General features: G+C 64.5%; 53 protein-coding genes (2 of these 53 cut by a window edge). 31 read left to right on the forward strand and 22 right to left on the reverse strand.

Features of this window, described 5'->3' with window-relative positions; translation table 11 throughout:
- From IB255_RS21150 to IB255_RS21205, 12 genes are all read left to right on the forward strand, one after another.
- A protein-coding gene (locus IB255_RS21150; RefSeq protein WP_139791516.1) for a septal ring lytic transglycosylase RlpA family protein crosses the window boundary here: on the forward strand, window positions 1-886 show its 3' portion. 137 nt of this gene lie to the left of the window's left edge; only the last 886 of its 1023 coding nucleotides appear in the window; its start codon lies beyond the left edge, outside the window; it ends in the stop codon at window positions 884-886.
- A gap of 98 nt (window positions 887-984) precedes the next feature.
- On the forward strand, window positions 985-2142 hold the full coding sequence (locus IB255_RS21155) for a D-alanyl-D-alanine carboxypeptidase family protein (protein WP_081517144.1): 1158 nt from the start codon (window positions 985-987) through the stop codon (window positions 2140-2142).
- Window positions 2143-2330: 188 nt separating this feature from the next.
- The gene (locus IB255_RS21160; RefSeq protein ID WP_045215124.1) at window positions 2331-2630 is read left to right on the forward strand and encodes a DUF493 domain-containing protein; all 300 of its coding nucleotides are present in this window, start codon (window positions 2331-2333) and stop codon (window positions 2628-2630) included.
- Window positions 2630-3283 carry a lipoyl(octanoyl) transferase LipB gene (lipB, locus tag IB255_RS21165; RefSeq protein ID WP_081517145.1) on the forward strand — a complete coding sequence of 218 codons (654 nt, stop codon included), beginning with the start codon at window positions 2630-2632 and terminating at the stop codon, window positions 3281-3283. Before IB255_RS21160 ends, lipB begins: the two co-directional genes overlap by 1 nt.
- Window positions 3280-4275 (forward strand): lipoyl synthase, encoded by a 996-nt coding sequence (lipA, locus tag IB255_RS21170; protein ID WP_024763986.1) that lies wholly within the window; start codon window positions 3280-3282, stop codon window positions 4273-4275. Before lipB ends, lipA begins: the two co-directional genes overlap by 4 nt.
- Window positions 4276-4768: 493 nt before the next feature.
- Window positions 4769-5275 (forward strand): fimbrial protein, encoded by a 507-nt coding sequence (locus IB255_RS21175; protein ID WP_081517146.1) that lies wholly within the window; start codon window positions 4769-4771, stop codon window positions 5273-5275.
- Between the two features lie 101 nt (window positions 5276-5376).
- On the forward strand, window positions 5377-6126 hold the full coding sequence (locus IB255_RS21180) for a molecular chaperone (protein ID WP_081517147.1): 750 nt from the start codon (window positions 5377-5379) through the stop codon (window positions 6124-6126).
- A gap of 300 nt (window positions 6127-6426) precedes the next feature.
- Window positions 6427-8946, forward strand: a complete 2520-nt coding sequence (locus tag IB255_RS21185) for a fimbria/pilus outer membrane usher protein (protein WP_225594974.1) — start codon at window positions 6427-6429, stop codon at window positions 8944-8946.
- Window positions 8947-9468: 522 nt separating this feature from the next.
- Complete coding sequence (locus IB255_RS21190) at window positions 9469-9975, forward strand: fimbrial protein (RefSeq protein WP_081517149.1); 507 nt, start codon at window positions 9469-9471, stop codon at window positions 9973-9975.
- Window positions 9976-10064: 89 nt separating this feature from the next.
- Window positions 10065-10814, forward strand: a complete 750-nt coding sequence (locus IB255_RS21195; RefSeq protein ID WP_081517150.1) for a molecular chaperone — start codon at window positions 10065-10067, stop codon at window positions 10812-10814.
- A gap of 122 nt (window positions 10815-10936) precedes the next feature.
- Window positions 10937-13600, forward strand: coding sequence for a fimbria/pilus outer membrane usher protein (locus IB255_RS21200; protein WP_192210815.1), 2664 nt, complete (start codon window positions 10937-10939; stop codon window positions 13598-13600).
- A gap of 339 nt (window positions 13601-13939) precedes the next feature.
- Complete coding sequence (locus IB255_RS21205; RefSeq protein ID WP_081517152.1) at window positions 13940-14440, forward strand: fimbrial protein; 501 nt, start codon at window positions 13940-13942, stop codon at window positions 14438-14440.
- 597 nt (window positions 14441-15037) lie between these two features.
- On the opposite strand, the gene IB255_RS30850 is transcribed toward IB255_RS21205, so the two are convergent.
- The 4 genes from IB255_RS30850 to arfA form a co-directional block, all read right to left on the reverse strand.
- On the reverse strand, window positions 15038-16081 hold the full coding sequence (locus IB255_RS30850; protein WP_225594954.1) for a fimbrial protein: 1044 nt from the start codon (window positions 16079-16081) through the stop codon (window positions 15038-15040).
- Between the two features lie 136 nt (window positions 16082-16217).
- On the reverse strand, window positions 16218-17477 hold the full coding sequence (locus IB255_RS21215; protein WP_192210816.1) for a lytic murein transglycosylase: 1260 nt from the start codon (window positions 17475-17477) through the stop codon (window positions 16218-16220).
- 305 nt (window positions 17478-17782) lie between these two features.
- Window positions 17783-18082, reverse strand: a complete 300-nt coding sequence (locus IB255_RS21220) for a hypothetical protein (protein ID WP_081517154.1) — start codon at window positions 18080-18082, stop codon at window positions 17783-17785.
- Window positions 18083-18155: 73 nt separating this feature from the next.
- Window positions 18156-18308, reverse strand: a complete 153-nt coding sequence (gene arfA, locus IB255_RS21225; protein WP_045215115.1) for an alternative ribosome rescue factor ArfA — start codon at window positions 18306-18308, stop codon at window positions 18156-18158.
- Between the two features lie 176 nt (window positions 18309-18484).
- Here arfA and IB255_RS21230 point away from each other — a divergent pair, with 176 nt between their 5' ends.
- On the forward strand, window positions 18485-18835 hold the full coding sequence (locus IB255_RS21230; RefSeq protein ID WP_081517155.1) for a YciI family protein: 351 nt from the start codon (window positions 18485-18487) through the stop codon (window positions 18833-18835).
- A 473-nt stretch (window positions 18836-19308) separates the two neighbouring features.
- Here the strand turns inward: IB255_RS21230 and IB255_RS21235 are convergent, their stop codons facing one another.
- Complete coding sequence (locus IB255_RS21235) at window positions 19309-20187, reverse strand: LysR substrate-binding domain-containing protein (RefSeq protein WP_192210817.1); 879 nt, start codon at window positions 20185-20187, stop codon at window positions 19309-19311.
- 333 nt (window positions 20188-20520) lie between these two features.
- On the opposite strand from IB255_RS21235, the gene IB255_RS21240 reads away from it, so the two are divergent.
- The 7 genes from IB255_RS21240 to IB255_RS21270 all read left to right on the forward strand — a co-directional run bounded on the left by IB255_RS21240 (window position 20521) and on the right by IB255_RS21270 (window position 28053).
- Window positions 20521-21879 carry an MFS transporter gene (locus tag IB255_RS21240; RefSeq protein WP_081516744.1) on the forward strand — a complete coding sequence of 453 codons (1359 nt, stop codon included), beginning with the start codon at window positions 20521-20523 and terminating at the stop codon, window positions 21877-21879.
- Window positions 21880-22049: 170 nt separating this feature from the next.
- Entirely contained in the window at window positions 22050-22571 is a 522-nt protein-coding gene (locus IB255_RS21245) for an RNA polymerase sigma factor (protein WP_081516743.1), read from the forward strand.
- 107 nt (window positions 22572-22678) lie between these two features.
- Window positions 22679-23602 carry a FecR family protein gene (locus tag IB255_RS21250; RefSeq protein WP_081517063.1) on the forward strand — a complete coding sequence of 308 codons (924 nt, stop codon included), beginning with the start codon at window positions 22679-22681 and terminating at the stop codon, window positions 23600-23602.
- A 123-nt stretch (window positions 23603-23725) separates the two neighbouring features.
- Window positions 23726-26329, forward strand: coding sequence for a TonB-dependent receptor (locus IB255_RS21255; protein WP_192210818.1), 2604 nt, complete (start codon window positions 23726-23728; stop codon window positions 26327-26329).
- A gap of 266 nt (window positions 26330-26595) precedes the next feature.
- Window positions 26596-27195, forward strand: coding sequence for a biliverdin-producing heme oxygenase (locus IB255_RS21260; protein ID WP_081516741.1), 600 nt, complete (start codon window positions 26596-26598; stop codon window positions 27193-27195).
- Between the two features lie 64 nt (window positions 27196-27259).
- The gene (locus IB255_RS21265) at window positions 27260-27625 is read left to right on the forward strand and encodes a YbaN family protein (protein WP_230986115.1); all 366 of its coding nucleotides are present in this window, start codon (window positions 27260-27262) and stop codon (window positions 27623-27625) included.
- Between the two features lie 59 nt (window positions 27626-27684).
- The gene (locus tag IB255_RS21270) at window positions 27685-28053 is read left to right on the forward strand and encodes a YajD family HNH nuclease (RefSeq protein WP_081516740.1); all 369 of its coding nucleotides are present in this window, start codon (window positions 27685-27687) and stop codon (window positions 28051-28053) included.
- Window positions 28054-28544: 491 nt separating this feature from the next.
- Here IB255_RS21270 and IB255_RS21275 read toward each other — a convergent pair whose 3' ends face one another.
- The 3 genes from IB255_RS21275 to IB255_RS21285 form a co-directional block, all read right to left on the reverse strand.
- Window positions 28545-29540: an LLM class flavin-dependent oxidoreductase gene (locus tag IB255_RS21275; protein ID WP_151186699.1), complete on the reverse strand. Its 996-nt coding sequence runs from the start codon at window positions 29538-29540 to the stop codon at window positions 28545-28547.
- A gap of 343 nt (window positions 29541-29883) precedes the next feature.
- Window positions 29884-30297, reverse strand: coding sequence for an arsenate reductase ArsC (locus IB255_RS21280; protein WP_192210819.1), 414 nt, complete (start codon window positions 30295-30297; stop codon window positions 29884-29886).
- 79 nt (window positions 30298-30376) lie between these two features.
- Window positions 30377-30868 carry a DUF1543 domain-containing protein gene (locus IB255_RS21285; protein ID WP_081516737.1) on the reverse strand — a complete coding sequence of 164 codons (492 nt, stop codon included), beginning with the start codon at window positions 30866-30868 and terminating at the stop codon, window positions 30377-30379.
- Between the two features lie 164 nt (window positions 30869-31032).
- On the opposite strand from IB255_RS21285, the gene IB255_RS21290 reads away from it, so the two are divergent.
- Together IB255_RS21290 and IB255_RS21295 are read left to right on the forward strand one after the other, a co-directional pair.
- The gene (locus IB255_RS21290; RefSeq protein WP_081516736.1) at window positions 31033-31713 is read left to right on the forward strand and encodes a TetR/AcrR family transcriptional regulator; all 681 of its coding nucleotides are present in this window, start codon (window positions 31033-31035) and stop codon (window positions 31711-31713) included.
- A gap of 76 nt (window positions 31714-31789) precedes the next feature.
- Window positions 31790-32083, forward strand: a complete 294-nt coding sequence (locus tag IB255_RS21295) for a hypothetical protein (protein WP_081516735.1) — start codon at window positions 31790-31792, stop codon at window positions 32081-32083.
- 7 nt (window positions 32084-32090) lie between these two features.
- On the opposite strand, the gene IB255_RS21300 is transcribed toward IB255_RS21295, so the two are convergent.
- Together IB255_RS21300 and IB255_RS21305 are read right to left on the reverse strand one after the other, a co-directional pair.
- A complete protein-coding gene (locus tag IB255_RS21300) occupies window positions 32091-33227 on the reverse strand; it encodes a DUF1615 domain-containing protein (RefSeq protein WP_412548129.1) in 1137 nt (378 codons plus the stop codon).
- 86 nt (window positions 33228-33313) lie between these two features.
- A complete protein-coding gene (locus tag IB255_RS21305) occupies window positions 33314-34207 on the reverse strand; it encodes a DMT family transporter (protein WP_192210820.1) in 894 nt (297 codons plus the stop codon).
- A 130-nt stretch (window positions 34208-34337) separates the two neighbouring features.
- Here IB255_RS21305 and IB255_RS21310 point away from each other — a divergent pair, with 130 nt between their 5' ends.
- Window positions 34338-34775 (forward strand): Lrp/AsnC family transcriptional regulator, encoded by a 438-nt coding sequence (locus IB255_RS21310; RefSeq protein WP_138216592.1) that lies wholly within the window; start codon window positions 34338-34340, stop codon window positions 34773-34775.
- 340 nt (window positions 34776-35115) lie between these two features.
- Window positions 35116-35484: a hypothetical protein gene (locus IB255_RS21315; protein ID WP_225594955.1), complete on the forward strand. Its 369-nt coding sequence runs from the start codon at window positions 35116-35118 to the stop codon at window positions 35482-35484.
- Between the two features lie 140 nt (window positions 35485-35624).
- Here the strand turns inward: IB255_RS21315 and IB255_RS21320 are convergent, their stop codons facing one another.
- The 3 genes from IB255_RS21320 to IB255_RS21330 all read right to left on the reverse strand — a co-directional run bounded on the left by IB255_RS21320 (window position 35625) and on the right by IB255_RS21330 (window position 39763).
- The gene (locus IB255_RS21320) at window positions 35625-36995 is read right to left on the reverse strand and encodes a DUF1329 domain-containing protein (RefSeq protein ID WP_192210821.1); all 1371 of its coding nucleotides are present in this window, start codon (window positions 36993-36995) and stop codon (window positions 35625-35627) included.
- Window positions 36996-37008: 13 nt separating this feature from the next.
- Window positions 37009-38970 (reverse strand): DUF1302 domain-containing protein, encoded by a 1962-nt coding sequence (locus IB255_RS21325; protein WP_151186697.1) that lies wholly within the window; start codon window positions 38968-38970, stop codon window positions 37009-37011.
- Window positions 38971-39289: 319 nt separating this feature from the next.
- Window positions 39290-39763, reverse strand: coding sequence for a DUF3859 domain-containing protein (locus IB255_RS21330; RefSeq protein ID WP_151186696.1), 474 nt, complete (start codon window positions 39761-39763; stop codon window positions 39290-39292).
- 130 nt (window positions 39764-39893) lie between these two features.
- On the opposite strand from IB255_RS21330, the gene IB255_RS21335 reads away from it, so the two are divergent.
- The 5 genes from IB255_RS21335 (at window position 39894) to IB255_RS21355 (ending at window position 46336) form a co-directional block, all read left to right on the forward strand.
- A complete protein-coding gene (locus IB255_RS21335; protein ID WP_192210822.1) occupies window positions 39894-40760 on the forward strand; it encodes a pirin family protein in 867 nt (288 codons plus the stop codon).
- Window positions 40761-40906: 146 nt separating this feature from the next.
- A complete protein-coding gene (fucP, locus tag IB255_RS21340; protein ID WP_151186695.1) occupies window positions 40907-42160 on the forward strand; it encodes an L-fucose:H+ symporter permease in 1254 nt (417 codons plus the stop codon).
- Window positions 42161-42333: 173 nt separating this feature from the next.
- Window positions 42334-42825, forward strand: a complete 492-nt coding sequence (locus tag IB255_RS21345; RefSeq protein WP_151186694.1) for a (2Fe-2S)-binding protein — start codon at window positions 42334-42336, stop codon at window positions 42823-42825.
- Window positions 42822-45059: a xanthine dehydrogenase family protein molybdopterin-binding subunit gene (locus IB255_RS21350; RefSeq protein WP_192210823.1), complete on the forward strand. Its 2238-nt coding sequence runs from the start codon at window positions 42822-42824 to the stop codon at window positions 45057-45059. The genes IB255_RS21345 and IB255_RS21350 overlap by 4 nt, the downstream gene beginning before the upstream one ends.
- The gene (locus IB255_RS21355) at window positions 45056-46336 is read left to right on the forward strand and encodes a cytochrome c (RefSeq protein WP_081516725.1); all 1281 of its coding nucleotides are present in this window, start codon (window positions 45056-45058) and stop codon (window positions 46334-46336) included. The genes IB255_RS21350 and IB255_RS21355 overlap by 4 nt, the downstream gene beginning before the upstream one ends.
- A 42-nt stretch (window positions 46337-46378) precedes the next feature.
- On the opposite strand, the gene IB255_RS21360 is transcribed toward IB255_RS21355, so the two are convergent.
- The 8 genes from IB255_RS21360 to IB255_RS21395 form a co-directional block, all read right to left on the reverse strand.
- Window positions 46379-47110 (reverse strand): dienelactone hydrolase family protein, encoded by a 732-nt coding sequence (locus tag IB255_RS21360; protein ID WP_081516724.1) that lies wholly within the window; start codon window positions 47108-47110, stop codon window positions 46379-46381.
- Window positions 47111-47252: 142 nt separating this feature from the next.
- Window positions 47253-47744: a YfbM family protein gene (locus tag IB255_RS21365; protein ID WP_168190473.1), complete on the reverse strand. Its 492-nt coding sequence runs from the start codon at window positions 47742-47744 to the stop codon at window positions 47253-47255.
- 58 nt (window positions 47745-47802) lie between these two features.
- Window positions 47803-48993: a DUF4303 domain-containing protein gene (locus tag IB255_RS21370; protein WP_192210824.1), complete on the reverse strand. Its 1191-nt coding sequence runs from the start codon at window positions 48991-48993 to the stop codon at window positions 47803-47805.
- Between the two features lie 2 nt (window positions 48994-48995).
- A complete protein-coding gene (locus IB255_RS21375) occupies window positions 48996-50066 on the reverse strand; it encodes an SMI1/KNR4 family protein (RefSeq protein WP_192210825.1) in 1071 nt (356 codons plus the stop codon).
- A 172-nt stretch (window positions 50067-50238) separates the two neighbouring features.
- Window positions 50239-52137: a molecular chaperone HtpG gene (htpG, locus tag IB255_RS21380; protein WP_151186689.1), complete on the reverse strand. Its 1899-nt coding sequence runs from the start codon at window positions 52135-52137 to the stop codon at window positions 50239-50241.
- Window positions 52138-52267: 130 nt separating this feature from the next.
- A complete protein-coding gene (locus IB255_RS21385) occupies window positions 52268-53512 on the reverse strand; it encodes an MFS transporter (RefSeq protein WP_192210826.1) in 1245 nt (414 codons plus the stop codon).
- Window positions 53513-53959, reverse strand: coding sequence for a PaaI family thioesterase (locus IB255_RS21390; RefSeq protein WP_081516718.1), 447 nt, complete (start codon window positions 53957-53959; stop codon window positions 53513-53515).
- On the reverse strand, window positions 53956-54429 hold the full coding sequence (locus tag IB255_RS21395; protein ID WP_081516717.1) for a PaaI family thioesterase: 474 nt from the start codon (window positions 54427-54429) through the stop codon (window positions 53956-53958). The genes IB255_RS21390 and IB255_RS21395 overlap by 4 nt, the downstream gene beginning before the upstream one ends.
- Before the next feature lie 161 nt (window positions 54430-54590).
- Between IB255_RS21395 and IB255_RS21400 the strand changes: the two genes are divergently transcribed.
- Window positions 54591-54812, forward strand: coding sequence for a hypothetical protein (locus IB255_RS21400; protein WP_081516716.1), 222 nt, complete (start codon window positions 54591-54593; stop codon window positions 54810-54812).
- Window positions 54813-54878: 66 nt separating this feature from the next.
- Here IB255_RS21400 and IB255_RS21405 read toward each other — a convergent pair whose 3' ends face one another.
- Complete coding sequence (locus IB255_RS21405; RefSeq protein ID WP_045207986.1) at window positions 54879-55640, reverse strand: DUF599 domain-containing protein; 762 nt, start codon at window positions 55638-55640, stop codon at window positions 54879-54881.
- Window positions 55641-55904: 264 nt separating this feature from the next.
- Between IB255_RS21405 and IB255_RS21410 the strand changes: the two genes are divergently transcribed.
- Window positions 55905-55989 carry the beginning of a bifunctional 3-(3-hydroxy-phenyl)propionate/3-hydroxycinnamic acid hydroxylase gene (locus tag IB255_RS21410; RefSeq protein ID WP_081516715.1) on the forward strand. It continues 1496 nt past the right edge of the window, so only the first 85 of its 1581 coding nucleotides appear in the window; the start codon lies at window positions 55905-55907; its stop codon lies beyond the right edge, outside the window.

Here is a 55989-nt window from a genome sequence, read left to right on the forward strand (position 1 = left end):
CTATGACTACAACCGCCCGCACCGCGACGGCGCGCCCTGGTGGGACGTCGACGTGTCGCGCATCCCCGATGCCGTGCCGATGCCGCACAACGGACCGTTCAAGAACAACCCCTACACCGTGCTGGGCAAGACCTACTACCCGCTGAACAACGCGAACACCTACAGCGTGGTCGGCACCGCCTCCTGGTACGGCACCAAGTTCCATGGCCAGGCCACCGCCAACGGCGAGCAGTACGACCTGTACGGCATGACCGCGGCGCACAAGACCCTGCCGCTGCCCAGCTACGTCCGCGTGACCAACCTGGACAACGGCAAGAGCGTCATCGTCCGCGTCAACGACCGCGGCCCGTTCTATTCCGACCGGGTGATCGACCTGTCCTTCGCCGCTGCCAAGAAGCTCGGCTACGCCGAGACCGGCACCGCCCACGTGAAGGTAGAGGGCATCGACCCCGACCGCTGGTGGGCCTCCCAGGGCAAGCAGCCGCCGATGATCATGGCCCTGCCGAAGATGGCCGCGCAGCCTGCCGCACAGCCGCAGGCGGTCGCCATGGCCCAGCCCATCGAAACCTATACCCCGCCGCCAGCGCAGCACGCCGTGCCTGTGGCGCCGGTCCAGATCGACTCAAAAAAAAACGCTTCATTACCAGCCGATGGCCTGTATCTCCAGGTGGGTGCCTTCGCCAACCCGGACGCTGCGGAGCTTCTCAAGGAGAAGGTCGGCGGCCTGACGGGGGCGAAATCCTTTATCAGCTCGGTCGTGGTCAACCAGCAGACCTTGTACCGAGTGCGCCTGGGACCGATCGGAACGCAGGATGAAGCAAGTCGGATGCAGGACAGCATCCGCGTGGCCAACCTTGGCCAACCCAAGCTCGTGCGCCTGGACTGAGATTCCACCGCACGCGCCGCAGCGGCCCGCCAGAGGTTGCAGCACCCGAGTTCCCCTCAAGGGGATTGTTTGACCATTAGTGAACCCCAGAGAGACGGATGAACATCTTCAACTTCGCCAAACGCCTGTCCTTGCTCGTGTTGTTCAGCGCCCCCGTGGCCAGCTGGGCAGCTGAAGTCGTTCCCGCCGCCCCGCAGCTCGCGGCCAAGGCCTGGGTGCTGATGGACGGCGCCAGCGGCAACATCCTGGTCGAGAACGCCGGCGACGAGCGCCTGCCGCCCGCCAGCCTGACCAAGCTGATGACCGCCTACATCGCCACCAAGGAAATCGAAGGCGGCCGCATCGCCGAATCCGACCTGGTCACCGTCAGCGAACACGCCTGGCGCACCGGCGGCTCGCGCATGTTCATCAAGGTCGGCTCCCAGGTTTCGGTGAGCGACCTGCTGCACGGCATCATCATCCAGTCGGGCAACGACGCCTCCGTCGCCCTGGCCGAGCACATCGCCGGCAGCGAAGACGCCTTCGCCGACATGATGAACACCACCGCGCAGAAGCTGGGCATGACCAATTCCCACTTCATGGACGCCACCGGCCTGCCCAATCCGGACCACTACTCGTCCGCCAAGGACATGGCCACCCTGGCCCGCGCCATCATCTACGGCGAGCCGACCCACTACGCCATCTACGCGCAGAAAGAGTTCTTCTGGAACAACATCAAGCAGCCCAACCGCAACCTGCTGCTGTGGCGCGACAAGACCGTCGACGGCCTGAAAACCGGCCACACCGACGAGGCCGGCTACTGCCTGGTGGCTTCCGCCGTGCGTGATGGCCAGCGCATGATCGCCGTGGTGTTCGGCACCAACAGCGAACAGGCTCGCGCCGCCGAGACCCAGAAGCTGCTCACCTACGGCTTCCGCTTCTTCGAAACCCAGACCTTCTACAAGAAGGGCACCGAGCTGACCAAGGCCATGGTCTGGAAAGGCTCCGAGCACGAAGTCAAAGCCGGCCTGTCCGAAGACCTGACCATGACCGTGCCGCGCGGCCAGCTCAAGCAGCTGCAGGCCAACATGGTCGTCGAGCCGAACCTCATGGCGCCGATCCAGCAGGGCCAGGTCATCGGCAAGGTCGAGGTCAAGCTGAACGACAAGGTCGTCCGCACCGCCGACCTCGTCGCCCTGAACGCCGTGGAAGAAGGCGGCTTCTTCCGCCGCATCTGGGACAGCATCCGCCTGTTCTTCTTCGGCCTGTTCAACTGACCGCCCGTCCCGGTCTTGTACTTTTGTATACAAGACCGGGATTGACCCGCCCGCGCGGTCGCAAACTCGGGTAAAATGCCCGCCTGCGACTGCCTGGTCCCCGTGGCCCGGCGGCCGAAGTCCGATCCACCCGGAGCGTCCCCATCCCGGACGCTCATGCGGAGGCGGGCCACCCGCCCGCGAGAGCCATGACTGATACCCCTGATTCCGTCGATACCAGCGAACAGCCCGCACCGAAGATCGAGTTCCCCTGCGAACGCTACCCGATCAAGGTCATCGGCGACGCCGGCGAAGGCTTCCCCGACCTGGTCGTCGAAGTCATCCAGCGTCACGCTCCGGACCTCGACATCACCACCCTGGTCACCCGTGACAGCCGCAACGGCCGTTTCCTGTCCGTGCAGGTGCTGATCACCGCCACCGGCGTCGACCAATTGCAGAACATCCATAAAGACCTGCGCGCCACCGGCCGCGTCCACATGGTGCTCTGATGGGCGAAACGCTGGGCTTTCGTGAGCTGGGTATCCTTCCTTACGAGCCGACCTGGCACGCCATGCAGCGCTTCACCGCCGAGCGCGAACCCGTCACGCCCGACGAAGTCTGGCTGCTCGAACACGAGCGCGTGTTCACCCAGGGCCAGGCCGGCAAGGCCGAGCACGTGCTGTTCCCTGGCGACATCCCGGTGGTCCAGGTCGACCGCGGCGGCCAGGTGACTTACCACGGCCCCGGCCAGCTGGTTGCCTACCTGATGCTCGACGTGCGCCGCTCCGGCATTGGCGTGCGCGACCTGGTTTCGCGCATCGAGCAGAGCCTCATCGGCCTTCTCGACAGTTACGGCGTCACCGCTGTGTCCAAACCCGACGCTCCGGGCGTCTATGTGGACGACGCGAAGATCGCATCCCTCGGCCTGCGCATCCGCAACGGCCGCTCCTTCCATGGCCTGGCCCTCAACGTGGACATGGACCTGGAACCCTTTCGACGCATCAATCCCTGCGGTTACGCAGGCATGGCCATGACCCAGCTGAGTCAGCTGGCCGGCCCCATCGCATTGGCCGATGTGCGCGAGCGCCTGCGTGGCGAACTCGTCGAACGCCTTGGCTACGCGGCACAGAAGACCCTAACGGGCGGGATCCAACCTAGATGAGCACTGTTGTGGAGAATTCCGGCCAGGCTGCTCCGGCCGCCAAGCCGGGCAAGGTGGAAGTCGGCGTCAAGCTGCGTGGCGCAGAGAAGGTCGCGCGCATTCCGGTGAAGATCATCCCCACCGACGAACTGCCGAAGAAGCCCGACTGGATTCGCGTGCGCATCCCCGTCTCCCCCGAGGTCGACCGCATCAAGCAACTGCTGCGCAAGCACAAGCTGCACAGCGTCTGCGAGGAAGCCTCCTGCCCGAACCTGGGCGAGTGCTTCTCCGGCGGCACCGCGACCTTCATGATCATGGGCGACATCTGTACCCGTCGCTGCCCGTTCTGCGACGTCGGCCACGGCCGTCCGAAGCCGCTGGATGTCGATGAGCCGACCAACCTCGCCATCGCCATCGCCGACCTGCGTCTGAAGTACGTGGTGATCACCTCGGTGGACCGCGACGATCTGAGGGACGGTGGCGCCCAGCACTTCGCCGACTGCCTGCGCGAAATCCGCAAGCTGTCCCCCGGCGTACAACTGGAGACCCTGGTCCCGGACTACCGCGGCCGCATGGACATCGCCCTGGAAATCACCGCCAACGAGCCACCGGACGTGTTCAACCACAACCTGGAAACCGTGCCGCGCCTGTACAAGTCGTCCCGTCCGGGCTCCGACTTCGAGTGGTCGCTCGACCTGCTGCAGAAGTTCAAGCAGATGGTCCCGCACGTACCGACCAAGTCCGGCCTGATGCTCGGTCTGGGCGAGACCGACGAGGAAGTCATCGAAGTCATGCACCGCATGCGCGAGCACGACATCGACATGCTGACCCTCGGCCAGTACCTGCAGCCCTCGCGCAACCACCTGCCGGTGCAGCGCTTCGTCCACCCGGACACCTTCGCCTGGTTCGCCGAGGAAGGCGAGAAGATGGGCTTCAAGAACGTCGCCTCCGGCCCGCTGGTACGCTCCTCGTATCACGCCGACCAGCAGGCCCACGGTACCAAGATCGGCTGACCTGCGCCGGCATCGCCGGCCGCTATGCGTCCTCCAGAAGGCCGCTTCCGCAAGGAAGCGGCCTTTCTTTTTGGCGCGATGATTCTCCGCCGAGTTGCCGGCCCGCGGCATCCTGGTGCGAGCCCTGGTCCACAGGTGATTCTCCCTTGATGCGTCGGCATTTGCGACGAAGGTGCTTAAGTCCTACGGACTTTTCCTATTGATCCAATGAGAAACGCGGGGAGGTGAATGTTCTATTGGGTAGGAAGACGGAATGGTGGAGGGCGGCCAGGGGATAGGGCTGCGCCTGTGTTGAGAAGATTCCCATGATCAGGGGCGGGTTGGCTGACTGCGAAGCGAGTATCGCGCGACGCAAAATTCACATCGACGCTAGCCATTGAAAAGACCTGGCAGCGGAGGCCGCGACGGGGACAGGCAGCGATGCCTGGTATGCGGCTCAACATCGATCGTTAGGCGGCCCCCCGACCACCCTAAATTCTGCAGAGTGAACCCAATGAAAAAGCTGCTCGTAGCTGCAATCCTTTCTTCCGCATCGGTGGGCGCATTTGCCTACGACGCACAAGTCAACTTCAACGGCGAAGTGCTGGACCAGACCTGTGAAATAAACGGCAAGAGCGACGGTTCCGCTGTTGTGAACGTGACCCTGCCGAAGGTCAACAAGAGTGCCCTTGCTGGAGCCGAGAGCTGGGCTGGCAACACCCCATTCCAATTCAAGCTGACCAACTGCCCTGTCCAGGCCACCAAGGCCAAGTGGGAAATCAGAGGCGAAGTCGATGCGGCAGGCACCCTGAAAAATACCGTCGCTGGTACGAATGCCACCGTTCGCCTGATCGACCCGGCCAATAATTACATCAACATCCAGACCGACGCTGGTTACTCCTTCACCCCGGCCGCCGATGGCAGTGCCACCCTCAACTACATGGCTCAGTACTATTCCAAGGCTGGCTCGGCGACCGCAGGCCTGCTGCAGACAGTTGGCTACTGGACACTGACCTACTGATCAGGTCAGCCACCGTACGGTGGCTATAGCTAGCTGCAACATCCGAAGGGGAAGGGTTGTCCCCCTTCCCTTTCTCTTCGGCATTCAAAGGTGCTCGAGTAATGGCAAGTCCGATTTACAACTCCCGTTGGTTCGCTGGCGGCCTAGCCGTGGCTTTGCTCTGGTCCGGCCTTGCCGACGCCGGCATCGTCATCCAGGGCTCCCGCGTTGTCTACCCGGCGAAAGAGCGGGAAGTGACGGTCAAGATGAGCAATGTCTCTGACCAGCCCTCCCTGGTCCAGGCGTGGGTCGACAAGGGCAATGAAAAGCTCACCGCCGACAAGGCCGATGGCCCATTCCTCATCACGCCACCCATTGCCCGTGTCGAAGCAAAGAAGGGCCAGGCCCTGCGCCTGATCTACACGGGCGATGACGCTGCTTCGAAGAAGCAGGAAACCGTTTTCTGGTTGAACGTTCTTGACGTTCCGCCCATGCCCAAGGACAAGGACGCCAACTTCCTTCAGGTCGCCGTGCGCTCACGCCTGAAAATCTTCTATCGCCCTGAAGGGCTGCCTGGCACTCCTGCCGACGCGGCCAAGGGGCTGCATTGGTCAGTGGCGCCCTCAGGTGCTGGTTACGTGTTGCGTGTCAAGAACGATGCTGCTTACCACGTGTCGCTGGTTACTGTGCAGCTGGTCGCGAACGGCCAGACTCACACCGCCAAGGCGGAGGACCTGCCTTTGATCCCCCCCAACAGCAGTGTGGACATCCCGCTGCGAACCCTCACAGGTCAATCAGTAGTGGGTGCCAAGGTCGACTACCAGTGGGTCAGCGACTACGGCTCACTGAACAAGCAGGAAGCTGCTCTCTAGAAACAAGGCGGCTCCGAATCCGCGACCGGGCCAGCCGCCTCGCCCCTTTTTATCCCAGCATGCCCCCTTGGGGCAGGGATGAATTCGTCCGCGGTAAATGGATGAGTACAGAGGATCATGGACACAACACAAGGCAGGCTCTCCCCCCATCATCAGCGTTCGCCATTGGCCATGGCCGTAGCGTCTGCGTTGCCACCCTCCCTGTCCCTATCCCTGGTCTGCGGGCTGCTTCTGGCTGCTCTGGTCATCCCAGTCGGCGGTACGCTTCAGGCGCAGGAGCTTCCAGCCCTGACGCCGCAGATGCCGGACGCTCCCAAACACGCCGGCGGCGCGCCGAGCTATGCGGCCTTCAACCCCAACTTCTTTGATAACGATGGCACTGGGCCCGGTGTTGACGTATCTCGCTTCGAGAATGGAACGCCCGTTTCGCCCGGAGAATACCGGCTGGATGTCTATGTCAACGAGGGCTGGATTGGCCGTATGCCCATTCGGGCTGTGTCCAACGGTAGCGACAAGAACGCCTCGGCGCGCTACTGCTTGAAGTCCGCGCAGTTCCGTGAGTTGGGTATCGACGTCGACAAGCTGCCGCCGGAAAACCAGAAGCAGATCGTGGGCGACTGTGTCGATTTCGCCAGTGCCGTGCCCGACGGAAATATCGACGTCGATCTGTCCGAGCTGACCGCGCGTATTTCCGTTCCGCAGCTCTATGTCGGCCGAGCCTTGCGCGGCTATGTGGACCCGGCCCAGTGGGATGGTGGGGTGACCGCCGGCTTCCTCAACTACAACACCAACGTCTACAAGACTGAGAGCCACGGCAACGACTCTACTCAGGGCTTCGCGGGGATCAACGCGGGCGTCAACCTCGCGGACTGGCGTGTCCGCTACAACGGCAGCTACAACCGCACCAAGGCTGACGGCATGTCGACGCAAAGCAACTACAAATCTCTGAGCACCTATGCTCAGCGCGATATCACTCGGCTGAAATCCCAGCTCACGGTCGGTCAGTATTACTCGCCCAGCGACCTGTTCGATTCTGTGCCCTACTCGGGCGTGCAAATCGCCAGCGATGATCGCATGCTGCCGGACTCTCAGCGCGGCTTCGCTCCCAGTATCCGTGGCGTGGCGGAAAGTAACGCACGGGTACAGGTCAAGCAGGGCAACAACGTTATCTACGAAACCAGCGTGGCGCCGGGTCCCTTCGAGATCAACGACCTTTACAACACCGGCTATGCCGGTGACTTGACGGTGGAAGTCACCGAGGCCGACGGCCGCGTGAAGTCCTTCCTCGTGCCCTATGCCTCTATCAGTCAACTGGTGCGCCCAGGCGTAACGCGTTTCAGCGTGACTGCCGGCCAATACCGCGACGACACCCTCGACCGTGAGCCGAACTTTGCCCAGGGCACCTACCAGTATGGTGTCAGCAACCTGTTGACGGCCTACGGCGGTGGTATCGTGGCCAACACCTACCAGTCCGGCCAGGGTGGCCTGGCTATCAGTACGGAGCTGGGTGCGCTGGCTGGCGACGTCACGCTGTCCCATGCGTCCGATCTGCCAACTGAGCGCTATGGCATCAAGCGTGACATGAATGGCCAGAGCTACCGGCTGACGTACAGCAAGCTGCTCGAAGCCACCAGCACCAACATGACCATCGCCGCGTACCGCTTCAATAGTGAAAACTTCCTCAGCCTGCAGGACTACGCTCAGGTTTGGGGGCGTCTCGATGAGAAGTATGAGTTCGATCGCCAGCGCAACCGCTACCAACTCACCCTGAACCAGCCTGTAGGTGAGCAAAGCTCTATCTATATCAATGGTTCCAAACAGGATTACTGGAACCGCAGCGGCAGCGATACCAGCTACCAGGCCGGCTACAGCACCGGCTTCAACTGGGGCTCCCTGGGAGTAAGCGCCTCGCGCACCAACAACCAGTACGGTGAGTACGAGAACACCTACATGGTTAACGTCAACGTGCCGATCGGCATGGATAGTGGCAGGCCGATGGCCTTGACTACCAACGTCAACGTCACCGACAACAAGAACAACAGCGTACAGACTACCCTCAGCGGCACGGCCGGTGAGGAACGTGAAGTCAGCTACGCCGTGTTCGGTTCAGGTAACAAGGTTGACGGCGACCGTACCTACAACGGTGGCGCAAACGCTACCTACAACTCTCCCTATGCCACCTACAACGTCAACGCCAGCGGCGGCGACCACTACAAGCAGGCCGGCCTGGGGGTTCGTGGTTCAGTCGTGGCTCACCCTGGCGGTATCAACTTCAGCCAGAACCAGGGCGAAACCATTGCTGTCCTCGAGGCCAAGGGGGCGGAAGGCGCGGCGGTCAACGCCAACGTTGGCGCCAAGGTGGCCGGTAACGGCTATGCCGTGGTTGGCGGCCTGACGCCGTACCGCCAGAACGATCTGGAGATCGACCCCAAGGGTACCTCCAGCGATGTCGAGCTGCAGGTTACCCAGCAAAGCGTGGCGCCGCGCTATGGTTCTGTGGTGATGCTCAAGTACCCCACCGTCAGCGGTGCCGCTGTGCTCATGTCCGTCCTCAGGGACGATGGCGAAGCCGTCCCGCTGGGCGCCGAGGTACTCGACAGCAAAGGCAATAGCCTGTCGATGGTCGGTCAGGGCGGCAAGGTGTTCCTGCGGGGCCTGGAGCCTCGTGGCAACTTGGTGGTCAAGTGGGGCGAAAGCTCCGGCCAGCGCTGCCAGCTCAGCTACCAATTGCCTAGTGAAAAAGCAGTGGGCACGGCCTTCCTCAAGACCGACGCCACCTGTCGGCCAATGTTGGAAAAGCCGCAGGTTGCCACCCGTTGAGCGGATTGCTGGCATTGTCCTGCCGCCGACTCCGATGTGGCACCTACTGCAGGTCGAAGAAGGGATTACCAGTCGGGCAACGCTTATCTGATGCTCGTCTATCCGTAAGGGAGTCTCCAGGCCGGTGAGCCTGAGGTTCGAGTTCCAGTCTTACCCTTTAAAGGCGCCTTCTAGGCGCCTTTTTCGTGCGTGTCGAGATGATTCTCCAGTGGAGGGCCGACTGCAGGGCGCCGCTCTTTCATTTAGTCGACTGTTCTTCCTAGGAAGATGGGTAGCTTGGATTCTTACGTATTTAGGACGAAATGGGTGTGAGACGGGGTGATTTTCGTTGAGAAGATTCTGACGGAAAAGTTGGGATTCGCTGACAGCAGGGCGAACCGGGAGAGCCGCACAATTCCTACCGTCGCTGGCCGCAACTGAACAGGCAGCGGTCGTCGCCACGGGGGAGGCAGAGATGCCTTGTATGTGGCCCAACATCGTGAGGCGGCACCCCGACCACCCTAACCCTGCTGAGTGAAACAAATGAAAAAGCTACTCGTCGCCGCAATCCTCTCATCCACTTCGGTGGGCGCCTTTGCCTATGACGCTCAGGTCAACTTCAACGGCGAAGTGCTGGACCAGACCTGCGCCGTCAACGGCAATACTGACGGCTCCACCGTCGTGAACGTGACCCTGCCGAAGGTTAACAAGAGCGCGCTGGCTGGAGCCGAGAGCTGGGCTGGCAACACGCCGTTCCAGTTCAAGCTGACCAACTGCCCTGTCCAGGCTACCAAGGCCAAGTGGGAAATTACTGGCCAGGTTGACGCTGCCGGTACCTTGGTCAACACCATCGCTGGCACCAACGCCACTGTTCGCCTGATCGACCCGGCCAACAGCTATATCAACATCCAGACCGACGCTGGTTACTCCTTCACCCCGGCCGCCGACGGCAGTGCCACCCTCAACTACATGGCGCAGTACTACTCCCAGGCTGGCTCGGCTACCGCCGGCAAGCTGCAAACCGTTGGCTACTGGACCCTGACTTACTAACAGGGGCAGCCGCCTCGTAGTGGTTGTAGCGAAGCTTGAAATATCCGGGGGAGGGATTCCTCCCTCCGGCCTTTAGAGGTGATCGAGCAATGGCAAGTCTGACTTCCAAATCCGTGTGGTTCGCTGGCTGCATCGGCCTGGCCATGTTGTGGTCCGGTCTGGCGGACGCCGGCATCGTCATCCAGGGCTCCCGCGTCGTCTACCCCGCCAAGGAGCGGGAGGTGACGGTCAAGATGAACAACATCTCCGACCAGCCTTCCCTGGTCCAGGCCTGGGTCGACAAGGGCAATGAAAAGCTCACCGCCGACAAGGCCGATGGCCCATTCCTCATCACGCCACCCATTGCTCGTGTCGAAGCAAAGAAAGGCCAGGCCTTGCGCCTGATCTACACCGGCGATGACGCTGCTTCGAAGAAGCAGGAAAGCGTTTTCTGGTTGAACGTTCTCGACGTTCCGCCCATGCCCAAGGACAAGGACGCCAACTTCCTTCAGGTCGCCGTGCGTTCGCGCCTGAAAATCTTCTACCGCCCTGAAGGACTGCCTGGCACCCCGGCCGACGCGGCCAAAGGGCTGCATTGGTCAGTCGCGCCCTCCGGTGCTGGTTACGTCTTGCGTGTCAAGAACGATGCTGCCTACCACGTGTCGCTGGTTACTGTGCAACTGGCCGCAAATGGCCAGATTTTCACCGTTAAGGCCGATGACATGCCCATGGTTGCACCCAATGGCAGCAAGGACATCCCATTGCCGACCCTCACCGCTCCGCCGGGTGCGGGGGCGAGGGTCGACTACCAGTGGGTCAGTGACTACGGCGCGCTGAACAAGGAAGAAGCCTCTCTCTAGGCGTCTTCCTGGCGCAAGGCTTGAGCAGCCGCGCCTCCCCTTTTGTTTTGCTACTTGGAACTGGCCGATCAGGGTCCGGGGCGATTTTGCCTGCGAAAAAGTGAATACACAGAGCAACGATCATGGACATCACATATGGCGGTCTGCTCCCACAGCATAAGATATCGCCCTTGACGCACGCTGTGGCGCCCGCCACCACACTGCCGGTCGTCTCCTGCTTCTGCCTGGTGTTGTCAGCTTTGCTGGCGACTGGCAGTCCAGTCATCCAGGCGGCTGAGCAGAGCGAAGTGAACGCCTCCTCGAGCTTTGCGGCCTTTAACCCGAACTTTTTCGACAACAATGGCAAGACGCCCAGTGTCGACGTCACCCGCTTCGAGAACGGTACCCCCGTGTCACCGGGCGAGTACAGCCTGGATGTCTACGTCAATGATGGCTGGATCGGCCGTATGCCTATCCGTGCGGTGGCCAGCGGTACCGACAGGACAACCGTGTCGGCTTACTGCATCCGTGCCTCGCAGTTCCGCGAAATGGGGGTGTCAGTCGACAAGCTGCCGCCGGAAAACCAGAAGCGCATCGTTGGCGATTGCGTCGAATTCTCCAAAGCGGTGCCTGAAGGCAAGATCGACGTCGATCTGTCGGAACTGACCGCACACGTATCGATCCCGCAGCTCTATGTCGGCCGCGCCCTGCGCGGCTACGTCGACCCATCACAGTGGGATGGCGGCGTGACTGCTGGCTTCGTCAACTACAACACCAATCTCTACCAGACCGATAGCTACGGCAGCAAGTCGACCCAGGGCTACGCCGGCGTCAACGCGGGCGTCAATTTCGCAGACTGGCGCATGCGCTACAACGCCAGCTACAACCGCAACATGACCGACGGAACGCCGACGCAAAGCGAATACAAATCCCTGAGCACCTATGCCCAGCGTGACGTCACGCCGCTGAAGTCCCAGCTCACCATTGGCCAGTATTACTCGCCCAGCGACCTGTTCGACTCCGTGCCCTACACCGGTGTGCAGATGGCCAGCGATGATCGTATGTTGCCTGATGCCCAGCGTGGCTTCGCTCCCGATATTCGTGGCGTCGCCGATACCAATGCGCGTGTTCGAGTGAAGCAGGGCGACAATGTCATCTATGAAACCAGCGTGGCCCCCGGCCCATTTGAAATCAACGACTTATACAACACCGGCTATGCTGGTGACTTGACCGTTGAAATCACCGAGGCCGATGGCCGCGTGAAGTCCTTCATGGTTCCCTACGCTTCCATCAGCCAGTTGGTGCGCCCCGGCGTATCGCGCTACAGCCTGACGGTCGGTAGGTACCGTGACGACACACTCGAGCGCGAGCCCAACTTCGCCCAGGGCACCTACCAGTACGGTGTCAACAATCTGATGACCGCCTATACCGGCGGTATCCTTGCCGATACCTATCTGGCCGGCGAGGGCGGCTTGGCCTTCAGTACCGCGATGGGTGCGCTCGCGATGGATGTGACGCTTTCCCACGCCAGGGACCTGCCCACCGACCGCTATGGCATTAAGCGCAACATGGACGGCCAGAGCTACCGGCTGACCTACAGCAAGCTGCTCGAAGCCACCAGTACCAACATGACCATCGCGGCTTACCGCTTCAACAGCGCCGACTACCTCAGCCTGCAGGATTACGCCCAGGTCTGGGGACGGCTGGGCGAGCAGTACGATTTCGACCGTCAGCGCAACCGCTACCAGCTTTCCGTGTCCCAGCCGGTTGGTGAGCGCGGCTCCTTCTATGTCAATGGCTCCAAGCAGGACTACTGGAACCGCAGCGGCAGCGATACCAACTACCAGGCCGGCTACAGCACGGGCTTGAGCTGGGGTACCGTGGGGGTAAGCGCATCACGCACCAACAACCAGGTCGGCGACTACGAAAATACATACATGCTCTCGATCAACGTGCCGATCGGCACCGAGTCGGCTAGCCCGATGACCGTGAGCAACAACTTCACCTTCAGTGATGGCAAGAACGATAATCTGCAGACCACCCTCAGCGGTGTGGCCGGGGACGAGCGCCAGTACAATTATTCGGTGTACGGCTCGGGTGACAAGAACGATGGTGATCGCACCTACAGCGGCGGCGCCAACGGCACCTACAATTCGCCCTACGCCACCTACAACGCCAACGTTAGCGGCGGCGATCATTACAAGCAGGTCGGCGGCGGCGTACGCGGCTCCGTCGTGGCGCATCCGGGTGGCATCAACTTCACCCAGAACCAGGGCGAAACCATCGCCGTGCTCGAGGCCAAAGGTGCTGAGGGAGCTTCGGTCAACGCCAACGTTGGCGCAAAGGTCGCCAGCAACGGCTACGCCGTGGTCGGCGGCCTCACCCCGTATCGTCAGAACGACCTGGAGATTGACCCCAAAGGCACCTCCGATAACGTCGAGCTGCAAGTTACCCAGCAAAGCGTTGCTCCGCGCTATGGTTCGGTGGTCATGCTCAAGTACCCCACCACCAGTGGCGTGCCGGTGCTTATGATGATCGACCGCGAGGATGGTGCTGCGATTCCGGTGGGTGCCGAGGTGTTCGACGCCAAGGGCAACAACCTGTCGATGGTCGGCCAGGGCGGCAAGATCTTCATGCGCGGCCTCGAGCCCAAGGGTGAGTTGCTGGTCAAGTGGGGCGATGGCTCCGGCCAGAGCTGCCGCCTGAATTACGCGCTGCCCGAGGACAAGGTGGAAGGAGCGACTTTCCTGAAAACCAACGCCACCTGTTCGCTCGTACTGGACAAGCCGCAAGTCGCCTCGCGTTGATGGAGGCGGCCCGCGGCCCCTTTTTCTGGAAGGGCTCTCGCTCCCCGGTTAGCGGCGCTGCGACACGCGTTCATCCCCTGCTTCTGGATGGAGTGCCGGGTGCTCTTGTGGGCCGGCCAGTTTTTGATTTTTCCTGCCGGCTGTGGCGGAGCTGCTGTCAGATTTCATCTGAAGAAAATATGGCAGGAGGCAGCGTCCATTCATACGTGAATAACCATGTGGGCTGATAGTGGCTGCCTGCTACCGAACTTTATATTCCTTGAGCTGGTGCTTACGTCAAGCAGTCAGTGCCGGGACTACCTTCCGGCCATGGTTTCACCCTTTCAAAGGATATTGAAGATGAAAAAACTGTTGGTAGCGGGCACGATGTTCGCCTTGGTCGCCACACCAGCCTTCGCCTACGACGCTCAGGTCGAGATCAATGGGCAGGTTCTCGACGAGAGCTGCACCATCAACGGTTCGAGCGTCGCACCTGCAACGATCAACGTCTCTCTGCCGTCCATCAACAAGAACGCGTTGAACAAGGTCGGTGACTGGGCCATGAACACGCCCTTCACGCTGAAGCTGACCAACTGCCCCAGCAGCGTCAAGGTTGTCTGGGAGAAGATGACCAACGTCGATAGTGCAACGGGCGCCCTGGTTAATACTGTCGCGGGTACCAACGCGCAACTCCGCGTGCTGGATGATGCCTTCGCGCCGATCAACATGAATGCGGACACTGGCCGTACCGTGACCGGCGGTGCCGCTGACCTGGTGTACTACGGCCAGTACTATGCCAAGGCAGCGCCGGTGACTCCGGGTGAGCTCAAGACTTTCGGCTACATTACCCTGCAGTACTGACACACCCAGCCCGCGTACCCGGCGCGGGCTTCTGTTGCGCCTGCCTTCGCGGCCTGTTTCCAGGCCGCTTCGCTCGTTTGATCCTGCATCGATTGCGCACCTGTCCTGAGTAGCGCGAGATGCTTTCGCTTGCATGACACCCGGAAGATGTACTCATAGTGGGGAGAATGCCGGCAGCACTCTCGTTCAAGCTGCGAAAGCGCGGCATGAGCACGGATTCAACCCATCTAAGAACCACGGGAGTGGGGCCGCCAGAGCAACTTCCCAGAGAGCTGCAGATAGCATTCTCCGCCGGGTGTGCCGATCGGGTAGTCGTGCGCCTGAAGCGGAATGCGGACGGGGTGTTGGCATCCTTGAAGACGTCAGTTCCCGTGGAGCATCACTGGTGGTTGGAAGATGATCCGCGGTGAGGAGTGCTTGGCTTCCGGCGGATGGCTTTGGCGGAGATTGAAATCCCTCGCCAGGGCGGGGAGGGATGAACTGGGCCGCGCGATGAGCGGTGCAGCCCGGAAGGCGGAGGCAAAAGAGCAGAACCTTGACTCGGGACGAGGTGCGGTTCTGCCCAGGCGACCCTTGGCCGGCGAGTGCTCGGCGCTACTATTGATACAGCATGGTCAGGGTCATGCCGGTATTAGCCTTGCCGGTGCCGATGGTGGCTCCGGTCTGGTAATAGCGCGCTTGGAACGGAATAGCGTAGCTGCCGCCGGTGGCACTGTTGTAGTTGGCAAAGGCCTTGTAGGTCGACAGCGGGAACACGGTGCCGTTGCTATCGAGCAACTGCACGCCCACGCCAGTCGCGTCGGAGGTACTGTCCAGAGCCACCACGGATTGTGAGGAGCTCACCACCGTTGTCATGGGGTCAAGCTTGTATTGGATGCCATTGAGCCCGGCAGGGCAGTTGTTGACGCTGATATTGAACGGCGTTGATCGGGTGTAGCTGCCGATGCCGCTGAATTCGGCGCGAAGATGCTTGCCCAGGGGGACGATGACGTTGGGTGTTTCACAAGCGCCCACCAGGATGGTGGTCGCTGTGGTTTGCCAGCTCATGCTGGCCGAGCTGGAGGTGGGCGAAATGTTCGACGTCACCACGGTCATCCCTGGGATGACACCGCCGCCATTGGTCAAGGGGCCGTACTTGATCAGTGCGACTCTACCCCCGGCGTCGGCGGAGGCGGTTCCGGTTTTGATCGGATATGACGATACGTAATTCGGTAGACTGGAGTAGCTCGACGAGTTAGAGCCCATTCTTCCGCCGCCGGACACAATTATCCCTATGCCGGGAATATTGGTTTTATAGACGGTATAGAGTCTGCCCCCGTCACTGTAGGTGGTGCCGGTGGAGGCTCCCACACCTGAGCCCGCTGACAGGCTCATGCTTACGCCGTCCGTGTCTTGGGTGCCCCTGCAGCTCCACATGTTGGTGGGCCAGTCCGCAACCCAGTTGCCGATCATCGTACCGTTGGTCGCGTCTCGGGGGACCATGATGGTGCTGGGCAGCGTCAGCATGACCACGCCGTTGCCATAAGTCTTGGAGCAAGTGACGTTGGCCCATGCCCCGTTGCTGGCCAGGAGGACCATCAGTGTCAATAGCAACTGGGGCGCCGTCAGGAGGTGGCGCAGGCCCTTTCTGTGGACATTCATTTGCGATAACCCGGTCGAAGGAATGAAGCGAGTGCGTAGTTTCGCCCCCTTCTGCCAGGAGAGAGGGTCAGGTTGTTCTGGCGTTCGCCTCGGAAAGGGCTGAAAGCAACCTGTCGCTGGTGGGTATCGCTGTGTGTCAGTGCTTGCGCAGCCGGGCAAGCAGGTCCTGCGTCGGGTAGCCATCGGCGGGTAGGCCAATGGACTGCTGGTACGCGCGGATTGCCTGGCGTGTGTTGGCGCCGATAATGCCGTCCATCGTGCCGGGATTCAGACCGCGCTCACCAAGGATCTGCTGCAGTTCGAGCCGCTCGCTGCGGCTCAGTTGCACCTGCTCGACTGGCCATTTCCCCGCCAGTTGGCCGCCGCCTTTGAAGCTATCGGCGAGCAGGCCGACGGCGAGGGCGTAGGAGGTTGAGTTGTTGTACTTGAGAATGGCGCGGAAGTTGTCCGTTACCAGGAACGCCGGGCCGCGATAGCCTGCTGGGAGTACCAGTGAGACGCTCGCCTGCGGATCGCCAGGCAGCGTGCCGCTGGCCGGCCGCACCCCCAGGCGCAGCCATTCGGCCATGGGCTTGCGGATGCTCATTTCAGCGAGGGCGTAGTCGAAGCCCTGCGGCAGACGGACCTCAAAGCCCCAGGTCTGGCCGCGCTGCCAGCCGGAAGTCTTCAGGTAGTTGGCGGTGGAGGCCAGCGCGTCGCCGGGCGAGTCCCAGATATCGCGCCGGCCATCGCCGTCGAAGTCCACGGCGTAGCGGTTGTAGGTCGTCGGGATGAACTGCGTCTGCCCCATGGCCCCGGCCCAGGAACCGATCATGTTGCTGGCGGGCACGTCGCCATGCTGGATGATCTGCAAGGCGGCGATCAGCTGGTCGCGGCCGAAATCCGGGCGACGGCCTTCGTAGGCGAGCGTGGCGAGGGAGCGAATAACGTTCTTGCTGCCCATCTGCCGGCCGAAATTGCTTTCCATGCCCCAGATCGCGACGACGGCTTCGCGGTCGACGCCGTAGGTGGTGTCGATGCGTTGCAGCGTCTCGGCGTTCTGCGACAGGCGGTCCCGGCCATTGCGGACCCGCGCTGGCGAGACGGCGCTTTCCAGATACTGCCAGACCGGACGGGTGAATTCGGGTTGACTGCGATCTGCGGTCACTACCGAATCATCCGGCTCGATGCCATCGAAGGCTGTGTCGAATGTTTCTGCGCGAATGCCGGCAGCCAGCGCCTGGATGCGGAAGTCGTCGCGCCATTGGGCGAAGCTTTGCGTTGGTCGGGCATGCTCGGCAGCGGCGCCCTTTGGGGGCGGCTCCGTGCAGGACGTCAGCAGGCCGAAGCTGGCCAGGGACAGAGCGGCGACGAGCAGGCAGCGTTGGCCGACAACAGGTGAAACAGGCTTGCGCATTGCTCTCCTCGGGAACTGGCAGGGGAGGGGCCACCTTAGCATGGCCACTGTGACGCGTCTGCGTTGGGCAGAATCGGCGGGTGTGCAGATTCGATGGCGCAGCCGCGGGAAAATTCCCCCTGGCGACAAGGTAACCGTCGGGCGGCGCGCCGCCGCACTCTTGTAGGGCGCATAACGCGCCAGCGTTATCCGCCGTGGAGGATGCGGCGGATAACCCGTTCCGGGGTATGCGCCCTACGGTCGGCCATCTGGCGTTGCTGCGCCCTACGGTCCGGTCGTCTGGTGCCGGCCCACGGTCCGCCCCGTTACTGCTTGGGTGTGGCGCCGGTTTCCTGATCGACCTTGGGCGCGCTCTGGTTCAGTTCCTTGAGCATGTCGTCATAGGCGGCGCAGTCGTCCGGGCGCTGTTCGCTGGAGCGAGACTTCTTCATTTCCGCGAGTTTTTCATTGAGCTTCTGTGCGCGTTGGGGGTCGCTGCGGGTGACTTCGGTGACCTTTGCGGCAACTTGCTTGCCCTTGGCTTCGGCTTCCTGGTCGGAGCAGAACGCATGGGCGGACAGGCTGAAGGGAAGGGCGAGGATGGCGAGGATCAGGGGCGCTTTCATGGTTTGGACCTCCAGGGCTTGGCTGTCCGGTTGAAAGCGAAAGGGCGGGGCTGGTTCAGGTTTTTTGAGGATTTCAGGCCGCCAGAAGCGAAGAAGCCTCCCAGTTTCGGGAGGCTTCGCGGCGGTAGCTGCCTTTGCCTTTGAGCGGCTGTTCCTGGCGGCTGCGGAACAGGGGCTGTGCGACCAGGGATTTGGCCTTGTTCGGCCGTTTGGATTTCTTCGCCATGTGACTTTCCTCGTTTAGGCCGGTGCCATTGCCGGCGGGCGCATCTTCTGCCTATCTGGGACGTTTGTCCATGCCATTGGTCACCGGCGAGCGGGCCAAGGCTGCCGTGTGCGATTCGGGGCTACTCTGGTCGACGGACCTTTCTGGCACCACGGACAAGAACGAGGGCAAGGGCGATGAAGTTTCTGTGCATGATCTACTTTGACGAGCGCAAGGCGGCGGAGCTGCCGGAGGCCGAGCTGCGCGGCATCGTCGACGAGTGCATGACCTACAGCGAGCAACTGCGGCGCAGCGGTAATTACATCGCGGCCAATGCGCTGTTGCCGACGCCGACCGGGCGCACAGTGCGCGGCCAGGGTGACAAGCTTGCCGTTACCGACGGGCCTTTCGCCGAGACGCGGGAGCAGTTGGGCGGCTTCTACCTGATCGAGGCGCAGAGCATGGAGGAGGCCGAGCGCATTGCGGCGAAGATTCCGCCAGGGCGGCTGGGGTGCGTCGAGGTACGCCAGGTGCGCGAGTGGGAGTGAGGTATGGCGGGCGGCGTTGGGGCGAGTAACGCGCAGTGTTGTCCGCCGAAGGCAAGACGGCGGATAACCCGTTCAGGGTAATTCGCGCCGGGACGCGCGGTGCCGAATGGCAGGAGCGCCCCATGGGCGCGATCGCGGGCATGGCTGCTCCTACCGGATAGATCTGTGCTCGGATCGGCCCTCACCCTAACCCTCTCCCAGGGGGAGAGGGGACCGTTCGGTGCCGGATGAAACCACAGCGTCAGCCGGCACGATTTGCTCCCTCTCCCTGAGGGAGAGGGCTGGGGTGAGGGGGAAAGCACAAACACCGAACTACCAGGGAAAGACAGTTGCTCCTACAACAGCGCCGCGCGCCGATATCCCCTGTAGGGCGCATAACACCCAGGGCGTTATCCGCCGTCCTGGCGGATAACCCGTTCCGGGTTATTCGCCCTACGGGTGCGACGGAACCTTCGGAAGGATGCGAACAGCCCCTACTCCGCTGGCAAGTATTCCTTCACCAGATCAAGAAAGGTCGCCACGATCCGCCGGGTGCTCTGCTCACGCAGGCACACCAGCGTCTCGCTCATGCGCCAGTGGCAATCGAGGATCGGCAGCGCATGCACACGCGCATCGGCCCCCAGTTCGGCAGCCGACACCACGCCGACGCCAATTCCCACCGCTACCGCTTCCAGCGACGCTTCGCGGCCCTCCACCTCGATGGCCGGGCGGATGCGCCAGCCAGCGCGGGCCATTTCCGCCTCGAGCATCTGCCGGGTCACCGAGCCCTGCTCGCGCAGCACCAGCGGCGTGTCGTCGAGGTCGGCCAGTTCGATGGACTCGCGCCCGGCCCAGGGATGGCTGCGGCCGACGAAGGCGACTATGGGGTCGCTGCGCAGGGTGAAGGTCAGCAGGCGCTCGTCCTGCACCTCGCGGCCAAGCAGCGCCAGGTCCGCCTGGTAGTCGAACAGTCGCTGCAGGGACTCGTCGGTATTGCCCGTTTCCAGCTTCACGCGGATGCCCGGATGGCGCTGGCAGAAGCGCGCGATCTGCGGCAATACGTGTACCGGCGCGTCCACCGCCAGGGTCAGGCTGCCGGTCTGCAACGCGCTGGATTCCTGCAGCAGCTCCTGCGCCTCCGCCTCGATCACGAACAGCCGCTGGGTCACCGCCAGCAGGCGCTCGCCCAGTTCAGTCAGGCGCACCGAACGCTTGTTGCGATGGAACAGCAGCACGCCGTAGCGCTCCTCCAGCTTGCGCACCTGGTCGGAAACCGCCGGCTGGGTGAGGAACAGTCGCTCGGCGGCGCGGGTGAAGCTGCCGTGTACGGCAACGGCATGGAAGGCCTTGAGTTGAGCGTGGGAAACGGACATGGGCACGCCTCGGCGGGAAGGTTCTGACCGTCTTTTCACCAGCAGACGGAAAGCGACTACAAAGTCATTCGCGCAGAACACTAACGTCATGGCCCTCTGTCATACAAGCTCAGCTTATTTTTGAAATCTGATAAATCGATTTCAGTTATTTATTCGAAATTGTTTCCATCCCTCCACCGCCGCCGAACCTGATGGGTTCGGCAAGGCGGTACAGAACAGCTCCAGCGCTTCTGACCCGCACTGCAAAGACGGTGCGACGTGCTTCGAAAACAAAAATAAAAAAGGCGTTACCCACTGACTGCCGGCACAGCACAACAACAACGAGGTCAGATCATGCTCAACCCTCACGGCACCGCTTCGCCGCGCGCTTCGCTGGCGCGCTGGAAATGGCAGATCTTCGCCATCACCTGGCTGGCCTACGCAGCCTTCTACTTCACCCGCAAAGCCTTCTCGGTGGCCAAGCTCGGCATCGCCGAAGACCCCACTTTCCATCTCGACAAGATCGCGATGGCCAACCTCGACGCCATCTACCTCACCGCCTACGCGGTGGGCCAGTTCACCTGGGGTGTCTTCGCCGACCGCTACGGCCCCCGCGTGGTGGTGTTCGGCGGCCTGCTGATCTCCGCCGTCGCCGCGCTGGTGATGGGCAGCTTCGCCACCCTGCCGATCTTCGCCACCTGCATGGTGGTCCAGGGCCTGGCGCAATCCACCGGCTGGTCCGGGCTGTGCAAGAACATCGGCAGCTTCTTCGCCACCCATGAGCGCGGCCGCGTGCTCGGGCTGTGGAGCACCTGCTACGCCTTCGGCGGACTGGTCGCCTCGCCCTTCGCCGGCTGGTGGGCCTATGAGGTGTTCGGTACCTGGCATGCGGCGTTCTACTCCACCGCCGCGGTGGTCGGTGCGGTCGCCATCCTGTTCCTGCTGCTGCAACGCAACCGCCCGCAGGACGTCGGCCTGCCGCCGGTGGAAGCCGATGTGCAGCAACCCGGGGCGGTGAACTACGCCGGCTTCAAGCAGGAGGGCGCGAACGGCAAGTCCCTGCGCATCCTCGGCAAGGTGCTGCGCAACCGCACCGTGCTGACCCTGGGGCTGGCGTACTTCCTGCTCAAGCCGGCGCGCTACGCGATCCTGCTGTGGGGCCCGGTGATCGTCTACGAACGCATGCCGGGGCTGGGCAAGGTCGGCGCGGCGATCCTGCCGTCGGCCTTCGAGGTTGCCGGGCTGCTCGGGCCGATCCTGATCGGCTATGCCTCGGACCGCATCTTCGGCGCGCGGCGCATGCCCGCCTGCGTGATCAGCCTGCTCGGCCTGACCGTCTGCCTGGCGCTGTTCGTCCCGGCCATGCAGACCGGCAGCAGCCTGCTGGTGCTGGCCCTGCTGTTCATGATGGGCCTGACCCTGTACGGACCGGACTCGATGATCAGCGGCTCCGCCGCCGTGGACTTCGGCACCGGCGAAGCGGCCGGCACCGCGGCGGGCTTCGTCAATGGCTGCGGCTCCGTCGGCGCGATCCTCGGTGGCCTGCTGCCAGGCTACTTCGACACCTACACCGTGTTCATCGGCTTCACCGTCACCGCGCTGATCGCCGCCGGCATCCTCATCCCGCATTGGAACAGCCGCCCGGAAGCAGCCGACCAGGCACAACCGGCCAACGACCAGCCCCGCCTGAACGCACGCCCCGTGCGCTCCTGAGTCCCGCTTACCCCTCACCGGCCGGCTGAGGGAATGGGCGAGGCGCCCCGCGCGCCTCGCCCTTTTTTCGTTGGCGCCTACACATCCGGAACCACGGATGGACTTGTGCCATGCGCCTCCTCTGAATAACATTGATTATCATTTAAAAATTATTCCTGCTGGACGCCCTTGTGAGCACTTCCAACCTCGACGCGGTCTTCCTGGCCCAGCGCCTGCCTTTGCTGCGCACGCTCGTACGGATGGTGAAGAACCCGAGCATCGCCGAAGACCTGGTGCAGGAAACCTACCTGCGCGTCGCCCGTACCCTGCTCGAACGCCGCATCGATCACCTGGAACCCTTCCTCTTCCAGACCGGCCGCAACCTCGCCCTGGACCACCTGCGCCACCTGCGCATGCAGTCGCGGACCATGCTCGAGGACGTGCCTTTCGATGTGGTGCAGGCGGTACCGGCGCCGGGCTCCAGCGCCGAGGACCAGTTGCACGCGGAAAAGCTGCTCGAACGCCTGGGCGCCACCCTCGAAGAGCTCAGCGAGCGCCAGCAGCGCATCTTCATCCTCAGCCGCCTGCACGGCTGCGGCTACGCGGAGATCGCCGAGCAGCTCGACATCTCGCCCAGCACCGTGCAGAAGGAACTGAAACTGATCATGGCGATCTGTGTCGGACTGGTCAGCCGCCTTGAGGAATCGGTATGACGGACTACCGTTCGCCGGCCGATTCGACAACAATGCGCGGCTCACCACCCCAGCACCGCCCCGAGGATCGCCCCTTGCCCCACGCCGCGCCGCCCGACGACCAGCAGATGGCCGAAGCCCTCGACTGGCTGATCCTCGAGGACGACATGGACGCCGCCACCCGCGCGCGCTTCGATGCCTGGCTCGCCGCCAGCGAAGGCAACGCGCGTGCCTACCAGCGCGTGCGCGATGCGTGGCAGTCACCGTTGCTGCCGGTTGCCGCTGCGCGCCTGGAACGCAAACGGGCGCAGGAAAAAGTCCGGCCGCTGCGTCGCCCGCGGCGCTTCTGGAAACCCGTCGCCACGGCCGCGGCGCTGGTACTCGCCATCGGAGTCGTGGTGCAGGGCGACCTGCTGACGCGCCTGCGTGCGGACCATCTCACCGCGGTCGGCGAACGCCAGAAAGTCCAGCTGGCCGACGGCTCGAACGTGCTGCTCAACACCGATACCGCATTCTCCAGCAAGGTCGACGACCAGCAGCGCGTTGCCCGCCTCTACCGCGGCGAAGTCTTCTTCGACGTCGCCCATGACCGCAGCCGCCCCTTCGAGGTGGAGGCCGGGCCGGTGCAGGTCACGGTGCGCGGTACCGCGTTCGCCGTGCGCTACCTCGGCAACGAGGCGGAAGTCAGCGTGCAGCGTGGCGAAGTGGACCTGCGCACGCGGCTGGACGACGCCCGCGTCAGCCTCGGAGCCGGCGACAGCATCCGCGTCGGCCCGCAAGGCTTCGGCGAGCGCCAGCACGGCGCCGAGGCCGAATCCCAGCTGGCCTGGGTAAAGGGCCGCATGGTGTTCGAGAACTGCCCGCTCAGCCAGGTGCTGGCCGAATTGCGCCGCTACTACCCCGGCTGGATCGTGAATACCAACGAGCGCCTGGAGAACGTCAGCGTCACCGGCAACTGGCGCCTGGACGACCCGCTGGGCGTGGCACGTTCGCTGGCGCAGATCACCTCCGCCGAGCTGCACGAATACCCGAAACTGCTGATCCTCAACTGAGCCCCCGCCACACGGCAGAAAGTTTTTTTACGCGATCCGAAAGGCTCGTTCGTTTAGTCAGAAGCCAATGCAATAGATTCGCATTTACGAATGCAAACAAAGACTGACTAAGAGAGCCCTTCGATGACCATTGCTTCTTCGCGTGCCCCTCTGCGCCGGCTGTCCGCGCCGGCCAGCATCTCGCTGCTCGCCCTGTCCATCGGCCTCGCCAGCCTGCCGGCCACTTCCGCCCAGGCGGCGGAAGCCAGCCAGACCCAGGCCGGCTACAGCTTCGACATCGCCCGCCAACCACTGCCACAGGCACTCAACGCTTTCAGCGCGGTGACCGGCTGGCAGGTTGGCGTGGCCGGTGACCTGGCTGACGGCGTGGTCTCTCCGGGCGTCAGCGGCCGCCTGCCGGCGGAGCGCGCGCTGAAGACCCTGCTCGGCGGCACTGGCCTGACCGTGCGCCAGCTCGGCCCGCGCAACGTGGTGCTGGAGCGCAACCTCTCCTCCGTCGCCGAGATGCAACCGCTCACCGTCACCGCGACCCGCCAGGCACAGAGCGTCACCTCGGTACCCTCCACGGTGAACGTCGTCGGCCGCGAAGAGCTGGACCGCAAGAACGTCAACAGCATCAAGGAGCTGGTGCGCGATATGCCCGGCGTCTCTGTCGGCGGCACCGGCAACCGTGCCGGCATCACCGGCTACAACATCCGCGGCATCGACGGCGACCGCGTGCTGACGCAGATCGACGGCGTCGAGATCCCCAACAGCTTCTTCAACGGCCCCTACGCGCAGACCGAGCGCAACTATGTCGACCCGGAAATCGTCAAGCGCGTGGAAGTTCTGCGCGGCCCGGCCTCGGCCCTGTATGGCAGCAACGCCATCGGCGGCGCGGTGAGCTACTTCACCCTCGACCCGGACGACATCATCAAGGACGGCCAGGACGTCGGCGCGCGCCTGAAGACCGGCTACAGCTCCGCCGATGACAGCTGGCTGACCTCCGCCACCGTCGCCGGCCGCCACGACGACTTCGACGGCCTGCTGCACCTGAGCCAGCGCAACGGCCACGAGACCGAGTCCTACGGCAGCACTGGCGGCACCGGCCTTTCGCGCACCGAAGCCAACCCCGAAGACGTGCGCACCACCAACGTGCTGGCCAAGCTTGGCTGGAACTACGCCGAAGGCAACCGCTTCGGCCTGGTCTACGAGAAGTACAAGGACGACGTCGACACCGACCAGAAGAGCGCCTACGGCGGCCCGTACTTCAACGGCGCACCGACCATCCCCGACAGCGTGCTGCCCGGCGGCATGTACCAGTGGCGCACCGGCAACGACACCATCACCCGCGAACGCTACGGCCTGGAACACCAGATGCTGCTGGACAGCGCGGTGGCCGACCACCTGAAGTGGACCTTCAACTACCAGATCGCCAAGACCGACCAGAGCACCGACGAGTTCTACTACCCGATCACCCGCCAGGTGCTGCGGACCCGCGAGACCCAGTACAAGGAGCGCCAGTGGGTGCTCGACCTGCAGATGGACAAGGCCTTCGCCCTGGGCGACACCGACCACCTGCTGACCTACGGCACCACCCTCAAGCGCCAGAAGGTCACTGGCTACCGCGAAGGCGACGCCACCTGCCTGGCCGTCAGCCGCACCTGCACCACCATCGGCGGCCCGAGCTCGGTGGCCTCCGACCGCCTGGCCCGCAGCAGCGACTTTCCCGATCCGACCATCGACACCTACGCCCTGTTCGCCCAGGACGAGATCCGCTGGAACGACTGGACCTTCCTGCCCGGCCTGCGCTACGACCACACCCGCCTGAAGCCGCACATCACCGACGAGTTCCTCAACACCGTCGACCAGAGCGGCGAAGGCGAAGTGAGCAGCGAAGACAAGAGCTGGCACCAGCTCTCGCCCAAGCTCGGCGTGACCTATTCGTTCAACGACAACTACCTGTGGTACGGCCAGTACGCCCAGGGCTTCCGCACCCCGACCGCCAAGGCGCTCTACGGCCGCTTCGACAACCCCACCACCGGTTACCGCGTAGAGCCCAACCCGGACCTGGACCCGGAACGCAGCCAGAGCTACGAGACCGGCCTGCGCGGCAACTTCGAGGAAGGCTCGTTCGACGTGGCGGTCTTCTATAACAAGTACCGCGACTTCATCAACGAAGACGCCATCACCCCCGGCTACGACGAGCCGACCTTCACCAGCAACAACATCAAGAACGCCATCATCAAGGGCGTGGAGCTGAAGGGCCGCCTGGAACTGGGCGCCTTCGGCGCGCCGCAGGGCCTCTACACCAAGGGCTCGGTGGCCTATGCCTACGGCCGCAACAAGGACACCGGCGAGCCGATCAACAGCGTCAACCCGCTCACCGGTGTGTTCGGCCTGGGCTACGACGAACAGGCCGGCCGCTACGGCGCCCTGCTCGACTGGACCCTGGTCAAGCGCAAGACCCGCGTCGACGACAGCCAGTTCAACGCCCCCGACGGCACCAGCAGCCAGTTCAAGACCCCGGGCTTCGGCATCCTCGACCTGACCGGCTACTACAAGCTGACCGACGACCTGACCCTCAACGCCGGCCTGTACAACCTCACCGACAAGAAGTACTGGCTGTGGGATGACGTGCGCGGCTACGACGGCGTCGGCGAAGCCTCGGTACTGGCCCCGGCCAACCTCGACCGCCTGACCCAGCCGGGCCGCAACTTCGCGATCAACCTGGTGTGGGATATCTGATGCGCAAGCGCCCTGTCTGAACGTAGGGCGCATAACCTGGAACAGGTTATCCGCCACCCAATGTGGCGCGGGGCTCCTGGTGAATCCGGTGCCCGCTTTGTTCGCGAGCAAGCTCGCTCCTACGAAAAGCGCGATCCCTGTAGGAGCGAGCTTGCTCGCGAACCCGCTTCGCTCCGGCACCACCCGGTGAACACCCGACAATCTTTACGCTTTCCCCGAACTCGTTCGTCTCGTCTGTAAAGACCTGTAATTTCAAGGAATTGGACATGACCACCCTGGAACTCCCCGCCCTGCGCTCGCAGCGCCTGAACGCGCTGACCCACGCCCCCCACGAGCGTCTCGACCACGCCGTGAAGGCCCGCGAGCCCTTCTCCAGCCGCGAGCGTTTCGCCCGTTTCGTGGTCGCCCAGTACCTGTTCCAGTCCGAGCTGCAGGCCCTGTATCAGGACGCCGAGCTGGGCAAGATCTTCCCCGACCTGCCGCAGCGCTGCCGCGCCGAACAGGCCCGCCTGGACCTGGCCGACCTCGACACCCAAGTGCCCGCCCCGGTTGCCGGCGCCATCAGCAACCCGAGCCAGGCCCATGCCCTGGGCTGGCTGTTCGTCTCCGAAGGTTCCAAGCTCGGCGCCGCCTTCCTGATCAAGCGCGTTGCCGCGCTGGGCCTGGACGAGAACACCGGCGCCCGTCACCTGGGCGAGCCCGAAGGCGGCCGTGCCGAAGGCTGGAAGCGCTTCACCCGCACCCTCGACGGCCTGGAGCTGAGCGAAGCCGAAGAGCGCGAAGCCGAAGCCGGCGCCGTGGCCGCTTTCGAGCGTTTCTCCCAACTGCTGCAACACAGCTACGACAGTGCTCCCGCCACCGTCTGAGGCCCTCGAGCGCGCGCCTGCCGATGCGGCGCGCGCCAATCCCTTCGGCCCCGCGCGCTCGCGGCTGGCCCGACTGGCATTCGCGTTGCTGGCTTACACCAGCCTCGGTGTGGGCATGGTGGGATTGGTGGTGCCGGGGTTGCCGACCACCGAGTTCGTCCTGCTAGCCGCCTGGGCCGCGTCGAAGAGTTCGCCGCGCTTGTCCGCCTGGCTGGAGAACCACCGGCTGTTCGGTCCCATCCTGCACAACTGGCGCAATGGCCGCGCCGTCGCGCGCCGCGCCAAGATCAGCGCCAGCCTCGCGATGCTCGTGGCGCTTGCGATCATGCTGATCACCCTGCCCCACGGCCTCTGGCTGTATGCAGTGATCCTCGGCATGGCAGTTGGCAACCTGTGGATCTGGTCGCGCCCGGATACGCCCAGGCCGTAGCCAGCGCGCGGCAGCGGACTTATGCTGGAAGTCCGATTCCACACTCTCTTCTACGAGCCATGAACCAGCCCACCAGCAAAGTCGACGCCGTCCTCGCCGAAGCCCAGCGCCGCCGCGAAACCAGCTACCGCGAAAAAGCCCTGAAGATGTACCCCTGGATCTGCGGGCGCTGCGCCCGCGAGTTCAGCGGCGTGCGCCTGCGCGAGCTGACCGTCCACCACCGCGACCACAACCACGACAACAACCCCGAGGATGGCTCCAACTGGGAGCTGCTCTGCCTGTTCTGCCACGACAACGAGCACCAGCGACAGGTGGACCTGCATTACCAGAACAGCAACGACGCGGGCGCGAAAGGGCCGAAGGTCACCCACAAGGGCCTGGCCGGGTTGGCGGATCTGCTGAAGAAGAAGGACGACGGCGAGGCCTGAGGCCCCCCCATTTGCTGCCGCAGGTTTCTGCCGATGCAGGCGGATGGGTAGGAGCGGACTCCGTCCGCGATTGGCCTGCATCGCGCCGGACACTATCGCGGACAAAGTCCGCTCCTACCGGATAGATCTGCGCTCGGATCGGCCCTCACCCTAACCCTCTCCCAGGGGGAGAGGGGACCGTTCGGTGCCGGATGAAACCACAGCGTCAGCCGGCACGATTTGCTCCCTCTCCCTGAGGGAGAGGGCTGGGGTGAGGGGGGGAAGCACAAACACGGAACTACCAGGGAAAGACAGTTGCTCCTACGCCATTCTCGGACGCTGAATCTCCCTGTAGGAGCGGGCCATGCCCGCGATCGCGCCGATGGGGCGATCCTGAAGGCGAGGCTCGGCGCAGTCCTGTAGTAGCGAGCTTGCTCGCGAACCCAGCCCCGCTGCGAGACCATTCGCGAGCAAGGGCTAGGCGCCCCCCTCGGTCCTACGAAGAGCCTCGATCAGCGCAGGCCGGCAACGATCTCCAGCGAGCGCAGGCGCAGCTCGTGGTCGTAGATGTCGCTAGTGAAGATGATCTCGTCCACACCGGTCTGCTCCAGCAGGATTTCCAGGCGGCTGCGCACCTTCTCCGGGCCGCCGATCACCGCCAGGCCGAAGAAATTGCCCACCGCATCCTGCTCATGGGGCAGCCACAAGCCGGCCATGCTCTTCACCGGCGGTTTCTGTTTCAGGCTGTCGCCACGGATCAGCGCCAATACGCGCTGGAAGGCGGTGGTCGCCAGGTATTCGGCTTCCTCGTCGGTCGGCGCGGCCACCAGCGGCACACCAATCATGGCGTAGGGCTTGTCGAGCACCGCCGAGGGCTGGAAGTTCTCGCGATAAATGCGCAGCGCGTCGTGCAGGTAGCGCGGCGCGAAGTGCGAAGCAAAGGCGTAGGGCAGGCCCTTCTGCGCGGCCAGATGGGCGCTGAACAGGCTGGAGCCGAGCAACCAGATCGGCACGTTGGTGCCCTCCCCCGGAATTGCCAGCAGCGACTGCTGCGAGCGGCGCGGGCCGAGGAGCATTTCCAGTTCGGCAACCTGCTCGGGGAAGTCCGCGCCGTCGCCCAGGCGATCGCGACGCAGCGCGCGCATGGTCGCCTGGTCGGCGCCGGGCGCGCGGCCCAGACCCAGGTCTATGCGGCCGGGATACAAGGTTTCCAGGGTGCCGAAGTTCTCCGCCACCACCAGCGGCGGATGGTTGGGCAGCATCACCCCGCCGGAGCCGACGCGGATGCGCTCGGTCTTGCCGGCGATGTGGCCGATCAGCACGGCGGTGGCCGAGCTGGCGATGCCGTCCATGTTGTGGTGCTCCGCCAGCCAGTAGCGGGTAAAGCCCAGGCGCTCGACGTGCCGGGCAACCTCGACGGCGTTGTTCAGCGCCTCGGCAGCGCTGCCCTGGTCGCGCACGGGCACCAGGTCGAGCATGGAGAAGGCAATATCTGACAGGGACTTCATAGGCACTCCGATTCGGGTCACACAGGCGCTGACACGCAACGCCGCGGACATGACTTTGACCGTGACTCTATCGAGGCACTCCGCGCCTGACCACTTGTCGGGATCGATAGTGCTCATGCCGCCGAGTGATACAGGGCCGCCAGCGTATTGCCATCACCTGTTCACCGGACGGTCACCGCTCTGTCATGCGGAGTGGCCAGAATGCCCTTGCGCTGAAGGACCAGCGCCCCATCTCTACGGGAATCCGCCGCCAATCCTCCCCAGGCAACGGCGAAATCCTGTGGCCTACGAAGCAAAAAGCCCGCATCCGTGCGGGCTTTTTGCTTTGTCATCGCCGGAAGCTTCAGTCGCGGTTCTTCACCATTTCGAAGAGCTTCAGGCGATCGCTGATTTCCTGCAGGGTGTGGCGGAACGGGTCGTGCTGTTCGCTGTGGGCCGGATCGGCGAAGTTCCACACGATCACTTCGCTGGAGGTCGGCAGTTCGTCGCCCTCGTCGGTGGACTTGTCGCACAGGTCGATCAGGTAATCGAAGTGCTGGCCGCGGAATTCGTCGATGGACTTGCTGCGCAGGCCTTCGGCGGAGATACCGGCGTGCTCCAGCACGTTGCGCACGCGGGGGTCGATGGCGGTCGGGTGGATGCCCGCGCTGAACGCTTCGAAATGCTCGCCATCGGCGTGCCGCAGCAGTGCTTCGGCCATCGGCGAGCGGGCGTCGTTGGCGATGCAGACGAACAGGACTCGGCGTTTCTCGGTCATCTTTACCTCGGCACGGGGGCGGCTATGCGCCCTATATACGTCAGGTTTTATGACAGGGCCGTGTCAGCAGCATGAAGGCTCACAACACGATGTAGTCGCTGCGCTGCACAATGCCGCGGCTTTCGCCTTCCACCAGGTGCACGTAGCGCCCGCCGACCTGGTCGATGGCGATGCAGTCGTCGACGTCGATCACCGCGTCAGTGTGCGCCTTGTCCCAGCTGCGCGGCATGCGACGCTTGGCGCGCACCTTGGCGTCGGCGGCGTCGCGCGCGGCCACCAGCACGTACTGGTGCGCCTCGCCGAAGCTGCCCAGTTCATAGCCGCCCAGGTTGACGAAGAACAGCCGTTGCTCGCCCGGCGCCGGCATTGCCTCGCTGAACTCGACGCGGTAGGCCTCGACGCCGTCCACTTCCAGCCAGGAGTCGATGTGCAGGCCATCCGGGCTACCGAACCAGGACTCGCGCAATTGCGGGTAGGTGGATTTCAGGTTGTCGCCAATGACGAAAGCCACATCGTGGATTTCGATCCGCGCACGCGGATGGCGTCCGCCCAGCATGACTACGAACAGCATTTCAGACCCTTCCCAGGTTTCAGATTTGGTCTGACAGATCCGTCATACGGCAGGTTCAATCTACTGGCGGATAAATGGCCATCCGCCAGTCAAGCCGGTGGGTGGCAATCGCTATATAGAAAGTTATATTCTGAATCTTCGTTTCACTGCCCCGATGTTTTCCCATGCCCCAGACCGCGCCTGCCCCGACGCGACGCCGACAACGCCCTGCCCTCAGCATCCGTGATCGCAACCGCCAGCGCATCCTGCTGGCCGCAGGCGAAGAGTTTGCCGAGAAGGGTTTCACCGCCGCCAAGACCCAGGACATCGCCAGCCGCGCCGAGCTGCCCAAGTCCAACGTCTACTACTACTTCCAGAGCAAGGAGAACCTCTACCTGCGCCTGCTGGAAAACGTGGTGGACGCGGTGCTGGAAGCCGCCGCCCTGCTGCGCGAGTGCGACGACCCCGCCTGGGCGCTGCCCGCGCATATTCGCGCGCGCCTGCACATAGCCCGGCAGTGGCCGCACGCCTACAAGGTGTTCGCCAGCGAAATGCTCCACGGCGCACCGCACCTGCCGCCGGAGTGGCTGCAGCGCCTGCGCGCGGGGTCGCGCCGCAACGTCGAGTGCATCGCCGCCTGGATCGACCGCGGCCTGCTCGCCCCGGTAGACCCGCAGCACCTGCTGCTGAGTATCTCCGCGGCCACCCGCACCTACGTCGATTTCGACTGGCAGATCGCGATGATTACCGGCAAGGCGCAACCCGCCGCCGATGACTTCGAGGCGGCAGCGGCGACCATCACCCGCCTCGTCCTGCGCGGCACCGAAGCAGAACCGGCGGCGCGCCTGCGTCCCTTGCCGCTGTAGCGGCCAACGGCGGCTGCACTAAGCTGAGAATGTCCGCACGGCCATGCGCCGTGCCTGCATTCGTCTGGGAGACGCCATGAAATCGCTACTGATCGCCGCATCGCTGATCGTTGTGCAGCCCGCCTTTGCCGCCATCCCCATGCTCAACTACGACTGCCCGAACGATATCCAGATCCACACCGACGAGAACGGGCCGGTCTACATCAATGGCCAGGAAGCCAAGGTCACGCAGAACACCGACAGCACCGTGGTCGCCAAGGGTGAAGGCGTGACCGTGCAGATCAGCACCAACGACGACGGTACTGTCAGCGTCTCCTACACCGGCCCGAACGGCGACAGCGGCGTCTGCGACCCCGCCGAGGGCGACTGATCAAGCACTACGGCGCCCGCCCCAGGCAGCGCTGGTAGCGCTCGTCGACGCGCTGGGCGAACCAGGCAGTGGTGAGCTGGCGGGTGATCTTCGGGCTGTGCAGCGTGATGCCCGGCAGCATCGCCCGCGGCATCGACTTGCCAGCAGCGCGTTCGGCCAGCGCGAAGACCTTGGTGTAGAGCTCCGACTTTGTGAACTCCGGCTTGTCGCCGAGCTCCAGGTCGCGGCGGATTTCCCTTTCGCTCATGCCCAGCTTCGGCCCCAGTGTGCGCACCGCCTTTTCAGTGCTGCCGGCGTCGTAGCTGCCGTAGAGGATCAGGTCGCCATCCAGTGCCAGGGTGATGCCGGTGAGGTCCGCCACCACGCGCTGGAACGCCGCGTTTCGGCTGGCGTACCAGCCCGCGTTGAAGTCGGCGAAACGGTACAGCTGGCGCGGGTAGTTCACCGGGTAGCCGAGCAGATGGGCGATGCCGAAGTACATGCCGCCACGACGGCTGAACACCTCGCGGCGGATGCTGCCGTCCACCGGGTACGGATAGCCTTCGGCATGGGCCTGGGCGAATTCGATGCTGACCTGCATCGGCCCGCCGGTATGCACCGGGTTGAAGCGGCCGAACAGCTGCTGGCCCAGCGGTACCCCGCCGATGAAGTCATCGAAGATCGCGCTCAGCTCCCGCTCGGTTTTCGCACTCGCCAGGCGTTGGCTGTAGGTGCGGCCGTTCGGCGATTTCAGCGCCAGCGCCGTATCGATGAGGAAGCCCGGCACATGCACCTTGCTCGCACGCCGGTCGATCTCGGCGCGGGCTATCTTGCCCAGTCCTGGCACGGGCGGGTCAGCCTTGAAGTTGGACTCCTGCTCGGTGATCGCCACGACCGAACAGAGGTTTTCGGTGGTCGCCGGAATGCGCTGGGTGGTGAAGGCAACCTGGATGTCCTTCGCCCAGCCCTGGCGGTCTGATGCGCCAGCGGGAATCAATTTGACCAGCTTGCCGCGCACCTCTTCCGGGGTCGGCTCCGGCACGCTGGGTGCGCGGCTGCTGCAGCCGGCCAGCGCCAGCAGCGCGGCCACGCCCAGCAGATGAATGAATCGTGATGAAGGCCTTTTCAGGCTGAATGAATCTGCCGTCAGGGCAGCCGCAGTCATAGTCCGTTCCTTGCTTGATTTCTGCCGCCTACAGGACCTGTGCCCGGCGGCACAGGTTCCCCGGCATTGTCAGGCAAGCACGGATTTCAGCGCCAGGCCAGGCGCCTCAGGTTCAGGCTCCAGCCGCGCTGCATGCCGGCGGCGGCCAGCAGGATGGCGGCCACGCCTAGCCATTGCAATGGCGTCAGGCGGTGGCCGAAGGCGAACCAGTCGACGAAGATCGCGGCGATCGGGTAGATGAACGACAGCGCGCCGGTCAGCGCCGTGGGCAGTTTCTGGATCGCGCCATAGAGCAGCACGTACATGATGCCGGTATGCACGATACCCAGGGTCGCCAGGCTGGCCCAGGCGCTGGTGGCCTGCGGCAATGGCGACAGGTTCGCCCAGGGCGCCAGCAGCAGGACGCCGGTCACCGCCTGGATCAGCGCGATCAGGTGTGGCGGCACGCCGGTCAGGCGCTTGATGATCAGCGCCGCCACCGCATACAGGGCCGCCGCGCCGAGGGCCAGGGCGATGCCGCCCAGATAGTCGCTGCCCACCTGCCCCGCCTCGCCGTGTGCGCTGACGATGGCCAGCATGCCGACGAAGGAAACGCCGAGCCAGGCGAGCTTTTGCGCAGTGACCTTCTCGCCGAGGAACAGCGCGCCCAGCAGCACCAGCAGGAACGGCTGCACGTTGTAGACCGCCGTGCCGATGGCGATGGACGCCCGCGAGTAGGAGCCGAACAGCAGCACCCAGTTGCCGACGATGGCCGCGCCACTGAGCAGCGCCAAGCCGAAGGTGGCGCGGGTGAGAATGCCGGGGCGCAGGAATCCCATGGCCGCGCAGATCACCAGGAGCGTCGCGGCGCCGAACACGCAGCGCCAGAACACCACGTCCAGCACCGGCTGGCCCGAGACCACCACCAGCCAGCCGATGGTGCCGCAGATCAGCATGGCGCTGATCATTTCCAGGGTGCCGCGTCTGATGGATTCGTTCATGGATCACCTCCGCTTGTTGGTGATCAGTATGAACAGGCGGATTCGTGCACTCCATCGCCTGGCGCAGGCAAATCCCAGATATCACCTTTATTATCAAGGCAACTCTTCGACTTCACCTTTCTAGGCAAAGATGACCGACGACATCGACCAATTGCTGATCTCCGCGCTGATGGAGGATTCGCGCCTTTCCCTCAAGGCCCTGGCCCAGGTCAGCGGCCTGAGTTCGCCCAGCGTCGCCGAGCGCCTGCGCAAGCTCGAGGAGCGCCAGGTGATCACCGGCTACACGGTGAACGTCGACCCGCGCGCCTTCGGCTACCAGCTACAGGCCATCGTCCGGGTGCGCCCGCTGCCGGGGAAACTGCAGGACGTGGAGAAGCAGATCCTGGCGATCCCCGAATTCACCGAGTGCGACAAGGTGACTGGCGAGGACTGTTTCTACGCCAGGATGTGCGTGCGCTCCATGGAGCAACTGGACGAGATTCTCGATCACCTAAACGGTTTCGCCGAGACCAACACCGCCATCGTCAAGAAGAGCCCCGTGAAGCGGCGGTTGCCGCCGATGGCGTGAAGCCCGCCCTACGATCTCAGCCCTACCCGGCGCCGAAAATGATCCAGGCTCGACGTAGGATGGCGTGGAGCGCAGCGATACCCATCAAGCCCGTCCGGCGCCGCACTTCCGAGCCTGCGCACTCCGCAGGGCGCATACAGCGACGCGTTTAATCCGCCCGACCTCACGGCCAGCACGGCTGGATTGACACCCTCTCCTTGAGTCCCTAACTTTGCCTCGCTGCCCCACCTGGGCAGTTCGGGATTGGCGTCCCGGTAAGGTCGAGTAGCCGCTAAGCATTGCTTGGTAGCTATGCATGGTTGCACCCGCGTTATGGGGGGACCGTGCAGGGCATCTTCGGATGCGCCGGTTGCTCGATCCCGGTTACGCCAACCTGTACGGTCCGCCCACCCTGATTGGCGTCAGGGCGTGGAAACTCACCAAAATCGAGTACTCAACCATGACTTTTTCCGCCCCTACCTTGCTCCACCTGAAAGACGACATCTCCAACCTGTCGCTCCAAGACGCCGCCGACTGCCGTCATCAGGCCCTGTGCAATATGCTCACTTTCCTCGCCGGTATTTCCGACCACGGGAATCCGTCGACGGATGTGCTGGCCGGCACATTCGCCTGCCTGGAATACCTCGCAAAAGATTCAGCCCAGCTGTACGCCGCCGCCGAAGCTCGGTCTCGGGCAAAGGCACAGGCACAGGCACAGGCACGGGCGTAGCGGAAGGTTCGGAGCGCTGCCGGACGATGGGTATCGCTGCGCTCCACGCCATCCTACCCGGAGCGCCTGCCTGACCCGTCACAGCGCCCGGGAGACGAAAAAGACAAAGGCCCCTTTCGGGGCCTTTGTCGTTCACACGCTTAGCGCGATGCCTTGCGGCGCAGCGCCGACGGGCTGAAGTTGGAATCGTCCGGCGCCGGCTGACTGAAGTCAGCGGTGCCCGGCTCCTCGTTGTCCAGCCACTGGATGCTGTAGCGGTGTGCCTGGAGGTCGTGGAAGGTGTCCAGCGCAGTCCACACCATCGGCTGCTCGTAGAAGCTCTTCAGGTAGGCCAGCGACACACGCCACAGTTCACCGCGACCATCGTACTGGTCCACCACGGCGGCGCCCCAGCTGTCCTCGTCGAGGTAGAGGGTGCGGCGCGAGTAGATGTGCCGCGCGCCGGCCTTCAGCTTGCCATCCACCACCCAGACGCGGTGCAGCTCGTAGCGGGTGTACTTGGGATTGACGTGGCCTGGGGTGAGCAGGTCCTTGTACTTAACCTCCGGGCTGGTGATCTGGTAGTTGTTGTAGGGGATGTAGATTTCCTTCTTGCCCACCAGGGTCCAGTCGTAGCGATCCGGCGCGCCGTTGTACATGTCGGTGTCGTCGGCGGTACGCAGGCCATCGGAGTCTTCGATCGGGGTGTCGTAGGCCAGCGTCGGGGCGCGGCGCACGCGGCGCTGGCCGGGGTTGTAGCCCCAGGCCTGGCGCGGCTCCTTGACCTGGTCGAGGGTCTCCTGCACCAGCGCGCCGTTACCGGCCAGGCGGGCCGGGGCGGTGGTGAAGGTCATGTAGTAGAACATGGTGTTGCCGAGCTTCTCGAAGCTGCCCTTGGGGTCGTAGAAGCGGAACAGCGCCTCGTCCTGCGAGGTCACCAGCGCGTACGCGCCGTTACGCTGTACACCGGCCTGGGATGAGCGCCGCACGATGTAGGTACCACGGTAGCGGGCGATGTGGTTCCACACAGCTTCCACGCCGCTCTGCGGGATCGGGAACGGCACGCCGCCGTAGGCATCGGAGAAGCCGTTGCCGCCTTCCACCAGTTTGGCGCTGGTGGCGTTCTTGTAGATGTTGTCGTAGATCCACTGCGGCGCCGAGCCGGTGCGGTGGGTCTCGTAGACCGGCATCTGGTAGCTGTCCGGGTAGGCGTTGAACAGCGCGATCTGCCCCGGTGTCAGGTTGGCCTTGTACTGGTCGAGGTTGGCCTTGGTGATGACGAACTTGGGCTTCTCGCCGGCGAACGGGTCGACATGGTGCGAGCCCGGCCCCTTGTAGCCGGCGGGCGCAGAAGTCAGGCCGCCGCTCCAGGCGGGAATGCTGCCAACGGCATTGCCGGCCTTTTCCGCGCCCATGGGCGTCAGGCTGCTCTTGAGCTGGGCGGCCTGGTCGGCCGAGACGGCTGCACGCGCATCGGTGACGGCCAGGGCCGTCAGCGTGGCAAGGACGATCAGGGAACTCTTCTTGTACATGGTTCTCTCCGGATCAGAACGAGTATTTCGCGGTGATCGAGACGTTGTCGCGGTCACGCGCGGAGTTGCTGGAGCCGGCGCCGTAGTAGCTGGTGTACTGGGTGCCGACCTCGAAGGTGTTCAGGTAGCTGGCGTCGATGCCGAGGGTGTAGGCCTTGCGGCCTTCGATGAAGTTGCCGGTGCGGTCGGAGTTGCCGCTGAAGTCCTCCTGGTAGACGGCGTAAGGCGAAAGCTTCACCCCAGCGTAGACGTCGTTCCAGCTGCCGGTGAGCAGCAGCGTGTAGCCGTAGCTGTCGCGGCTGATCTGCACGTCATCGTCATTGCCGCCGACGTAGGCCTTGTCCTGGGCGCCGACGAACTTGCGCTTGCTGCCGTCCCAGGCGGTGTATTCCAGGCTGCTGCCGCGGATGTGCTCGGAGGCCAGCTCGGCCACGCCGGTCATGGAGTCGAAGGTCAGGTGCGGGCCGAAGTTGTAGATGGTCGACAGCGAGATGTTGTAGGTCTCGGCACGCTCGTAGTTCTCGAACAGCTCGCCACGGCACAGCTGCTTGCCGGCCACCGGGGCGCAGGCCTGGCCGGCCGGCGTGTTGGCATCGAACAGGTTGGTCTGGCCAAGCACGCCCTGGGTCAGCAGGTCGCCCAGCAGGTCGTCGGTAGCGGAGATGCTGATCGGCATGTTCGGCCGGTAGGCAATCTCGCCGGACACCGAGGCGTCGCCCAGGGTCGTGTTGAAGCTGAAGCCGTACATACGGATGTTTTCGACGTAGTCACGGCGTGCTTCGGCGTTGCTCGCCATGTCCAGCGTGGCCAGCCCCGGCACCGCTTCGCCCAGGCCCAGCGGGCCGAGCAGCGAGTTGAGTTCGTCGACATCAACCCCCTGGTAACCGCGCAGGTCGACCGCGATCTGCGGCTCCTTGGCGTGGTAGTTGACGAAGTAGAAGCCGAACTCGGTGGAGTTCAGTTCCTCGGCGATGTAGCGGAACGCCACGCCGAACTGGCCGCTATCGCTGGCTTCGATGTCCTTGCCGACGTTGGCGACCTTGAAGGTGCCGGTATTGGGGTTCAGGTAGGAGTTGGGCCCATGCGGCCCGTTGCCCAGCAGGCCGAGGGAAGCCACGGTCGGGTAGCCGGCCAGCAGCTCCTTGATCAGCGGGTTGTCCTCGGTGGTGTAGGCAGTGTTGCCGCCGTCGCTGAACAGGTCGGTGTCGGAGAAGTAGGTGCCTACCGAGTCCAGGCGGGTCTCCTTCCACTTCCACTGGTAGAAGCCTTCCATGGAGAGGTCGTCGGTCAGGCCGAAGTTGAGGCTCAGCGCCTCGGTCGGCACCAGCACTTCCTTGAGTTCCGAGCCCGGCAGGTGGAAGCGCGCGGCGTCCACCGGGTTGATGGTGTTGATGCCACCCCGGTAGAACACGCCCTCGCCCCAGTTCAGCACCTGGCGGCCGACGCGGCCGGTCAGCGGGTGCTCGGCGACGTCCCAGCTGCCGGACAGGTAGGCATCCAGCAGCTCGGCCTTGCGCCCGGCGATGTGGCGGGTGTCGTCGGTGAAATGATCGTCCTGCGGGAACGACTGGCTGGGACGCTCCACGCCATTGGTGGTGTCGTAGTAGTCGTTACGCTTGTCCATGATCTGCGTGTCGTAATAGGCAGTGCCACGCATGAACAGGCCGTAGTTCTGGTACTTGGCCGAGAGATCGGAGGTGAGCTTGAAGACCTGGGAGACCAGGCCGGTATCGAAGTTGCGGTTGCCGTCGTCGGCGTTGATGTCGCTGATGTTGCTCTTGTCACGCCCCTGCACGCGCCACATGGCGCCGTAGGACAACGTACTGTCGAGCGAGCCGGTGATCTCGTTCTCGGCCAGCTTGAACTCCAGGGCCTGGGCCGACCCCGCCACCAGCAGCGGCAAGAGTCCCATTACCGCCCCCGCCCGCCGCGGCGCCCAGAAAATGGACGAACGCGCACCCAATCGACTGTTCATAGACAGCATTACCTCCATGGCCAAGATTTATCGCCCCGGTCATTGCGGCCGGCGCTGTTCTTATTCGTTTCTCGGCTGCCGACGACCTCGGAATAACCGGGCCACCGTGCAGTAACACTCCTGCCAGAGCGCTTGCGGGCGCCTTGGCCCCCTCTCCTCTTCTGCTTGCACGCCGGGAGTTGGGACTATCGTGCAGGCAAAGTAACAAACTGTTTCTCCCCTGCCAATGGAAAGGATGTAATCCGTGCCTTTCAACGGGCAAAGAAAAGCCCGACACATGGCCGGGCTTTTCTCTTACAGAGAGTTCACACAGCGAGATTTACTCGACGGTGAAGGTCTTCTCTGCCAGCAGGCGGTCGCCCTGGAACACCATGAAGCGCCACTGGCCCTGCACCACCTCGTGGTTCTCGGTGAACTGGTAGGCCATCACGTCGGTGGGCGCGCCCACGACCAGCTTCTGCACGACCTCGAGCTTGTCGTGGCGCTGGCCGTCCGGGGTCACCACGCCAGGGGTGAAGTACAGCAGGGTCAGCGGGGTGTCGCCTTCCTGCTTGCCGCTGAGCTGGTAGCGCATGCCGAACTTGGTGCCCAGCTTGGCCGGAACGCGGGTCGTGGACTCCAGCTGCTCCTTGCTGCTGGTCAGCACGCGCTCACCGGGCTGGTAATCCTTGTAGTTGCTGACGAAGACGCCGTACTCCACCGGGCCGTTGACGCGCACTTCGGCAAAGGCCGAGGAAGCGAAGGCACAAGTCAGGGAGAGAGCCAGGACTGCTGGCAGGCGGGAAATGGACATGTCGCGCTCCTTGTTGGGGTCCGCGCGAGGCTATGACATCGCCGTGACAGCCTGATGACAGCTTGACGCCGCGCGGGTCGGTGCGGCGCCAAGCGTCTATCATGCGTGGATCGGACCACTGGACACCATCATGAGCGACAGCCTGCTAGCCATCCGCCCACGCGCCGAAGACGTCGAGGGCGTGCCTATCCTGCGGCCCCTGCCCTCGGCCCAGCGCCGCAGCGTCGGGCCCTTCGTGTTCTTCGACCACATGCTCGAGAGCAGTTTCGCGCCGGAGCACGGCATGGACATCCGCCAGCACCCGCACATCGGCCTGTCCACCCTCACCTACCTGTTCGAAGGCCAGGTCCAGCACAAGGACAGCCTCGGCTCGGACCAACTCGTGCTGCCCGGCGACGTCAGCTGGATGACCGCCGGGCGCGGCGTCGCCCATGTCGAGCGGACCCCGGCCGACCTGCTGCACAGCGGCTCGCGCCTGCATGGTCTGCAGGTCTGGCTGGCCCTGCCGCGCGAGCTGGAAGGGTGCGAACCCAGCTACAGCCACCACGCCAGCGCCAGCCTGCCGGAGAGCGACAGCCTGGGCGTGCGCGTCCGCATGATCGCCGGCTCCGGCTTCTGCCTGGAGTCGCCGGTGCCGGTGCGTTCGAAGACGCTCTACGCCGACCTGCAACTCAGCGCCGGCGCGACCCTGGCGATCCCGGACGAACATCCCGAGCGCGCGCTATACCTGATCGAAGGCGAAGCGCTGCTGGACGACGAATCGCTGCCGCTGCACCAGTTGATCGTGCTGCCGGAAGGCGAGACTTTCACCCTTTCCGCCTGTGGCGACTGCCACGCCGTGATGATCGGTGGCGACGCGCTGGACGGGCCCCGGCGGATGAACTGGAACTTCGTCGCCAGCGACCCCGATCTGATCGACAGCGCCCGCGCCCGCTGGGCCGCCCGTGACTGGCCGACGGTGCCGGGCGAGCAGGAACGCATCGAACTGCCGCGCTAGCCATACAGAGACGCCGATCAGAAATCGCCGCCACGCAGCCAGAACCGGCGAATGCCTGAGGACTTGCGCAGCGGCTTGCCGCACCATCGCGCGCCCCGAACCCTTGCCGACGGCAAGCCCGCTACTTCTGGCCCAAGGAGTCCGTGATGGACCAGTCGACCGCCAACCGCCACACCAGCGCCCTCACCGTGCTGACCCTGCTGTTCTTCATGTGGGGCCTGATCACTTCGCTGAACGACATCCTCGTGCCGCACCTCAAGGCAGTCTTCACCCTGTCCTACGTTGAGGCCTCGCTGGTGCAGTTCTGCTTCTTCGGCGCCTACTTCATCATGTCCTTCCCCGCCGGGCGACTGGTGGAGAAGGTCGGCTACAAGAGCGGCATCATCGTCGGCCTGGCCACCGCCGGCATCGGCTGCCTGCTGTTCTACCCGGCGGCCGGCGCGCAGTCCTACCCGTTCTTCCTCGCCGCGCTGTTCATCCTCGCCTCGGGCATCACCCTGCTGCAGGTCGCGGCCAACCCCTACGTGAACATACTCGGTCCGGCAGCCACCGCCGCCAGCCGGCTGAACCTGACCCAGGCCTTCAACTCGCTGGGCACCACGGTCGGCCCGCTGGTGGGCTCGGTGACCATTCTCGCCATCGGCGCCGGCGCCGCCTCGCAGATCGGCAGCTCCGCCGCCAGCGAAGCGGACTCGGTGAAGACCCCCTACCTGGTGCTGGCCGGCCTGCTGTTCGCCATCGCCGTGCTGATCGCCCTGTTCCGCCTGCCCAAGATCCACCACGGCGAGCCCACCGACGGCGTGGCCGGGCGCCAGTCGATCTTCGCCCACCGCCACCTGGTCTTCGGGGTCATCGCGATCTTCTGTTACGTCGGCGCCGAGGTGTCCATCGGCAGCTACCTGGTCAGCCTGATGGGCCAGCCGGATATCGCCGGGCTGCCGGCGGACCAGGCCGGCAAGTACCTGTCGTTCTACTGGGGTGGCGCCATGGTCGGCCGCTTCATCGGCAGCGCACTGATGCGCGCCATCGCGCCGAACCGCCTGCTGGCCTTCAACGCCGTGGCCATCGCCGTGCTGATCGGCATCGCGCTGAGCATCGGCGGGCACGTGGCGATGTGGGCGCTGATCCTGATCGGCCTGTTCAACTCGATCATGTTCCCGACCATCTTCTCCCTCGCCCTGGAAGGCCTGGGCAACCTCACCAGCAAGGGCTCCGGCCTGCTCTGCATGGCCATCGTCGGCGGCGCCGTGATGCCGCTGGTGCAAGCCTTCTTCGCCGACCGTATCGGCCTGCTGCCTTCCTTCGCCGTACCGCTGGTGTGCTACCTGTACATCGTCTGGTTCGGCGCACGCGGCTATCGCGCCGACCAGGCCTCCACGGCTCCCGCCGGCAACGCCTGACGCTGATCCCTGACGGGGCGCAGTACCTGCGCCCCTATCACCTGATTCCTACAGCCCTTTCGGCCTGCGCGCCCTAGCTGGCGTCAGGCTGCTCCCGAAGACTTCCTTCCTTTTCCCTACGCCCGGCCGACGCCAGGTGTCGGGCATGACACTCTCAGGAAGGAGCCCACCCCATGGCTGATCCCCTCTCGCTGGTCGTCAACGGCCAGCCCCGACAGCTCGCCGTGGCAGCCGATACGCCCCTGCTGTACGTCCTGCGCAACGACCTGCAGCTCAACGGCCCCAAGTTCGGCTGCGGCCTGGGCGAGTGCGGCGCCTGCACCGTCCACCTCGATGGCGTCGCCACCCGCTCCTGCATCACGCCGGTCTCTGCCGCCCTGGGGCGCCAGGTCACCACCCTGGAAGGCCTCGGCACGCTGGAGGCCCCGCATCCGGTGCAGCAGGCCTTCATCGACGAGCAGGCCGCGCAGTGCGGCTACTGCACCAACGGCATGGTCATGACCAGCGCCGCGCTGCTCGCGCGCAACCCCAAGCCCAGCGACGATGAGATTCGTCAGGAACTGGCCTACAACCTGTGCCGCTGCGGCACCCATATTGAAATCCTCAACGCCGTGAGAAGGGCCGCCGGCCGCAGCGGTGACGACGGACAGGGGAGCCCCGCATGACCCCGCTCAGCCGCCGCAACTTCCTCAAGGCCGGCGGCGTGCTGCTGGTCAGCGTCCAGCTGCCACGCCTGTCGCTAGCACAGGGCACTGACGCCACGCTGCCGCTCGATCAGGTCGACAGCTTCATCGCCATCGCCGCCAACGGCACCATCACCGCGGCCTGCGGCCATGTCGATCTGGGCACCGGCATCCGCACCGCCCTGAGCCAGATCGTCGCAGAAGAGCTGAATGTCGATATCCATCAGGTGACCCTGCTGCTGGGCGATACGCGCTACACCCCCGACCAGGGGCCGACCATCGCCAGCTCGAGCATCCAGGTCAGCGCCATTCCCCTGCGGCGCGCGGCGGCCGAAGCGCGGGAATTCCTGATGCAACGCGCGGCACAGGTCCTGAGGACCGACATCCGGCAGCTCGACTGCGCTGACGGCGCCATCTTCGTCAAACGCAAACCGGCGCGCCGTATCGGCTATGGCGAGCTGCTGCAAGGGCAGCGCTTCGAGCTGAAGATCGACGCCAGCGCGCCGCTCAAAGCACACAGCGAATACCGGGTGGTCGGCCATTCGGTACCGCGCCTGGATATCCCGGCCAAGGTCACCGGGGGGCTGACCTACGTGCACGACATGCGCCTGCCGGGAATGCTCCACGGCCGCGTGGTGCGCCCACCCTACACCGGGGCTGACGTCAACGCGCCCCTGGGCCGGAGCCGGCTGGAAGTCGATGAGCAATCCGTGGCCCGGTTGCCCGGCTTCGTCCGCCTGGTGGTGATCGGGGACTTCATCGGCGTGGTGGCCGAGCGCGAAGAGCAGGCGATCCGCATCGCTCGGGCGCTGAAGGTCCGCTGGAAAAGCTGGAGCGACCTGCCGCCGCTGGGCCTCGACGACCTGGAAAAGACCCTCCGCGAGCACCCCAAGCAGCCACGCATGCTGCAGGACGACGCGCAGATGGATGCCGTGCTCAGGCAGGTCGACCGTCCGCTGCAGCGCACCTACGTCTGGCCCTACCAGCAGCATGCTTCCATCGGCCCGTCCTGTGCGTTGGCAAACCTCGAGGACGGCGTGATGAAGGTCTGGTCCGGCAGCCAGAATCCCCACGACCTGCGCGCCGACCTGATAACGCTGCTGGGCATGCAACCCGAGCAGGTCGAAGTCATCAGGATGGAAGCCTCCGGCTGCTACGGGCGCAACTGCGCCGATGACGTGTCCGCCGACGCCGCCCTGCTCGCCCTGGCTGTCGGCCGCCCGGTGCGTGTGCAATTGATGCGCGAACAGGAACACGGCTGGGAACCCAAGGGCTCGGCGCAACTGATCGAAGTCCGTGGCGGGCTGGACAAGGACGGCAACGTGGCCGCCTACGACTTCGCCACCTGCTACCCCTCCAACAACGGCACCAACCTCGCGCTGCTGCTCACCTCGAAGGTGGACGCCAAGCCCCAGGTGACGCGGATGGGCGACCGCACCGCCGTGCCGCAGTATGCCTACCCGCACATGCGCGTGGTCTGCAACGACGCCGCGCCCATTGTCCGGGCGTCGTGGATGCGCGGGGTGTCGGCATTGCCCAACGTCTTCGCCCACGAGTCCTATATCGACGAACTGGCACAGATGGCCGGCGCCGACCCCATCGAGTTCCGCCTGCGCTACCTGCACGATGAGCGCGCGGTCACGTTGATCAGGGCACTGGCTGCGTCCGCCCACTGGCAGCCGCGCGCCTCACCCAACCCGCAGGCGCGCCAGGGCAATCTGCTGGTCGGCCGCGGCTTCGCCTATGCGCGGTACTTCCACAGCGACTTCCCGGGGTTCGGTTCGGCCTGGGCCGCCTGGATCGTCGACGTCGAGGTCGAACCGCACACTGGCGCCGTCCGCGTAACCGACGTCCACGTCGCGCAGGACTGCGGGCAGATGGTCAACCCCGACGGCGTGCGCCATCAGGTCCACGGCAACGTGATCCAGGCGACCAGCCGGGCACTGATGGAGTACTCGACGTTCGACCGCAGCGGGGTCACCAGCCTGGAATGGGGCGGCTATCCGATCCTCGGGTTCCCACAGGTGCCGAAGATCACCGCGCTCCTGCTCGACCGCCCCGGCACCCCGCCGCTGGGGGCCGGCGAGTCCACCTCGGTGCCCAGCGCCGCAGCCATCGCCAATGCCCTGTACGACGCCACCGGCGTGCGTTTCACCCGTCCACCGTTCACGCCCGAGCGGGTTCGCGCCGCGCTGCAGGAGAAACAAGCGTCATGAACAAGACCTCTCTGGCCATTATCGGCGGGCTGGCTGCACTCGTCGTGACGGGAATGATCGCCACCGGGAAACCGAGCATCGCTCCGATCGACCCGCCGGCTGCCCAAAGCTTCAGCGCCGAAGCCATCGCCCGCGGGCAGCAGCTGGCTGCGCTCGGCGACTGCGCGGTGTGCCACACCCGTGACGGCGGCGCGCCACTGACCGGCGGTCGCGCCATGGTGACGCCCTTCGGCACGCTCTACACCTCCAACCTCACTCCGGATCGCGAGACCGGTATCGGCGTCTGGTCCTTCGAAGCCTTCAAGCGGGCGATGCGCGAAGGCATTTCGCGCGAGGGCGACTACCTCTACCCGGCCTTCCCCTATACCGCGTTCACCCGTGTCGGAGACGAAGACCTGCGCGACCTGTACGCCTACCTGATGACCCGCCCGGCCGTCGTAGCGGATACGCCGGACGACCGCCTGCCCTTCCCCTACAACCAGCGCCGGATCATGGCGGGCTGGAACTTCCTGTTCTTCGACAAGGGCGTCTTCCAGCCGCAGCCGCATCGCGATGCCGCGTGGAATCGTGGCGCCTATCTGGTGGAAGGGCTGGGTCATTGCAGCGCCTGTCACACGCCACGCAACGCGCTGGGCGCCGAGCGCACCGGCAAGGATCGCTTCGCCGGCGCAACGGTGGACGGCTGGCAGGTTCCGCCGCTCAACGGTGGCAGCAAACCCGCCATCCCTTGGACCCAGGCGACGCTGTACGACTACCTGCGCAACGGTTTCTCGCGCTACCACGGAGCCGCCGCCGGCCCAATGGCGCCGGTAGCCGCCGGGCTCACGCAGCAACCGGACGCCGACTTGCAAGCCATGGCGCGCTATCTTGCGACCTTCCTCCCGGAGCAAACCGGCGACTTCTCACCGGAGCAACGGGCCGTCGAATTGGAGCAGCGCACCTACGGCACGCTGCAGCCCGTCAGTGGCAGCGGTGGTCGGATATTCAATGGCGCCTGCATGGCCTGCCACCATGACGGCGACAGCCCGAAGCTCAATGGCGTGCGGCCATCGCTGGCGGTGAGCAACAACCTGCATGCGGCCACGCCGGACAATCTGCTGCGGGTGATCCTGGACGGCATCGGCCACCCGGCGCGGCCGGAGCTGGGCTACATGCCGGCCTTCCGCAACAGCCTGAACAATGAGCAGATCATCGCGCTGGCGCGCTATCTGCGGGAGGACTTCGCCGGCCTGCCAGCCTGGCCGGACCTGGAGTTCAAGGTGGCCAAGCTGCGTTGAATCCGGCACGGGGGAGCCGCTCGCTGCCCTCCCCCGACCCGGTCAGGCGCCGAAGCGTTCGTCCAGCAGGTCGAACATCGCAGCGAAGGCGCGACGCGCCACCTTGGCGTCGTACTGCATCTTGCCCGGTACCTGCGCGTGCGGGTCGGTGAAGGAGTGCGCGGCGCCGCCGTAGCTGGTCAGGGCCCAGTCGACATTGGCGGCGGTCATTTCCCTGGCGAACTCGCCCAGCTGCTCGCGCGGCACCAGCGGGTCGATGGCGCCGTCGAGGACCAGCACCGCGCCCTTGATGTTCTTCGCGTCCGCCGGGTTCGGCGTGTCCAGGGTGCCGTGGAAGGAAACGGCGGCGGCCACCGGAGCGCCATCGCGGGCCAGTTCCAGGGAGCAGCAGCCGCCGAAGCAGAAGCCGAAGGTGGCCAGCTTCGCGGTGTCCAGCGGCGCCTTGCCGGCCTGCTCCAGCAGCGCCTTGAGCGAGCCCTGCATGCGTTGACGCAGCAGCGAGCGGTCGTTCTTCAGCGGCATCATGGCGGCGAGAGCCTGGTCCGGGCCGTTGGGACGTACATCCTTGCCGTAGAGGTCGGCCACCAGCACCACGTAGCCGCGCTCGGCGACCTTGCGGGCGGTGTCCAGGGCGCCCTGGCTGACGCCCATCCAGTTCGGCGCCATCAGCAGGCCGGGACGCGGCGCAGTGCTGGAAGCATCGAATACCAACTGGCCTTCGAAGGCCTGGCCATCGACGCTGTAGGCGACGGGTTGCACGCTGATCTGACTCATCGGGGTAGTCCTCTGGTAAATGCCGGGGATGCCTATAGAACCGGGAACAAGCCTACTCGACTATCTCGGGTTCGGTGGGTGATTGTTTCAGGGCAAGCGGCAGCAGGAGGCACAGTGCAAGGCCTCGGCTGCGCCCGCCCCTTCAGTAGATGCTGACCAGCACATGTCGCTGCTCAGTGGCGCAGACATGATAGAAGTCGCGCAGTTCCCGGAAGGCTTCTTCCAGTTCAGCCTTGAGCTGCGAAGGATCGTCCGTCCAGATCTTCGGGTAGAGTTTGGCCTTGCGGAACCTGGCAAAATCCGCGGCGGCCAGCGCTTCATCGATCGACACCGTATCGAGCGCAGCGACGATAGCCGGCAGTTCCTCGCTCCTTGTGCAGGCAATGAAATCGTCGCAATCGAAGACCTGCACGCCGACCACCGCTTCGCTGAGCGGGTTGCCTTCGATCGGCGAACTGGCCGATACGCCGGTGAGCAGGAAGTGCAGGCCATCCCACAGCTTGTCCAGCCCGACTTGCGGGCAGTCTGCTTCCTCGAGCGCTTCGACCAGATCGAGCAACTCTTCAGCCGGCGCTTCGCCGAGGCGCTTGAGCGCGGCGTCATCCACGCTCAGATAGACGGCCTGGATTCCCATGTTGATTCTTCCCGTGTGCGTTGAAGTTCCAGGGCTTGTCGCGTTGGTCTGGTGAGCATCACTGCTGTTCGAACTCCTCCAGCACATCGCGGGCATGCTCGCGGATGAAGGCCCACTTCGAGGTCAGCCCCCGTTGCGCCGCCACCACTTCGTCGGCTTGCAGCGTGCAGAAGCCACAGCCAGGCGCCAAAGCCTCGGCGACTGCTGGCGCAATAGCCGGGTGCTGCTCCAGCACCGCTTCGAGCGGGCGGTAGTCCAGGGGCTGGTGCTTGCCACGATCGCGGAAGGAGCGGTAGGGAGCGCTGAGCCCACGCGCGGCCACTTCGGCGGGCAAGCCGTTCAGATGCGCGGCAATCAGGTCCATGCGGTCGAGCCGTGCCAGGGCTGAGGCGGCCCAGGCACGCTCGCTTTCACTGGAAGCCGCGCTGCACAGGGCGGTTTCCAGCGTGCTGATGACGTCGGGCGTCGAGTGGTTGATCTCGGCCAGCAGCATGCTCGCCTGCCACGCTTCGCCGGCACTACGCCCGGCGACGACGTCGAGCAGCGCCGGTATGGCGGCTTCGCCCAGGGCGCGGACGAGGGCGTCGTACTCGCCGAGCAGCGATCCGGGCGCAACCGCTCGCACGGCTTGCGGCACCACTTCAGCGACCTGTTCCGCCAGTGGCAACGCCGCGATGCGCGCACGTTCGCGCTCGGCCTCGTCGTACATCGGGAAGTGCCGCAGCAGCTGCGCGCGGGTCAGGCTGAGCGGCACCAGGTCGCCCGCTTCATCGGTGGCGACGGCGATGAAGTGCCTGTCGACCAGGCCCTCCTTGAGCAACTGAGCACGGGCCCGCTTGGCCGCACGGGGGAAACAGTGCAGGAAGCGGTCATAGACCGCCTCCCAGGCGCTGAAGCTGCCCTTGGCCGTGGCTTGCGCGAACTCGGCACACTGCGTCGCCCATTGATCCTGCTCGTCGCCCGGCTCGAAGCCATGATCCTCGGCGTGCTGGCTTAGGTCCGGGCCGGACCAGCGCAGGTCCTCGCCATCGTCGTCGTAGTCTGCGGCCACCTGGGCCAGGACCTCTTCCGTAGCGACCGTCACCATCGGCCAATAGAGCACCGAGCCGTCGCCGTAGAACTCGTGGAACATCGCGCCGTAGACGGTCTCGTCCGGATGGTCACGGCGAATCTTGCGTACTGCATTCACCACATGGTCCACGGCGACGTTTTCCAGGGCCTTCCAGTCGAACTTCTGCTTCGGGGGCATCCTCACTCTCCGGTAGCGCTGACCTGTATTGACGGTTCGTCTATCGCCGCCAGGGTACGAACCAACACAGCCGCATAGTCCGCCGCGAAGCGGTAGCCACCCTCGACGTGAACGATGCTGCCGGCGGCGAGCCGTGCCTCCCACCAGTCACTGAGGAAGCCAGGGGCATAGCCGCCGGTGCAGAATCCGTAGGGGTCGGCCACATAGCTGGTGGTCAGCATCAGGGTGTAGCAGGGGCGCCGGTAGTCGCTCTGCTCCCGGGAGCAGTCATGGAAGTCTTCGTACGACTCGGCGAGCTTGAGATGGGAGAACAGCCAGAACATGGCGTCGTACATCAAATGCGAATCCGCGTCGGCATGCAGGGCGAAGAAGCCCTTGGCGCGGACGATCCGTTCGGCCAGGCGGCGGATTCGCAGCTCGCCATCGGGTAGCTCGGCCGTCGCTGCTTCCAGCGCGCGGCTCAGGATGGGCGACAGCGTGCCGCGCTGCACCGTGGCCAGGTCGGCCTCGAGGGTTTCGGCGTCGTCGTTGAACTCATCCTCGCTGACCAACCCGCGGATGAAGGTCGCGAAGTCCGGCGCGACCTCGGTAATCGCAAAGTCGGCTTCCTGATCGACATGCACTACCCGTGGCTCCCCCTGCCGCCCGCACTGGCGGTAGTCGAGCATGATCATCTCGTGCCCGGCGCTGGGAGTGTTGGCGATACCGATACCGATGTCGGGATAGCCCCATTCGGTGCGCATGAAGGCCGAGCCGAGATCACCGCACAGCGAATAGGTAGCGGTGCGCCCGATGGCGTAGAGGCCAGTGATCGCGATGTGATCCTCGGCCCAGCCGGTCGGCTCATCCATCGGATAGCAACAGCGCTCGACAGCACCGCCATTGCGCAGGCGCGCCAGCTCCACGTAGGCATCCGGCAAGCGGTAGCCGCACTCCGCCTCGATCTGCGCAATCAGTTCGTCGCTGGGGGCTGGCTCGGTGTAGTGGCTGAGCGAGTAGTCGCCATCGTCCCAGAAGCCTTCAAGATCGAAGCCTTCGAAGGCCCCGGTAGTTCTTGCGACAGGTTGCGTCATTCCATTCTCCCTTGGGGGCGCAGCATTTCGTGCTTGCGCCGAGTCAGCTTGCCGAGCGTTTGATGGCCTGCATCGGCATATCCTTGCAGCGGTCCTTGACAGTCCTGCGCAATGAAAAACGCCACGATTCCAGCACTGAAATCGTGGCGTCTGTTCCAACCCTCGCAGAGGGTTAGGCGGAAAGCTCCACCAGCAGCTTGTTCAGGCGGCGCACGTAGGCGGCCGGGTCCTTCAGGCTGTCCCCCGCGGCCAGGGCGGCCTGGTCGAAGAGGATGTGGGTCAGCTCGCCGAAGCGCTCTTCGTCGGCTTCCGCGTCGAGCTTCTCGATCAGCGGGTGGGCCGGGTTGAACTCGAAGATCGGCTTGGCTTCCGGCACCTTCTGCCCGCTGGCCTCGAGGATCTGGCGCATCTGCAGGCCCAGGTCCTGTTCGCCGATGGCGAGGATCGCCGGCGAATCGGTCAGGCGGTGGGACACGCGGACCTCGGCGACTTCATCGCCCAGCGCGGCTTTCAGGCGTTCTGCCAGGCCCTCTTTGGCCTTGGCGATCTCTTCCTGGGCCTTCTTGTCCTCGTCGGAGTCCAGGCTGCCCAGGTCCAGATCGCCACGGGCGACGTCGACCAGCTGCTTGCCATCGAACTCGGGCAGGTAGCTCATCAGCCACTCGTCGATGCGGTCGGTGAGCAGCAGCACTTCGATGCCTTTCTTGCGGAAGACTTCCAGGTGCGGGCTGTTCTTCACCTGGGCGAAGCTCTCGCCGGTGAGGTAGTAGATCTTGTCCTGGCCTTCCTTCAGGCGACCGATGTAGTCGGCCAGGGAAACGCTCTGCTCGCCGCTCTCGTCGCTGGTGGAAGAGAAGCGCAGCAGGCCGGCGATCTTGTCCTTGTTGGCGAAGTCCTCGGCCGGGCCTTCCTTCAGCACCTGGCCGAAGTTCTTCCAGAAGCCCTTGTAGGCTTCGGCGTCGTTGCTCGCCAGCTTCTCCAGCATGTCCAGGGAGCGCTTGGTCAGCGCGGACTTCATCGAGTCGACGATGGGGCCGGACTGCAGGATCTCGCGGGAGACGTTCAGCGACAGGTCGTTGGAGTCCACCACACCCTTGATGAAGCGCAGGTACAGCGGCAGGAACTGGTCGGCCTGGTCCATGATGAACACGCGCTGCACGTACAGCTTCAGGCCGCGCGGGGCCTCGCGGTGGTACAGGTCGAACGGCGCGCGGGCCGGGACGTAGAGCAGCGAGGTGTACTCGAGCTTGCCCTCGACCTTGTTGTGGCTCCAGGTCAGCGGGTTCTCGAAGTCATGGGCGATGTGCTTGTAGAACTCCTGGTATTCCTCGTCCTTCACCTCGGTGCGCGGACGGGTCCAGAGGGCGCTGGCGCGGTTGACCACTTCCCACTCGGTCTCAGCCGGGGCGTCTTCGCCAGCAGCCTCTTTCGGCAGCTCGATGGGCAGCGCGATGTGGTCGGAGTACTTCTTGACGATGTTGCGCAGGCGCCAGCCGTCGGCGAACTCGTCTTCACCGTCCTTGAGGTGCAGGACGATGCGGGTGCCGCGTTCGGCCTTGTCGATGCTCGCCACATCGAACTCGCCCTCGCCTTTGGACGACCAGTGCACGCCCTCGCTGGCCGGGGCACCGGCGCGACGGGTGAACACGTCCACCTTGTCGGCAACGATGAAGGCGCTGTAGAAGCCCACGCCGAACTGGCCGATCAGGTGGGAATCCTTCTTCTGGTCACCCGAAAGGTTCTTCAGGAAGTCGGCGGTGCCGGACTTGGCGATGGTGCCCAGGTGCGCGATGACCTCCTCGCGGCTCATGCCGATGCCGTTGTCTTCGAGGGTGACGGTCTTGGCGTCCTTGTCGAAGCTCACACGAATCTTCAGCTCGGCGCCGCCTTCGAGCAGCTCCGGCTTGGCCAGGGCTTCGAAACGCAGCTTGTCGGCGGCGTCGGAGGCGTTGGAAATCAGTTCGCGAAGGAAGATTTCCTTGTTCGAATACAGGGAATGAATCATCAGGTGAAGCAGCTGCTTCACTTCGGTCTGGAAGCCCAGTGTTTCTTTTTGAGTCTCCGCGCTCATTGTTTCTCGCTCCGAGGATGACAAATGCCGCGTCATGCGGCCGATGTCAGCGAGATGGGGGCTTCCCGAACCAATTCAAGGGGTTGGCGAAAAATCCCTGGTGCTGCGATGGCAGAGCGCCGGCCGAGGGTCAGTGCGCCGGCAACTCGATATCGGTGATTTCGCTGGGGCGCAGCGTGTAGCTGGCCTCGCCCGGCCCCTCGATGACCCGACGAATGACGACACGGCCATCGGGATTCAGCCCGACGAAAACGCCTTCAGCAGTACGCCCGCGCTCGGTGGTCACGCGCATGCTGCGATTGATGTAGCGCTGCGGGTTGGCCTGCAACCGCTCCAGCGCCAGGCGACCGCTTTCCGCCGCCGGCGGCACCGAGGCGCTCGTTGCCACCGGGGCAGGCGCAGGAACCGGTGCCGCGGAGACGCTGGCCGCCTTCAATCGCGGATAGTGGTCACCGTGCACACCCCAGCCGCGCGTCGGGCTCTTCTCCAGCTTCACCTGCAGGTCCTGCGCCTGCCCGTCCATCTCGACGGTCAACGGGACCTCCTGGGAAGCCCGCTGGGGATCCAGGGTCGGTATCCGACTGATGGCGACGTCACGCCGGGCAAAACGGCGCTGCAGGTAGTCCTGCAGGACGTGGCGCAGGGTGTCGCGGGAGTCGAAGCGGGTATCCACCTCACCGCCTATGTAGCGCAGGCGGTCGGTGAAGACTTCGATGGTGCCGGACAGCGTGGTGCGCATCTCGGCCGGCAGCACCAGGTGGAAGACGCCTTCCATGCGGTTGGGGGCCTTGGGCGTCAGGTCCAGGTGCAGGCTGTAGCCGCGTTGCAGGCGCACCGCCTCGGGCAGGTCCTGGCCCGGGGCGAGCCAACTGACTTCGATTTCCGGCAGGCGGCCCTTGTCGTCGGGCAGCACATCCAGCCGGAGCGGGCCGCTGACCGGCGCCGCCAGGCGCACCTGGACTTCGCGATGGGCATAGAAATCCTGCCCTTCGCGCAGGCTGAGCACGCCGTCGATGAACTCGGCCTGCTCGGGCACGAACGGCTTGCCGTTGAGCTCGCCACGCAGGTCGATGGCCAGTTCAGGCTGCACGACCGGTTCAGGCTTGAGCCATTCGAAGCGCAGAATGGCCTCCAGGCGCGCGCTGTCGTGGCTGGCCAGCAGGGTCAGGCCGACCACCAGCGGAATGCAGCCCAGCCCACCGAGAGCGACGGCACTGCGCGCGTGGCGCCAGTGAATCAGCACGAACAGCACTGCCAGCGGCGGCAGCAGGCTGGCAAGCCCCCAGAACAGGCTGCGCTCGAAGGCGCGGGCGATGAGCCAGACGTACCCGGCGAGGATCAGCAGCAGGCCGAGCAGGATCAGCAGCGTGTCCATTCAGGCGCCGTCGACCTTGAAGTGCGCGCGGGCGGTGGCGATGGGCTCGGTGCGGGTGGTCTGCCAGGCGGTGATGGCGACGTTGGCCACGCGCCGGCCCTGGCGCCAGACCTGGCACTGCGCGTAGGTATCGCGGAAGTGCCCGGCGCGCAGGTAATCGATGGAGAAGTCGATGATCTTGGGCATGTGCGGGATGCCCATGAACATCAGCAGGTGCAGCAGCGCCGATTGTTCCATGAAGCCGGCGATCACCCCGCCATGCAGGGCCGGCAGCGTCGGGTTGCCGATGTTGTCCGGGTTGGCCGGCAGGTGGAAGATCGCGTCGTCGCCCAGGCGCAGGCAGCGGATGCCCAGCAGCCTGGCGTAGGGAATCATGTCCAGCAGCGGGTCGTAGTTCTTGCTCTCGTGCGCCGCACGCACCATCGCTTCGATGTTCACCGCGCTCATCCCTGGCCCCCCTCGACGTCACGCTTCACGGCGCCGGCGGACACCGCCTTGCCCATGCGCATGAAGGTGCCGACCACGTGGGCGATGGGCTCCGAGGGGTCGTCCTGGTAGGCATAGCCGCGGGTGAAGATGATGTTCGGAGTGACCCGGTAGCATTCGGCGAACCCGTAGACGTCCTTGTGCGGTTGCGCCGGGTGCATGTAGTCGATGCGCAGGTCCAGGGTCGGGCATATCTCGAATTGCGGCAGCACGCAGACGGTGGAGATGCCGCAGGTGGTGTCCATCAGCGTGGTGATGGCGCCGCCGTGGATCACGCCAGTCTCCGGATTGCCGACGATGGCCTCGCTGTAGGGAAGCCGCAGGGTCAGGCCGGAAGCGTCCGCCGCGTGTGCGCTGATGCCCAGCAACTGGCAGTGGCGCAGCGCCGACAGGAAGCGTTGGGCACGCTCCAGGAGTGGGTTTTCGGACATGGGAGGGGTCGACCGATTGACTGCACGGGGCCGCATCATACCCCGTGCGTTGTCACTCCTGCAGTGATGGATTACAGGGCCTGCGGAATATTCGTTGAACTAATTCACACAACCTCTGTTCAAAGGGCTAACACCAGGAAAGCCGCACATGGAGGCTCCGCATGAAAAAAACCCTTCCCTTCGCTCTGCTGATCGTTGCCGGTCTCGGCCTTGCCGCCTGCGACAAGAAAGAAGAGCCGAAAGCGCCGGCCGCACCCGCCGCGACCGAGCAGCCGGCAACTCCGGCGCCGACCACCCCGCCGGCACCTGAAGCCGCCCCGGCTGCTCCGGCTGCCCCGACCACCGCGCCGCAGGAGCCCGCCGGCGAGCAGAAGCAGCAATAACAGCGCTTTTGCCGCACAAAACAAGGCCCGCACTATGCGGGCCTTGTCGTTTCTGTCGTTTGCCGGTCAACCGCTAGGGGGAATGTCATTGTCCCGTGGCGCGTCGCCCTGCAGCGTCGGCGTGTAAACCATCACGTGGAGCACGCTGGAGTGGAATTCGCGCTGGTACAGCACGCCCACCACGCCCGCCGTCACCAGCATGAAGATCCACGGGTTGATGAACCAGGCGAGCATGGCCAGGGCAAAGTAATAGGTCCGCAGCCCCTGGTTGAACTGATGCGCCGCCAGCGACACCACGCGCGCCGCCCGCTCGGCGAAGGACTTGCGCTCCAGCTCGCCGACGTTGCGCTCCCCCACCATGGGCGCGGAGCCGATCAGCACCGCCGCGAAGTTGTACTGGCGCATGCACCAGCTGAAGGTGAAGAAGGCGTAGACGAACACCACCGCCAGGCACAGCAGCTTCAACTCCGACAGGCCACGGGTTGGCGCCGTGACAAAGGGCAGGTCGGCCAGCACGGAGATCGTGCGCTCGGCGGAGCCCAGCAGGGTAAGGATGCCGGCGAGGATGATCAGGGTGCTGGAGGCGAAGAACGAGGCGTTGCGCTCCAGGTTGCCGATCACGCTGGCGTCCGCCACACGGTTGTCACGCAGCAGCACGCGGCGCATCCAGTCCTGGCGGTAGAGGTGCAGCACGCTGGCCAGGCACGCGGTGTCGCGGGCCTTGGTCTTGGCATAGCGGGTGTAGCCGATCCAGCAGAAGAGGAACCAGAGGATGGCGAGCAGGTTCCAGAAATACTGGATGTCGAACAGGTCGACGACGTCGGTCATGGATTTCCTTGCGATTCGAGACGGGATGAAGTCAGTACGCAGCCGATAGACGCCAGATCCTACCCTCAAGACACGATTTCCGCTTCCCAGGGCAACGCCCTCCTCCGCTGCGCCCCGCCATCGACATTGCCTGTCCAGGGACCCGATCAGATCGGAAGAATTTCTGAATAAAAAGCCAATATTGACGTACTCGTCATTTTTGTTAGATTCCGCCTCACCCGGATCAGCAAGAATCCGGGCCCACTTCTGGCTGCGGATCTCCCAATGCATAACAACAATGAGCTCCTTCCCGAATCGGTCGATGTCCTGGTGATCGGCAATGGCCCGGTCGGCGCGACGCTGGCTGCCC

The sequence above is a fragment of the Pseudomonas sp. PDM22 genome (assembly GCF_014851965.1).
Classification (GTDB): Bacteria; Pseudomonadota; Gammaproteobacteria; order Pseudomonadales; family Pseudomonadaceae; genus Pseudomonas.

What these genes read in the sequence shown, in the direction of transcription:
- IB255_RS21310 (WP_138216592.1), top strand. Translation starts at nt 34,338, where the DNA reads ATGACCGACGACATCGACCAATTGCTGATCTCCGCGCTGATGGAGGAT.
- IB255_RS21400 (WP_081516716.1), top strand. Translation starts at nt 54,591, where the DNA reads ATGAAAAAAACCCTTCCCTTCGCTCTGCTGATCGTTGCCGGTCTCGGC.
- IB255_RS21255 (WP_192210818.1), top strand. Translation starts at nt 23,726, where the DNA reads ATGACCATTGCTTCTTCGCGTGCCCCTCTGCGCCGGCTGTCCGCGCCG.
- IB255_RS21155 (WP_081517144.1), top strand. Translation starts at nt 985, where the DNA reads ATGAACATCTTCAACTTCGCCAAACGCCTGTCCTTGCTCGTGTTGTTC.
- IB255_RS21300 (WP_412548129.1), bottom strand. Translation starts at nt 33,227, where the DNA reads ATGACTGCGGCTGCCCTGACGGCAGATTCATTCAGCCTGAAAAGGCCT.
- IB255_RS21370 (WP_192210824.1), bottom strand. Translation starts at nt 48,993, where the DNA reads ATGCCCCCGAAGCAGAAGTTCGACTGGAAGGCCCTGGAAAACGTCGCC.
- IB255_RS21325 (WP_151186697.1), bottom strand. Translation starts at nt 38,970, where the DNA reads ATGAACAGTCGATTGGGTGCGCGTTCGTCCATTTTCTGGGCGCCGCGG.
- fucP (WP_151186695.1), top strand. Translation starts at nt 40,907, where the DNA reads ATGGACCAGTCGACCGCCAACCGCCACACCAGCGCCCTCACCGTGCTG.
- IB255_RS21185 (WP_225594974.1), top strand. Translation starts at nt 6,427, where the DNA reads ATGCCGGACGCTCCCAAACACGCCGGCGGCGCGCCGAGCTATGCGGCC.
- IB255_RS21200 (WP_192210815.1), top strand. Translation starts at nt 10,937, where the DNA reads ATGGACATCACATATGGCGGTCTGCTCCCACAGCATAAGATATCGCCC.
- IB255_RS21290 (WP_081516736.1), top strand. Translation starts at nt 31,033, where the DNA reads ATGCCCCAGACCGCGCCTGCCCCGACGCGACGCCGACAACGCCCTGCC.
- IB255_RS21180 (WP_081517147.1), top strand. Translation starts at nt 5,377, where the DNA reads ATGGCAAGTCCGATTTACAACTCCCGTTGGTTCGCTGGCGGCCTAGCC.
- IB255_RS21235 (WP_192210817.1), bottom strand. Translation starts at nt 20,187, where the DNA reads ATGTCCGTTTCCCACGCTCAACTCAAGGCCTTCCATGCCGTTGCCGTA.
- IB255_RS21220 (WP_081517154.1), bottom strand. Translation starts at nt 18,082, where the DNA reads ATGAAAGCGCCCCTGATCCTCGCCATCCTCGCCCTTCCCTTCAGCCTG.
- IB255_RS21365 (WP_168190473.1), bottom strand. Translation starts at nt 47,744, where the DNA reads ATGGGAATCCAGGCCGTCTATCTGAGCGTGGATGACGCCGCGCTCAAG.
- IB255_RS21285 (WP_081516737.1), bottom strand. Translation starts at nt 30,868, where the DNA reads ATGCTGTTCGTAGTCATGCTGGGCGGACGCCATCCGCGTGCGCGGATC.
- IB255_RS21330 (WP_151186696.1), bottom strand. Translation starts at nt 39,763, where the DNA reads ATGTCCATTTCCCGCCTGCCAGCAGTCCTGGCTCTCTCCCTGACTTGT.
- lipB (WP_081517145.1), top strand. Translation starts at nt 2,630, where the DNA reads ATGGGCGAAACGCTGGGCTTTCGTGAGCTGGGTATCCTTCCTTACGAG.
- IB255_RS21295 (WP_081516735.1), top strand. Translation starts at nt 31,790, where the DNA reads ATGAAATCGCTACTGATCGCCGCATCGCTGATCGTTGTGCAGCCCGCC.
- lipA (WP_024763986.1), top strand. Translation starts at nt 3,280, where the DNA reads ATGAGCACTGTTGTGGAGAATTCCGGCCAGGCTGCTCCGGCCGCCAAG.
- IB255_RS21375 (WP_192210825.1), bottom strand. Translation starts at nt 50,066, where the DNA reads ATGACGCAACCTGTCGCAAGAACTACCGGGGCCTTCGAAGGCTTCGAT.
- IB255_RS21335 (WP_192210822.1), top strand. Translation starts at nt 39,894, where the DNA reads ATGAGCGACAGCCTGCTAGCCATCCGCCCACGCGCCGAAGACGTCGAG.
- IB255_RS21205 (WP_081517152.1), top strand. Translation starts at nt 13,940, where the DNA reads ATGAAAAAACTGTTGGTAGCGGGCACGATGTTCGCCTTGGTCGCCACA.
- IB255_RS21350 (WP_192210823.1), top strand. Translation starts at nt 42,822, where the DNA reads ATGACCCCGCTCAGCCGCCGCAACTTCCTCAAGGCCGGCGGCGTGCTG.
- IB255_RS21230 (WP_081517155.1), top strand. Translation starts at nt 18,485, where the DNA reads ATGAAGTTTCTGTGCATGATCTACTTTGACGAGCGCAAGGCGGCGGAG.
- IB255_RS21190 (WP_081517149.1), top strand. Translation starts at nt 9,469, where the DNA reads ATGAAAAAGCTACTCGTCGCCGCAATCCTCTCATCCACTTCGGTGGGC.
- IB255_RS21250 (WP_081517063.1), top strand. Translation starts at nt 22,679, where the DNA reads ATGGCCGAAGCCCTCGACTGGCTGATCCTCGAGGACGACATGGACGCC.
- IB255_RS21260 (WP_081516741.1), top strand. Translation starts at nt 26,596, where the DNA reads ATGACCACCCTGGAACTCCCCGCCCTGCGCTCGCAGCGCCTGAACGCG.
- IB255_RS21395 (WP_081516717.1), bottom strand. Translation starts at nt 54,429, where the DNA reads ATGTCCGAAAACCCACTCCTGGAGCGTGCCCAACGCTTCCTGTCGGCG.
- IB255_RS21390 (WP_081516718.1), bottom strand. Translation starts at nt 53,959, where the DNA reads ATGAGCGCGGTGAACATCGAAGCGATGGTGCGTGCGGCGCACGAGAGC.
- IB255_RS21405 (WP_045207986.1), bottom strand. Translation starts at nt 55,640, where the DNA reads ATGACCGACGTCGTCGACCTGTTCGACATCCAGTATTTCTGGAACCTG.
- IB255_RS21270 (WP_081516740.1), top strand. Translation starts at nt 27,685, where the DNA reads ATGAACCAGCCCACCAGCAAAGTCGACGCCGTCCTCGCCGAAGCCCAG.
- IB255_RS21360 (WP_081516724.1), bottom strand. Translation starts at nt 47,110, where the DNA reads ATGAGTCAGATCAGCGTGCAACCCGTCGCCTACAGCGTCGATGGCCAG.
- IB255_RS21195 (WP_081517150.1), top strand. Translation starts at nt 10,065, where the DNA reads ATGGCAAGTCTGACTTCCAAATCCGTGTGGTTCGCTGGCTGCATCGGC.
- IB255_RS21240 (WP_081516744.1), top strand. Translation starts at nt 20,521, where the DNA reads ATGCTCAACCCTCACGGCACCGCTTCGCCGCGCGCTTCGCTGGCGCGC.
- IB255_RS21175 (WP_081517146.1), top strand. Translation starts at nt 4,769, where the DNA reads ATGAAAAAGCTGCTCGTAGCTGCAATCCTTTCTTCCGCATCGGTGGGC.
- IB255_RS21280 (WP_192210819.1), bottom strand. Translation starts at nt 30,297, where the DNA reads ATGACCGAGAAACGCCGAGTCCTGTTCGTCTGCATCGCCAACGACGCC.
- IB255_RS21355 (WP_081516725.1), top strand. Translation starts at nt 45,056, where the DNA reads ATGAACAAGACCTCTCTGGCCATTATCGGCGGGCTGGCTGCACTCGTC.
- IB255_RS21215 (WP_192210816.1), bottom strand. Translation starts at nt 17,477, where the DNA reads ATGCGCAAGCCTGTTTCACCTGTTGTCGGCCAACGCTGCCTGCTCGTC.
- IB255_RS21305 (WP_192210820.1), bottom strand. Translation starts at nt 34,207, where the DNA reads ATGAACGAATCCATCAGACGCGGCACCCTGGAAATGATCAGCGCCATG.
- arfA (WP_045215115.1), bottom strand. Translation starts at nt 18,308, where the DNA reads ATGGCGAAGAAATCCAAACGGCCGAACAAGGCCAAATCCCTGGTCGCA.
- IB255_RS21345 (WP_151186694.1), top strand. Translation starts at nt 42,334, where the DNA reads ATGGCTGATCCCCTCTCGCTGGTCGTCAACGGCCAGCCCCGACAGCTC.
- IB255_RS30850 (WP_225594954.1), bottom strand. Translation starts at nt 16,081, where the DNA reads ATGAATGTCCACAGAAAGGGCCTGCGCCACCTCCTGACGGCGCCCCAG.
- IB255_RS21275 (WP_151186699.1), bottom strand. Translation starts at nt 29,540, where the DNA reads ATGAAGTCCCTGTCAGATATTGCCTTCTCCATGCTCGACCTGGTGCCC.
- IB255_RS21385 (WP_192210826.1), bottom strand. Translation starts at nt 53,512, where the DNA reads ATGGACACGCTGCTGATCCTGCTCGGCCTGCTGCTGATCCTCGCCGGG.
- IB255_RS21160 (WP_045215124.1), top strand. Translation starts at nt 2,331, where the DNA reads ATGACTGATACCCCTGATTCCGTCGATACCAGCGAACAGCCCGCACCG.
- IB255_RS21315 (WP_225594955.1), top strand. Translation starts at nt 35,116, where the DNA reads ATGCGCCGGTTGCTCGATCCCGGTTACGCCAACCTGTACGGTCCGCCC.
- IB255_RS21320 (WP_192210821.1), bottom strand. Translation starts at nt 36,995, where the DNA reads ATGTACAAGAAGAGTTCCCTGATCGTCCTTGCCACGCTGACGGCCCTG.
- htpG (WP_151186689.1), bottom strand. Translation starts at nt 52,137, where the DNA reads ATGAGCGCGGAGACTCAAAAAGAAACACTGGGCTTCCAGACCGAAGTG.